Here is a 57671-nt window from a genome sequence, read left to right on the forward strand (position 1 = left end):
AAAAAACTAATACACCGCCATTACTGTAGCTTTGGGCGTAATGGGAAAGTAATTCCGGCAGGACGGCTCCAAGTATAACGAGAGTAAAGGCGATCGACCCATAAGATAAACATCCAATCCACAGTAAACGAGTTTTCATTCATTAATCTCCTTTGATAAAAATAATACTCTCTACAATTTTTATGATAGGACTGGCAGCAAAATAAGCGTTTATGTAGTTTATATTTAGTTTTTTTACAATAAATCCATTTATTTCTATCTTAACATAAGCTGTTTAAATAGGAACCCCCTATGCAAACGTTAACAAATAATTAACAATTTTTACTATTTATCTAGTTGACATTAATTTCTAGAATTTATACGATGATTAACGAGTTTTACATATTTTATTAAATAGGGGTGTTGATAGTGGGGACTAAAGAAGTTACGAATCCAGACAGTTTGTATTACAAAGTGGATGATGTTGTCATGGAAAGAGGAGAAGGCATTTATTTATACGACTCAGAGGGCAATGAGTATATTGATTGTGCTTCTGCTACTTTCAATTTGAATTTGGGTTATACCAATAAAGAAGTTATTGATACAGTCAAAGAACAGGCTGACCAGCTGATACATGTCACTTCATCCTACCAAACCAACGCCGTTAATAAACTAGCTGAAAAACTTGTAGAAATCTCCCCCGACAATCTCACGAAAGTTCACCCCAAAGTCAGCAGCGGTTCTGCCGCGAATGAAGGAGCTATCAAAATGGCTCAAAACTATTCAGGGAAAACAGATGTCATTTCTTTATTCCGAAGCCATCTTGGCCAAACGTATATGATGTCTGCGTTATCCGGAAATTCGTTTCGAAGAGAGCCGTTTCCCCCTCAGTTTTCTTTTGGCTTGCAGGTGCCTGACCCCTATTGCAACCGGTGTTTTTACAATCAGAAACCAGATTCATGCGGAATGCTTTGTGTAGAAAGAATTAATGACTTTATCGAATATGCGAGCAACGGAAAAATTGCCGCGATGATTATTGAACCGATCTCCGGTAATGGAGGAAACATCGTTCCGCCTAAGGAATACTTTAAGCAATTAAGAAAGCTCTGTGATGAGCATGATATCGCGCTTATTTTTGATGAAATTCAAACTGGATTCGGCCGTACAGGCAAGATGTTTGCCGCTGATTACTTTGATGTGAAACCGAATATGATGACGGTCGCGAAAGGTTTGGGCGGCACGGGGTTCCAGGTTGCCGCTACACTTACAGAGGATAAGTACATGGGATTAGCCGGCCATAATCACTCATTTACTTATGGTTCAAATGTGATGGCCTCGGCAGCGGCTTGTAAGACCATCGAAATCATGCAGCGTCCTGGCTTCTTAGAAAATGTAACAATTGTCGGGAATTACATTATGGATTCTTTAGAGCACATGAAGAAAGAATTTACCTTTATTGCTGACGTCAGAGGCGTAGGTTTGATGATCGGCGTTGAAATTGTAAAAGAGAATAATGAGCCTGATGTAGAACTGACCAATTATATTGCAAAACGGGCTATGGATTATGGGTTAATTTTACGTACTTCCCGTTACGGATTCGGAAATGTATTTAAAATCCGTCCGCCTCTCACGATTACGCTTAGTGAGGCTGAGGTGCTTTGTTTCAAACTTCGTAAGCTATTGGAGGATATCAAGTGAAAGAATATATTATAGAGCTTGGAAAATTTGTTTATGAGGAAGTAAAGGGACAGAAAGGAACACTGAAAAACCGGTTAGTTAACGGGTATTCCCCAGGGGGAGATGCACAGTTTAACATTGATGCGGCTGCTGAGAACGCAGTGCTGGATTATGTGCAAAGCAAAAAAGAATCAGTCGCGTTTTATACGGAAGATGGGGGATTGAAGATATTTGGAGACAATCCTCAATATATTTTGATTGTTGATCCGATTGACGGTACGCGTCCGGCAGCTGCAGGTCTTGAAATGTCTTGTATCTCTATCGCATTAGCTGCGTACAAGCCTGCCGCAAAAATTAAGGATATTGAATTTGCTTTTCTGCTAGAGCTGAAAACAGGAGCCTATATGTACGCGGATGTTTATTCTGAGGGGATCTATTATGAAGGCTATCGTGGCACCCTGCCAAATCTGAGCAAGGTGGAAGACATTAAACATATGTTTTGGAGCCTTGAGTTTAATGGGCATCCCTCGCATCTGATGATTGATGCGTACGGTCATTTGATAGATCAGTCAGCGAATAATGGAGGCGTTTTTGTTTTCAATAGCGCTTCATATTCTATCTCCAGAATTATCACAGGGCAGATGGATGCCTATGTGGATATCGGCAATCGTTTATTAAAGGACGATCCTGCGCTGCTAAAAGATTTTCAGGCTGTAGGAAATGGGCAGGTTCTGCATCTGTTTCCTTATGATATTGCCGCAAGTGTGTTTTTGGCGAAAAAAGCGGGTGTTGTCATTACTGACGCATATGGAAAGTCCTTGGATAACACACTTCTGACGGATCTTAGCTACAATAACCAGCAGTCATGCATCGCCGCGTCCACGAAGGAGCTGCATCAGAAGCTGCTGGATCAAATTCGCTGGGACAGAAAGGAAGAGACATATGAAAGCGTTGGTCTGGACTCCTAATGAACGGCTGGAATTGCAAGAAGTAGAAGAACCTCAAATTAAAAAAATGAACGATGTAAAAGTAAAAATATACGGGACAGGCATCTGCGGAACGGATCTAAATGTTCTAAAAGGAAAGATGCGCGCGACTCACGGTATGATCCTTGGTCATGAATCTGTGGGCGTGGTGACTGAAACAGGACCTGAGGTTAAAAACGTTAAGCCTGGTGATCGTGTGGTGATCGATCCGACTCAGTTTTGCGGGAAGTGTTATTATTGCAGAAAAGGTTTAACTTGTTATTGTGAAACATTTGAAGACTGGCAGCTGGGATTAGGGGCACATGGCACATTTGCCGATTATTATGTGGGCGAGGACCGATTTATGTATAAAATCCCGGACGCGATGGAATGGGAACGAGCCACTTTAATTGAGCCGCTTTCTTGTGTGTTAAATGTGATTGAGCGGGCTGCTATCAAACCTGACGATTCTGTACTGGTATTAGGTTCAGGGCCGATTGGACTGCTTGTTCAAATCATGGTAAAAAAACTCGCTAGGTTGACAGTTGCGACGGAGGTTGGTGAGTACCGTTCAGAAGCGGCGCGCCGAATATCTGACTATGTTTATCACCCTCAGGATTTAACGGTAGATGAGGTCAAACGGATTAACCAAGGGAGAACATTTGACGTGATCTTTGACGCGATCGGTAATCAGCTTGAATGGGCATATCCGTTAATTAACAAGGGCGGAAGACTTGTGCCTATGGGATTTGATGATACGTATGAGATGAGAATCAGGCCTTTCCAGCTGCTTTCTAACGGTGTGACGATTGTTGGAACCGGAGAGGCGCGCCAAATTATGGAGGATGCGGTATCATGTGCTGCGGACATGCCTCAGCTTTCTGAATTAATTACGGAGAAAACTCCGCTTGAGAACTACGAGGCTGCCATCCAGGAATTGATGGGTATAGGTGCGTTGCCAAATGAGAGAAAAGATATTACTGCTATTAAAACGATTCTTGTGTCCCATCCGGATATGATATAATCCAGCGAAATGGCTCAGACTATGTTTGAGCCATTTTTTTCTTCAGCATTCATCTTGCGTAATTGATGAAAATTTATTATGATACTTTGTATGACAACTCCTTGCCACAATACAATATACTCAACGTTTCCCCGTAGTCCCCGGTCGTTTTTCTTTCACTTTCTCCCGTAAATTAAAAAAAGCTCCCAATACAATAGATATGGTGCGGATTTATTTTTTTATAAGAAGGAGTCGTTATATTTGAATAATAGTTTTACATTACAACAGCAATGGTTCGGGAATATCCGAAAAGACATTCTTGCTGGCATTTTGGTTGCGTTAGCATTAATTCCTGAGGCGATCGGCTTTTCTATTATAGCCGGTGTGGATCCGATGGTCGGTCTATATGCGTCATTTTGTATAGCCATTATTATTTCTATTTTTGGCGGCAGACCTGGCATGATTTCAGCTGCGACTGGTTCAATGGCAGTCGTTATGGTGTCTCTGGTTGCTGATCATGGGCTTCAGTATTTATTTGCGGCAACGATTTTGACAGGCATTATTCAGGTGATTTTAGGTATCAGTAAAATAGCGAGATTAATGAAGTTCATCCCGCGTTCTGTCATGATCGGGTTTGTAAATGCGCTGGCGATCCTTATCTTCTCTGCGCAGCTTCCTCAGTTTGAAGGTGCTTCTTGGAGTATGTATGCGATGCTTGCCGGGTCGCTTGTTATTATTTATGTGCTGCCGAGGTTTACGACTGCTGTTCCGTCCCCGCTTGTTGCGATTATTGTGATGACAATTATTGCGGTCACTTTCCATGTGGATGTGCGGACGGTTGGCGATATGGGCAATATTTCTAGTTCGTTGCCTCATTTCTTAATTCCTGATGTTCCGTTAACCTTTGAAACACTGCAAATTATTTTTCCTTATTCGATTGCTTTAGCGTTTGTCGGGTTGCTTGAATCTTTGCTGACAGCACAGATTATTGATGAAATGACGGATACGGACAGTGATAAAAATAAAGAGAGCCGAGGACAGGGAATTGCGAATATCGTGACCGGATTCTTTGGCGGCATGGCAGGCTGTGCTATGATCGGACAATCTGTCATTAATACAAAAGCGGGCGGGCGCGGACGTTTGTCAGCATTTGTGGCCGGTGCTTTTCTGATGTTTTTAATTGCGGTGCTAAGTCATGTCGTGGTGAAAATCCCAATGGCTGCGTTAGTGGCTGTAATGGTTATGGTGTCTGTCGGCACATTTGATTGGTCTTCTTTAAAAGGACTTAAAAAAGCGCCGCTCACGGACTCGATTGTCATGGTTGTGACTGTGATAACGGTTGTTGTGACGGATGACTTATCTAAGGGTGTATTTGTCGGCGTTCTTTTAAGTGCCGTGTTCTTTGTGGCAAAAATCTCGAAGCTGAAAATCGTTTCTCATGCAGAGGATCAAAAGCTTAGAACCTATCAAGTGAAGGGGCAGATCTTTTTTGCGTCAGTGACGGATCTTGCAAATGCGTTTATTTATCAAGAGGATGTTGAGCGGGTCGTGATTGACTTAACTGAAGCTCATGTATGGGATGATTCTGGAGCGGCAGCACTTGATAAGATTGTTGCGAAGTTTAAAGAACAAGGCATTGAAGCCGAGTTAAAAGGTTTGAATAAAGCGAGTAAGTCTCTAATGAAACAGATGGCATAAAATAGGGAAGCCCAGATTAACGAGATCTGGGCTTTTTTATATAACATACGGTTAAGCAGCATTGATATAATAGAGAGAAGAGAAATTTAAAATAGGGGACTTGCATATGATGCTTCAGAAGCTGAACCGTGTATTGGGGAGGGTGATGCCGCTTTTAACGCCGACTAGTGTGGTGTTGGGCGTGCTGTTGTCTCAATTTTTAAATGGATATGAAAGCGCAGTGCCTTGGATCTTTGCGTTTATTACGTTTGCAGGCAGTTTAAGCGCGAACTTTCAATCTTTGAGACATGCATTATCTCACCCTCTCCCTATGATTCTTGCACTTTTTGTTCTTCATATTTTTATGCCGCTTTTTGCTTGGGGCAGCGGCCATCTTATCTTTAAAGGCGACCCTTTAACGATCACTGGTTTAACGTTGGCTGTCGTAATTCCTACTGGGATTACAAGCTTGATTTGGGCAGCGATGTACAAAGGGAATGTCGGTTTGACGCTTTCGATTATCTTAGTTGATACTGTGCTGTCACCACTAATCGTACCGCTTAGCCTTTCATTGCTGGCCGGCGCTCAGGTTCATATGGACGTGTGGGGAATGATGAAAGGCCTGATTGTAATGGTTGTGATTCCTTCTTTTCTGGGCATGCTGTTTAATCAGATGTCATCTCCTGAACGAACTGCATCTGTGAGCAGCGCGCTGTCGCCTTTTTCAAAGCTTTGCTTGATGGCAGTGATTGCGATTAACAGTTCAGCGATTGCTCCTTATTTCAAAGCCATTGATTTGAGATTTGCAGGAATAGCTGTAACGGTCTTCTTTATTGCGTTAACAGGCTATGCCGCTGCTTGGCTGATCGGAAAAATGATGAAAAGGCGCCAAGAGGAAATAGTCTCTCTTATATTTACGGGAGGCATGAGGAATATCAGTGCCGGCGCAGTTCTTGCCGTTACGTTCTTCCCGTCTCAGGTTGCCGTTCCTGTTGTGATCGGCATGCTGTTCCAGCAGATATTGGCTGCTTTGTTTGGCTATATGCTGAATCGTTTTGAATTAAAACCTGTTTTGCAGAAAGCATGAAAAAACCGCTCATTGGATTGAGCGGTTTTTTCCGTATAGCCATTCGAGAGCGGTGATGAACTGTTTGCAGAAATACTTGCGGTGGTGCACCGCCCCTTTTTCAATTGAAAGACAAAGCTGGTCTTCAGTGAAGCCTTTTTCTTTTAGACTTTGGTGAACTTGCTTTGTTTTTTTCAGCATATGCCGCTGAATGGATTGTTTTCCACGGCCTTCTTCACTGCCGACAGACATGAAAATACGCGCAGTGCCGGGTGTTAAAGAAGAAATATGAATGGTTTCCGCTGCGTTCTCGTACCAGTATGAACCTGAGATAGAACCTATTTTCCCAAACACTGACGGATACTTTAATAAGGCGAACATTGAGATGAGGCCGCCTAATGAGGCACCGATCATTCCTCTTGTTTGCGGTTTCCTGGCGATGTTCCAGTTTTCTTCGATAAACGGAATGAACCGGTTTGTCATGTCAGACAGATAGTCATATCCTATGCCTCCGAAGTCCGGGAATCGATCACTGAGTGATGCAGCCGGCCATGGCGTGTATTCGTCAAGCCGATTTTCAGGTTCGATACCAATTAGTACAAGTTCAGGGAGTCTTTGCTGTTGAAACATGCTTTCTAATAATTCAATTTGGCCGTGAAACAAAGAATGGCCATCTTGCACATAAACAGCAGGGAATTCCCCGCTGTCTGCGCTGTAGGAAGGAGGGAGGTACAGCGTGAACCTCCTGTTGCCGGCTTTGTGTTCTGAAAGAGATCCTTTCAAGCATTCTCCCCCTTTTTTTGCTTAAAAAGCAAATATAAAAAATAAGGAACACCGAGGATCGCCAAAATGATGCCTGCGGGCACTTCCGCGGGCTGAAAAAACAGTTTTCCTGCAAAGTCTGCGCTTATCACAAGCAGCATCCCGATTAAACCGCTCAGTGGCAGAATATAGCGATGTTCGACGCCAGACAGCCTCCGTGAAATATGGGGAGCAATTAAGCCGACAAACGCCATGCTGCCCGCTACGGAGACACAGGCACTGATGATTGCTACACAGGCGACGAGCAGGATGGTTTTTTCTTTATTTGATGATATGCCAAGGCTTCTGACTGTGTCTTCATCAAAACGAATGGTGTCGAGCAAGCGGGATTTGGCAATAAGAATCGGTATAAACAGCAGCATCCACGGAAGAACGGCTGTGATATACGTCCAGTTGGCAGACCAGATGCTTCCGTTTTTCCACACCATGGCCATTTGATAGTCTTGCGGGTCCATTTTTAATGATAAAAACAAAGAAAGGGCGCTGAATCCTGAATTGATCGCGATTCCTACCAGAATAATTCTTCCTGAATCTAAATTGCCTCTGTGCCATGCAAATATGTAAATCAGGAGCGCCGCGATGAGCCCACCTATCAATCCAAAGAGCGGCATCCCCATCGCTGCAGCTATGGATGTAACTTCCTTCTGGCCTTGGAACAAGAGCATAAACGCCACAATACCGGCTCCCGCCCCTGCGTTGATTCCGAGAATTCCTGGGTCAGCAAGCCCGTTTCTTGTGATGGCCTGGATGACAGCGCCTGCAATGCCAAGACCGAGTCCGATAATAGCAGCCATGACAACCCTCGGAAGTCTTAGATCGAACAGCAAAATTTCATACTGCGGATTCGGATCGATTTGAAAAAGAGTGGAGAGCAGCTCAGCCGGACGAACAGAAAATGATCCGCTCGTTAAGCTGAAATAGCTGACAACGAGAATCAAAACGATGAACAATGCATATTTTTTAGCCATTTTGCTCCCCTCCTTTTCGTTTAATCAAATAAAGGAAGAAAGGTACGCCGATAATGGATGTTACGACCTCAATCGGTGTTTCAAACGGATAGTTGATAAATCGGCTTGCGAGATCACACAGGGTTAAAAAGATTCCGCCCAAAATACAGGAACACGGAATCAGCCTGCTGTAATCAGAGCCGACGAGAAATCTCGTGATATGCGGAACAACCAAACCAACAAACGCAATTTTTCCGGCCAGCGCTACGGCACTGCCGGTTAAAATAATGACGGAAAGCATCGCCATGATTTTTATGGTTTTTTTCTTTTGGCCCAGACTTTTAGAAATGTCATCGCCTAAGGATACGGCAGTCACCTTTTTGCTGAGAGACATGGCCATTATGATGCCAATCAGGAAAAACGGAGCGGCAAGCTTCAGGAAATCCGGACTCATTTGATGAAGTCTGGCACTGTACCAGAAACTGAGATCCTGAGAAATTTGAAAATAAATCGACATGGCCGCTGATAAACTGCTGAGCAGCATGCTTGTGACTGTGCCGATGATGGCGAGCTGCACGGGGGTAAATCCGTTCGGCATCATGGCGGCAAGGCCGAATACTAACACAGCCCCTAACGCTGAGCCGATAAAAGAATAAATGATCATTTCAATCGACGATGATTGCGGGAGCAGAACCATACAGAGCGTGATGATAAACGCGGAACCATCTGAAACGCCCATAATGGAGGGCGAAGCTAAATAATTGCGCGTAATGCCTTGCATAAGCGCTCCAGAAACAGCAAGGGCTGCCCCTATGAGCAGAGCGCCGGCAGCCCTTGGAATCCGAGAATGCCATATAATTTGATGGTCTGTGTTTCCCGGATCGAAATGAATAAGAGATGTAAAAACAATATCTGTGCTAAGATGCTTTGCCCCATAAAGGATTGAAAGCAAAAGCGACAGTGCTATAGCAAATGGAGAAGTAATCAATATGATACGTGTCCACTGTTTTGAATACATACAAAAACCTACTCTGAATTAGTTTTGTGTCAATTTTTCAGCAGCCGCTTTCAGGAAACGGACTTTGCTCCAAGCTGTGCCGCCTTGTGCGAGAGGGTCCACTGAGTTGACATACACATGATCTTCTTTGACTGCTTTCAGGCTTTTCCAGATTGGATTTTTCTCCAGATCTTTTAAGGCATCAGGTTTGTCTGCATTTTCATCATCAGAAAATTGGACGAAGATATGATCTGGGTTCATTTCACTTAATTTTTCTAATGAAATCAGCTCTTGCGCTTTTGCAGCTTTTACTTCGCTCGGCGCCTTAAGGCCTAAATCACCGTATAGCGTGGAGTTGAAATACACCTGTTCAGGGTAAATGTAAATGTTGCCTTGTCTGATTCTGATGACAAGCGCTTTTGAATCTTTCGCTTTATTATTGATTTTAGTTTTTGTTTCTTTTAGATCCTGTTCATAATCTGCAATGATTTTTTTCGCTTTTTTCTCTTTTCCAGTCAGCTGGGCAAGCAGCATCATGTTTTCTTTCCAGTTTGAAGAGATATGAGAAACTGGGATCGTTGTGCCGGCTGTGCTTATTTTTTGCAGTGTTTTTTCTGGGAATTTTGTTGAAGCAAGGATGACGTCTGGCTTCATTTCTAAAATCTTTTCAATGTTTGGCTCCATTTTTTCTCCGGTTGATTGGGCTTTATCAGTAATATCTTTGAACATATCAGGGAATTTGCCTGAGAATGAAATCGCGCCTTGCGGGTGAACATCAAGCAGTTTGGCATCTTCCATTGATTCAACGCTTCCCGTAATGGCAATTTTGTCTGTCGGTACAGTTACTTCATATGTTTTATCCAGGTATTCAATTTTCTTCTTCTCCGATGCTGTGCCGCTTGCCTTGCTGGCGGTCGATTCGTTTTTGCTGCCGCAGGCTGCTGCTGTCAGTGCGAGAAGCAAGATTAATAAGGTTAGAGATATTTTTTTCATCTATAGGGCCTCCTGTCAATTGATAACTATTATCAATTAGAATTATAGAGAATGAATAGATATAACACCATGGACAAATTTCTGATTTATCATGGACAATCTCCGGATAGTAAAGAAATAGTTTGCTGAACGATGCGTTCGTGCCCGCAAGCTGAGTATTCATTCCACGGGTCAAGGGATAAAAGATAAACACGGTTATTCTTTACGGCGCTTAGGTTCTGCCATGCTTCTGTCAGCTGTAATTGCTGATAATAGGCTATGGTCTCTGGTTCTTTAAAAAGAAAAAGCATCATGCAGTCAGCTTGGTAATTTGCGATATTTTCTAACGGAATCGCTTGCTCTGAAGGTGTGTCAGCTGTTGTTGCCGAGCTGAATCCTAAATCTCCAAAGAAAACTTCGCGGACGCTTCGGTTATGTGCCAGATAGAAGTTTTGCTTATGCAGCCTCAAAAAGAGAAAACGCAGCCCTTGAACGTGCTGAAGTGTTTTTTTGGCGGCTGTTGTCTGCCGGTCATAAGCCGAGAGCCACTTTTCTGCTTCGGATTCTTCCTTTAAAAATGAGGCCGTTTGCAGAAAGTGGGTTCTCCAGCTTTCTTCTGAAGGAAGGTACATGACTTCTGCGATGCGATTCAGGTGATATTGTTCTTCCGGAGAAATAGAATCCATGCTGACAATCACATCTGGTTCTGCCTGCGATAATGTGTACAGGTTTTCTTCCCACTTTTCATTAAAGCGGTATGCACTGAGCTGGACGGGTATATCTGTCGAATAATGCTGATAGTAGTAAGACGTCCATTTCGGATGCAGAGCAGCGGCAAAGGGTATGTGATGAAGAGGAATGAGATGGCCCATGGTCCCCCTTCCATAAGCGGCGATCTTTTTTCGTCGTTTTTTCATATAGCTTGTAGGTGAACACCCTGTATATTTTTTAAAGATTCTGCTGAAATAAAATTCATCTTGATAACCGGATTGGTGAGCGATTTCTTTCAATTTGCCGTTTGATTTTGCCATGAGCTGTTTCGCTTTGGTGATTCTTGTGTTCGTAATAAATTCTGTTACGCTCTGTCCAGTCCATTTTTTAAAGCTTTCGCTGTAGTGTTTGGCGCTGATTCCTGCGATTTGTGCCAGCTTGGCAAGCGTGATTTTTGAATGGGCATGGGTTTCGATATAGTGTTTTGTTTTTTCGATTGCTGAATGTGTATCCGTTTGCTCAGATAAACTGGCAGTAAAGAGGTCATAAATCAGGCTTTGTACTTCAATCACACATTTAAGCTGAGAAAGCTGAGACGATTCATTCCATAGTGTTGCAAGCTCTTGAAGCCGGACTGCAAGGTTTTCGATATGCGAAACATTCACAAGCTTCAGTTTGGCTAATTCTGATTCTGCGCATGGTGTGAACATATCTTGGCCGTTTACCTTGATATAGCTTTGAAGCCTGATCAGACAAGCATCTATATGTCCATCGGCTGCTGGTGTAAAGCCAAAAGTCTCGTTAGGCGGGCAAACATAAAGTGTCTTTTTTTGCAGAGGATTGGTGTTTGTTCCGATCGAAATATGGCCGTTTCCTTTTAAATGAAAGATCAGCACGAATGAATCGGCTAATTGCTGTTCTGAGAAGAGATCACTTGTTTTTTTTAGATATTCAATTTGTATGGGTTGATAAATCACTGCGTTTGGCAAGAGTAGACCACCTTTTCAGAAGCTTTCAATTGATAATCATTTTCAATAAAAATTGTACCAAATAAATGAAAGTTTTCCTATATAAAGCGGGTGGGTTTTTAGCACGAAAAAAACCCTTACTCGTGTATGAAAGTAAGGGTCTTTCGTTCAGTAAGAATATGTTACACGTGTAACATACGATGCTTACGCCTTAATAAATGAGATATTTTTTTCTTGTTTTGCTGAATTGTTGGAGTGTTTTTTCATAGCTGTCTATGATGTCTTCAATAGAAGTTCCATTTTCGATTTTTGTCCTGATCCAGCCGTTGCCTGCCAGTTTATCGAATGAACCTGTTGAGAGGAATTCAAAATCCTCAGGATAGAGATCGTGTATGGTTTTAATGACTGAGAGACCTGTTTTAACGGCTTCAAACTTATCTCTGTCTGTCACATAGAGCTGCACACCGTGGCAAAGCGTTCCTTGATGTTTAGAAAACGTTGGGGTAAAGGATGCTGCCCTAAATGTCACGCCCGGCAAATGGAGGCTGTTTAAAGTTTCTTCAAGCTCTGTGCTTTTGATAAAGGGAGCTCCGATCAATTCGAATGGTTTTGTTGTCCCTCGCCCTTCGGATATATTTGTTCCTTCAATTAGCCCGGTTGCAGGATAAACAAATGTGCTCTCCACTGTCGGCATGTTAGGCGAAGGGAGGACGAAAGGCAATCGGGTATCGTCAAAATCCATTTTTCGTTTCCAGTGTTTCATTTTCACGACTGTAAGCTCGGCATCAATGTCAAACTCTTTGTTGAACAATATAGCCAATTCGCCTATCGTCATCCCATGCTTCAACGGAATGGGATACAATCCGACAAATGAGGCGTATTCAGGTTCTAAGATTGGTCCTTCAATATGATTTCCGCCTTGAGGGTTCGGGCGGTCCAGCACCATAAACGGAATGTCGTTTTCTTTGGCGGCTTCCATTGCGTATGCCATTGTATAAATGTACGTGTAGAAACGGGTCCCGACATCCTGTATATCAAATAGTAGAATATCAACATTTTTCAGCATCTCTGGTGTCGGTTTCTTCGTTTTTCCGTAGAGACTGTATACGGGAACCCCGGTTTTTTCGTCAATGTAAGAGCCTACTTCGTCTCCAGCCTGGGCGTCACCACGGACGCCGTGTTCAGGGCCGAATAAAGCTGTCAGTTTGATTTCTGGATTCTCGAAAAGTATATCGACACTGCTTTTCAGAGATGCATTTACTCCCGTTGGGTTGGTGATCAGTCCGATTCGTTTTCCCTTGAGCTTTTTTTTGTAATCTGGCAAAAGCGTGTCTATGCCGGTCTGGACTTTAGGTTTTTTAGCCGTTTGATTCTTTGAATCGGGTGAAGCAGAGGCAGCGGTTATCGTTCCGAACATCATGAGCCCTGTGAGAAAAGCGAATATTGTTTTTCTCATATGTTCCTCCTCATTAAAGCGGTTTTCCCGTTTTGATATTTAAACCGTAGCCAAATGGGTAAAGGGTGTTCCCTGGTTTCGTGACTGACGGAATGTCAACTGGAAGTGTGCCTTTAGGTTTTGTCTGGCCGAATATCGCCATCACTCCGGCCGGAATATTAGGTTGAAGATAACGGCCATTTGTGTATCCTTTAAAGCCATAGACAGCAATCAGTGCCTTTGCTTCTTCAAAATTGGCGGCATCATAGGGATTGCGCAGACTCATTAAGACAAAAGGTTTATTGTGCTGCAGTGCGGCTTTCATGACAGCTCTCGGAAACACGGTAGCCCATTTGCTTGAATCAGATATGGTGTCGTCGATGACACCGTCGTTGACGACAGGGTCATTTTTGACGACATAGGAACCGGTAATGATATAATCAGCCTTTTTTACTTGTTTTTCATGCTCGGCCTTAAATACTTGGTTGGCAAAATTCATTTTGTCGACAGATACGGGTTTGATTTTCTTACGATTGACGAGATCGCGAATGGTTTGTTCGATTGAAGCAGTTTGTTCTTCGTAAGGTGCCACAATTAAGATTCGGCTGCCTTTTTTGGGCTTGAACGGCAAAGTGTGCTGTTCATTTTTTAATACAGTTACTGCTTTTTCAGCTATTTTTTTCTCTGCTTTCAGGTGCTGCTTGCTTCCTACGATTTTTTGGGCTTTGGCTATTTTTTCTTTTGTACTGTCGTCGTTCCGTGCTGGATACATGCCGCGTTTTATTTTCAGGGAAATGATTCTTTCAACTGATTTGTTGATTTGATGTTCAGGAATGTCTCCGTTTTTCACGGCTTCTTTCAAAGCTTGAATAACACGTGAGAATTTCTGTTCTTCTTTCAATGAAGTAACTGAGGCTGGCATTAATGCAATATCGACACCAGCTTTTACGGCCATGACCACAGCCTCTTCCTGTCCGAAATGATCTGCGATTGCCTTCATATTGAGCGCATCGGTAACGATGACCCCATTAAAGCCCATTTCCTGACGAAGAAGGCCTGTCATCACTTTTTTCGAAAGTGTAGCTGGAAGCAAAATGTCCGATCCATCGAGTTTGCTTTTGTATGTGGTGTCGTCAAAGGCAGGGAATTGAACATGGGCTGTCATCACCATATCAGCACCGGCATCAATTGCTTTTTGAAAAGGATAGAGCTCGACCTCTCGAAGCCGTTCTTGATCATGGGAAACGAGCGGCAGTCCATAATGGCTGTCAACGTCCGTGTCTCCATGTCCCGGGAAATGTTTGAGGGCAGAGGCGATATCCTGCCGCTGCAACCCTTTCATCGTGTATAAACCGAGTCGTGATGTCAGTTTTCGATTGGAGCTGAATGACCGTACGCCGATTACAGGATTATCAGGATTATTGTTAATGTCTACGACAGGGCTGAAATCTGTATTGATGCCTAAGGCCGAGAGCTCTTTTCCAATGATGCTGCCGGTCTGATACGCATTGATTCTGCTTCTGGCTGCGCCCAGCGCCATATTCCCTGGGAAATTAGTGCCCTCCCCTAGCCTCGTTACAATGCCGCCTTCCTGATCAATACTAAGTATGAGTGGGATTTTGGGACTTGCCTTTTGGTAAGCGTCTGTCAGCTGGACCGTTTGCTTTGTTGTTTTTACATTTTCTGCAAAAAGAATGACGCCTCCGAATTGATATTTCTTGACGAGGCTGGCGACTTCCTCATTCATTTCCGTAAGGGCTTGCGGTGAGGACTCGCCTTTCTTTTGCCAATTTCTAAAATCAGGCATCAGCATCTGACCGAGTTTTTCATCTAATGACATACGATTGACAATCTGATTGGCATCGATTGAACTTTTAGATGCAGTGGCTTCTTTCTGGTTAGCCACGAGAAAACATGAAAGAAAAAGAACGGCTGAAAGGATAAGCGGAAAGACAGGTTTCATAGAAACTTCCTCCTATCGTCTAATCATTCATTCCATTGCTTCATAAATCGCGGTTATAACGCTTCCATAACTGCCTGTTGGAAATTGATCACCCTCAAAGACGTTGGGATTTTCTTCTGGATCAACAACTGGGGTATGCTTTTTATTTGTTAACAATGCGATACCTAAATTGTATGCCGGATCAATGATTGTAACGGTCCCCGTCCAGCCTGTATGCCCATAAGCATTTGCGCTGGCGTAAGGGCCAAACATCCATTCCATGCTTTTGCTTCCGTTCCGCCGCCAGCCAAGAGCGAATGTCGGATCTGTTGCTGAAGGTGCTGTAAACAAGTCAGCTGTTTTCTGATCAAATAAAGAAATGTTTCGGTATGATCCTTTGTTTAACATGACTTGCAGCAGAATGGCCATATCATCTGCATTTGAGAACAACCCGGCATGGCCAGACACGCCATCCATTGAGTAAAACGCTTTTTCATCATGCACTTCTCCTTGCAGCGTGTTTGTGCGTATGTTAGGGAATTGAATAACGCCGTCACGTGTATTGCCCATGCGTTCAGTAGCTGCGAACTGCTTTGGTTTAAAGCCTTTTTGCAGCGGATTGTACAAGGTGTGCTTCAGCTTCAACGGCTTGTAGAGCTCTTGCTCCGCGTAGCCATCAAGCTGTTTTCCGGTGAGTTTTTCGACAATACAGCCGAGGAGCATATACCCAATGTCACTGTATACGTGTTTTGTCCCGGTTTGATAATCGAGCGGAATTTTCGTCAAATATTCAATCGTTTTGTCACGTTCCTGGGAATAGTATTTGCCGGCTTTTTCCGGCGTGTAAAAGTAAAAGCTTGATGGAAGCCCTGATTGGTGCTGAAGAACATCAATGACACGTATCTTGTTTTTTCCTTTTATGGGGTCTCCAGGCTGATCCTTGAAACCAGGCAAATATGCAGAAACTTTTTCATAGACGTCAAGTTTTCCTTGGCTGACTAAGTGCTGCAATGCAAAATTTGTGGCGTACATTTTTGTATTTGAGGCTAAGTCAAACATCGTGCGGGTTTTCATTTTTGCCGGACGGCGCAGCAGCTCTGATCCTTCGTACTTTTTACTGTAGCCGTATGCTTCTTTTTTTATGATGTGTCCATCCTTCACGATGACAAGAACGGCGCCTGGAAATCCTGCTGCAATATCCCGTTCTATCATCTGATCTACCTTCCTTAGCTTCTTCGTCGAGAATTGTGCAGTTGCTGCATTTATGGTTTTCGGCTCAACCAAGCTGTCTGCTGCTTGCGCGAAGGTTTCATTTGGCGCCAATATCGATAGGGTTAAAATGGCACTGAATAACAACAGTGTCTTTGTTTTCACAGGTTATCCCCTTTCTGTGCTTCTATCCCGTTTACTATCCCTAAAACAGCAACAATTTAATCGAACTGAGAAGCCATTTCATCTTTATATCCGAATGCATAGGTCAATAAAAAGCCGGCCGCGTAGGAAATAAAGAGCCCAACGATATACAGGATGATTTGCGAAGGCAGGACTAGAAAGGAAAGCGGCAGTCCGGAGACACCAATCGCAATGGTGGCTACTTGAAAATAAGCTTGAAAGGCGCCGCCGATTCCAGCACCTAAGCATGCCGTTAAAAACGGACGGCCAAGCGGCAGCGTGACTCCGAAAATGAGCGGTTCCCCAATGCCGAGCAGGCCTGACGGAAGCCCGCCGGCGATTGCTTTTCTCAGTGTTGTTTTTTTCGTTTTCACGAAGACGGCAAAGGCCGCGCCTACCTGTCCTGCACCTCCCATAGCCAAAATAGGGAGCAGAGGATCATTGCCAATTGAATTGATCAGTTCCATGTGCACAGGCGTCAAGCCTTGATGCAATCCGGTTACGACGAGAGGAAGGAAGGTTGCGCCCAGAATAAAGCCCGCAGCGATGCCGCCGATGTCCAGGATGGACAGAAGGCCGGATGTAATGGCGTCAGAAATGAATCCGCCTAAAGGCATGAATACGACATACGTTACGATTCCGGTGATTAACAGTGAAACGGTGGGTGTGACAATGATATCGAGTGATTGAGGAATAAAGCGGCGAATAAATTGTTCGGTGTAAGCAATGAATATAGCAGCGAAAAGGACGCCGATCAGGCCTCCCCTGCCCGGAAGAAGCTCTTCTCCAAATAAACTGATCTTTGCGATCTCCGGATTGATAATCAAGATCCCGGCCAAAGCCCCAAGAGCGGGTGTCCCGCCAAATTCTTTTGAAGCGTTGATACCCACGAGAATGCCGAGATAAGTGAACAGCCCTGATCCGATGATTGTCAGGATAACAGCAATTTGTGATTCTGCAGAGAGCCAGCCGGCTTGAATACTTGCTTTGGTAATCCCGGTAATTAAACCGGAAGCGACAAGGGCGGGAATAAGAGGGATAAAGATGCTGGCGATTTTACGTAAGAAAAGTTTAAAAGGAGTGGCGTTCTTTCGATTGATATCGGCTTTCTTTTTGGCGGCTGCTTCATTCACATCGACACCATCTTCCGCTGACATGAGCTTGGAGAAAGCCGCTGTAACATGATTGACGACTCCTGTGCCGAGGATGATTTGTAAGGTTTCAGCCTCGACGACCCCCAATACCCCGTCAAGCGCTCTTAAAGCCTGAGCATCTGCTTTGTTTTCATCGTAAGGTGTAATACGCAGCCTTGTCATGCAATGCGTAAATGAGGATATATTGGATTTCCCCCCGCATAACTCGAGGATTTTCTTTGCGAGTTGATGGTAGTTATTTTCTTTGCTCATTAAAAACCCCTCCCCTTCAAGATGCTTTATTTTTTTCTCATAGATTGTATGGCTGCTCTTGTTTTATCGATATAGCCGGTTGTTTCTTCATATTGCTCAGCCGCCATGCCTAAAAACAATACATCTATCATAAAAAGCTGGGCGAGGCGGGAGGAAGTGGCTGCACTTCGAATTAAGGCTTCATTGGAATGGGCTGTATACAATGGGACATCAGCCAGTGCGGAGACGGATGTCTGACTGAATTGTGTGAGGCTGATCGTTGTGATGCCTTTTTCCTTAGCCATGGCAAGCAGTTCAATGATTTCCTGCGTCTCTCCTGAGAACGAAATGGCGAATACGATGTCGTCTTTATCTGCATTTGCGATCAAAGATGCAACAAGATGAGTATCTGTAAACGCGGTTGCTTGTTTATGAATACGAAGCCACTTTTGCTGAGCGTCCTTGGCGACAATGCCGGAAGCCCCGACGCCGATAAAATGCACAGTGTGAGCTTTGAGAAGCAGAGAAACCGCTTGTTCCAGTTCTTTGTAGTCCATCAGGTCTGAAGTATCCTGAATGGCTTGAATGGCATTGCCGGCCGCTTTTTCGGAAATAGAGGGCAGCGGCTCGTGGGGAACAATATCACGGTAGCCCTGAAACGTAGGCTTTGCCAGATCGCCCGCTACTCTCATTTTTAAATCTTGAAATCCCTTTAATCCGAGTGATTTGCAGAGCCTGATGACGGCAGCGTCACTTGAATTGGCTAAGGCGCTGATTTCGCTGACAGTGCTTTCGATTGCTTTGTGGGGATGGGTTAGGATATAATCTGCAAGTTTACGCTCGGATGGAGGGAGCTTATGCTTCATTGATTGGATGATCGCTAAACCGCCTGTTGCCATTCTAGTTCTCTCCTTATCATGGATGGTAATTTTCGATTGCTTTATCAATGAAACCGTTTGCTTCATCGAGTAATGTCTTTGCTTGTTTCTGATCTGTACTGGTTTTGAGCATAACGATTGCTGTTTTGACGTGATGATCGGCTTGTTCCAGGGTTTGCCTGGCTGTTTCGTATGAAGCGTTTGTAAGGCTTTGGATGATGCTGATGGCGCGTTCTTTTAGTTTTTTGTTGCTGACGTTGACGTCTACCATCAAGTTTTCGTAGACCTTGCCGATTTTGACCATTACAGCGGTAGATATCATGTTTAGAATCATTTTATGAGCGGTTGCAGCTTTCATACGTGTTGATCCTGTAATGGCCTCAGGTCCGACGACAACCTCAATGCTGTGATCCGCATCCTTGCTGATGGCGGAATTTTCATTGCAAGTAAGGGCGATGGTGTGCGCTCCGACTTCGCGGGCGTATCTTAGGGCGCCTGCGGCGTAAGGTGTACGGCCGCTTGCTGCGATGGCAATGACGGTGTCATTTGACGTGAGCTGTAAGTTTCTTAAATCCTCAGCCCCTGCTTTTTCACTGTCTTCAATGCCCTCTGCTGCCTGTAAAAAGGCTTCGGAGCCTCCAGCCATGATTCCGATGACCTGATCAGGACTTACGCTGTAAGTGGGAGGACATTCAACAGCATCCATGACGCCGAGTCTGCCGCTTGTGCCTGCGCCTGTATATATGAGCCGGCCTCCACTTTGAAATGAATCATATGCGCAGTCTACAGCTGTTTTGATGTCAGGGAGAACCTCCTGAACGGCTGCAGCGACCTTTATATCTTCGTTGTTGATCATTTTGAGGATGCCGAGAGTGTTTGCTTTGTGGATTTCAACCGTTTGGCTATTGCGTGATTCCGTTGTAAGATGATGAAGGTTTTCTGACATGAGGATGCCCCCTGTTTTAAAATGATATATCTCAATATTCAGTATATTCATTTCTGTTATGATATTTCAACTATGTTTTTACATTTTTGAAATTTTATTTCACTCAAGACTATAAGAAATGATGAAGGATCAACTGTTCTCCAAGCGGCCCGATTCTTCGCCGTCCTTTATCAAGGAACCCGCATTTCATATAAAGGTGTTTTGCGCGTATGTTCAGATGATTGACGGCCAAGATGATTTCGTCGCACCATGGAAAGTATCCGCTCACAAAAGAGGGAAGCAAAAGCATGGCTTTTTTCGCGTACCCTTTTCCGTGATGCACAGCGTTTAAAGACAGGGAGCTGAGCAGTAAAGCAAATGGATTGTTAGAATAGGAAGCTAGCGTTTCTTTTGATGCATGTAAAATGAAAAAACCGACTGGAAGATCGTCTTTTAAGATGACAACCGGGTATCGGTCCTGTATGCCCAGAGCCTGAGACAGCACCTCTTTCGGGAGGGAGGTAAAGCGTTTGTCATCGTTGGTGAGCGTGAATGATTGAAGCTCGGGCAAGTGTTCAGGCTTATAGAAGGATAAAGAAATGTCTTGAGTCATGGGGTGGCCTCCTTACAATATGTCGTCTAGCTGGTTTTCTGAAATGACGCGGTAGCCCGCTTGTTTTAGCAGTGCGGCGGTTACTCCGCTGCCGGGGATTTTTTTGCCAGAGAATGTGCCGTTATAGATAAAGCCGCTTCCGCAAGATGGACTGTTTTCTTTTAATATGACGGCAGTGGCGTTGATTTCTTTTGCGTAAGCCAATGTTTTCGCGGCACCTTCCATATATAGCTCTGTAACATCTTCACCTGAAGCTGTCACGATTTTCGCGGTTCCATTGAGGACATCCTCGCCGGTGCCTCCTATGATTTCTGCGGGTTCACGAGGGGTTGAAAAGCCGCCAAGAAGTTCAGGGCAAGCCATGACTGCTCTATTTTCAGCGACGAGTTTTCTGATTTTCTCAGACGCTGCGTGAGAGCCGTTATATCTGCACTCAATGCCTCCAAGGCAAGAACTGACTAGAATCATATTGGTTTCTCCTCTCTTGCTTTGCTTGTCTCTATCATAAAATAAATGACTTTCGTTGGGAGGCTTTTTCAGTTAAAAAAGGAGTTAAAAAGTTTGAAAATAAAAAATTTAATTTTTCTCTTTACAAATAGGGGGTGACCTGTATATAATAACTTTTGTCAGCTCGACGAGAACACAACGGCCCGTTGGTCAAGCGGTTAAGACACCGCCCTTTCACGGCGGTAACACGGGTTCGAATCCCGTACGGGTCACCATTTGGAGGATTAGCTCAGCTGGGAGAGCATCTGCCTTACAAGCAGAGGGTCGGCGGTTCGAGCCCGTCATCCTCCACCATCTTGCCGGTGTAGCTCAATTGGTAGAGCAACTGACTTGTAATCAGTAGGTTGGGGGTTCAAGTCCTCTTGCCGGCACTGTTTTTTCAAAATTTAATGTGGAGGGGTAGCGAAGTGGCTAAACGCGGCGGACTGTAAATCCGCTCCCTCAGGGTTCGGCAGTTCGAATCTGCCCCCCTCCACCATTATTGGGCTATAGCCAAGCGGTAAGGCAACGGACTTTGACTCCGTCATGCGTTGGTTCGAATCCAGCTAGCCCAGTCACAGACACCTTTGACCAAAAGGTGTCTTTTTTCTTTTTTAAAATTCATTCCAACTTCTAACTGTTCAGTCTGTATAATAATTTTAAAAATATGTTAAGGTAGTTTATTCACGAATTACCATCTACACCCTGCCAAAAATTTGATAAACTTATTTTATAAAAAAATTGAAACCTTTTGAAACGAAGCTCGTATACATACAGACCGGTGAAGGCAGAGGTTAGATAAATATGGAAATGATGATTAAAAAAAGAATTAAACAAGTCAAAAAAGGCGACCAGGATGCATTTGCGGACATCGTAGATATTTACAAAGATAAAATTTATCAGCTTTGCTACCGTATGCTTGGCAATGTGCATGAGGCAGAGGATATTGCACAGGAGGCTTTCATCAGAGCGTACGTTAATATCGACAGTTTTGATATTAACCGGAAATTTTCAACTTGGCTTTATCGAATCGCGACCAATTTGACCATTGACCGCATTCGCAAAAAGAAGCCGGATTATTACCTCGATGCAGAGGTGGCTGGTACAGAAGGCTTGACCATGTATTCCCAAATCGCCGCAGACGGTGTTTTGCCTGAAGATGCAGTTGTGTCGCTCGAGCTCTCAAACACGATTCAGCAGAAAATTTTAAAGCTTCCTGACAAATACAGAACAGTCATCGTATTAAAGTATATTGACGAACTCTCATTAATTGAAATCGGGGAGATTCTAAACATTCCTGTGGGGACTGTGAAAACGCGGATTCACAGGGGCAGAGAGGCTCTTAGAAAACAATTAAGGGATCTTTAAGTGGGGTGATGAAATGAGCTGTCCTGAACAAATTGTGCAGCTTATGCATATGCATCTTGATGGAGATATCCTTCCAAAAGATGAACACGTATTAAATGAACATCTGGAGACATGCGAGACATGCAGAAAGCATTTTTACGAGATGGAGAAATCAATAGCGCTCGTACGGAGCACATCGCATGTCGAAGCCCCCGCGGATTTTACCGCTAATGTCATGGCAAAATTGCCTAAGGAGAAGAAAAGAGCTTCTGTGAAAAGATGGTTCAGAAGCCATCCCGTTATCGCAGCTGCTGCGGTATTCATCATTTTGATGGGCGGAGGTTTTTTTAACAGCTGGCATAATGACCACAATTTCAGCGTGTCCAAGCAGCCGAATCTTGTGGTTCATAACCATACTGTGACCGTGCCGGAAGGTGAGACGGTTAAAGGTGATGTCACTGTCAAAAACGGCAAGCTGATTATTAAAGGCAAAATAGACGGGGATGTAACCGTCGTGAACGGCGAAAAGTATATGGCCTCTGCTGGACAAGTCACCGGTCAAATTGAAGAAATCAATCAATTATTCGACTGGACATGGTACAAGATGAAGTCTGCGGGGAAAAGTGTACTCAGTGCATTCAATCCGAACGGAGAAGAGTAAAGCGCGTTAGCTGCTTTGCTCTTTTTTTGCGGGCTGAGCGGCTGACACATTTCACTTGCTAAATCGATATGTGGTATAATGGGCTCGCTATGTAAAGTACATATGCGCAACACGTAAAACACAAAATACGAAATGACTGAAATCTTGGAGGACGAGGAAATGGCTTTTGAGGATATCCCTTTTTTGCAGTACCTCGGCAATGCCGTTGATATTCTCCTTGTTTGGTATGTGATATATAAATTGATTATGGTGATACGCGGCACGAAAGCGGTTCAGCTGTTAAAAGGAATTGTAGTCATCGTGCTTGTTCGTATGGCCAGCCAATATTTGGGCCTCAGCACACTTCAGTGGCTGATGGACCAAGCGATAACATGGGGATTTTTAGCAATTATTATTATCTTTCAGCCTGAGCTGAGAAGAGCGCTTGAACAGCTAGGCCGCGGCCGCTTTTTTTCAAGGAGCGGCACGCCTGTAGAAGAAGCGCAACAGAAAACGATTGAGGCCATCACAAAAGCGATCAATTATATGGCGAAACGCCGTATAGGCGCCCTGCTGACCATTGAGCGGGATACTGGAATGGGGGATTATATTGAGACCGGCATACCACTGAATGCCAAAGTCAGCTCTGAGCTGCTGATTAATATTTTTATCCCAAACACCCCGCTTCATGACGGTGCGGTGATTATGAAAAATAATGAAATTGCCGCGGCCGCCTGTTATTTGCCGCTTTCTGAAAGCCCGTTTATTTCAAAAGAATTGGGCACGCGGCACAGAGCGGCTGTCGGCATCAGTGAAGTAACAGACAGTTTGACGATTATTGTGTCTGAAGAGACCGGCGGCGTCAGTGTGGCAAAGAACGGCGACCTTCACAGAGAGCTGACAGAAGAAGCGCTGAAAGAAATGCTTGAAGCCGAGTTTAAGAAAAACACCAGAGACACTTCTTCTATCCGCTGGTATTGGAGGGGCAAGAAAAATGGATAAATTCTTAAACAACCGCTGGGCTGTGAAAATCATTGCTCTGCTTTTCGCGCTCTTGCTTTATGTGGCGGTTAACAGCAACCAAGCACCGACTCCGAAAAAACCGGGTGAATCTTTCTTTCCGACATCAACAACTGATGAAGCAACTCTGACCGATATTCCGGTTAAAGCGTATTATGATGATGAAAATTACGTCGTGACAGGTGTTCCGCAAACGGTTAATGTCACGATAAAAGGCTCGACAAGTGCCGTGAAAAAGGCTAGGCAGACCAAGAACTTTGAAATATACGCCGATATGGAACATTTGAAAACCGGCACACATAAGGTTGAGCTTAAGGCCAAAAATGTGTCGGATGGGCTGACAATCTCAATTAATCCATCTGTTACGACAGTGACCATACAGGAACGGACGACCAAAAGCTTTCCTGTAGAAGTGGAGTACTACAATAAAAGCAAGATGAAAAAAGGCTATTCTCCGGAGCAGCCGATTGTCAGTCCGAAAAATGTGCAGATTACCGGATCTAAAAATGTGATCGATAATATTTCTCTTGTCAAAGCTTCAGTGAATTTGGAAAACGCAGATGAAACGATTGAAAAGGAAGCGAAAGTGACTGTCTATGATAAAGACGGAAACGCGCTTCCTGTCGACGTTGAGCCCTCGGTCATCAAGATTACCGTTCCGGTGACAAGCCCAAGTAAAAAAGTGCCCTTTAAAATTGAACGGACAGGAAGCCTTCCTGACGGTGTCAGCATAGCGAATATTGAATCCAGCCCCAGTGAGGTAACGGTTTACGGCTCACAGGATGTGTTGGATTCTCTTGAATTTATTGATGGCGTCAGCTTAGATTTAAGCAAAATTAACAAGGATTCCGATATCGAGGCAGATATTCCGCTTCCTGACGGCGTCAAAAAAATCTCGCCGTCAAAGGTGACTTTGCATATAGAAGTCGATAGTGAAGCGGATCAGAAGTTTGAGAATGTCTCTATCAAGACTGTAGGGCTGAGCAGTTCACAAAACATTGAATTTCTTGATCCTGAATCACAAGCGATAGACGTAACGGCTAAAGGCTCTCCCGCGAATATAAAAAAACTGAAAAAATCGGATATCGAATTGTATGTGAATGTTTCAGATTTAGAGGACGGGGAGCATAGCGTGAAGCTTGAAGTAAACGGACCTCAGAATGTAACCTGGTCCTTGGGGCAGAAAAACGCCAAAATCAAGCTGACATCCAAAAAAAGCAATACATCAACGAATGATAACAGCAGCAATACATCAGGAAATCAGGATGACACAGACAAACAAACAAATGATCAAAAGAACAATCAGAAAGAAGATACAAAGAACACTGATAAAAACAGCAACGATCAAAACCAAGACGAAAACCAAGATCAGGATGAGGATGAATCCACTGCGGATTCACAATCCTCATCGGAATAAAAAAGGAGCGATTACAAAATGGGCAAGTATTTTGGAACAGACGGTGTAAGAGGTGTCGCCAATAGTGAGCTTACACCTGAGCTGGCCTTTAAAGTCGGACGTTTCGGCGGTTATGTGCTGACAAAAGACAAACAACGTCCAAAAGTGCTGATAGGCCGCGATACACGTATCTCCGGCCATATGCTGGAGGGAGCCCTTGTCGCCGGACTTTTATCCATTGGCGCAGAAGTCATGCGTCTGGGTGTCATTTCTACACCGGGTGTATCCTATTTGACAAAAGCGATGGATGCAGAGGCGGGCGTCATGATTTCCGCTTCTCATAACCCAGTGCAGGATAACGGCATCAAGTTCTTTGGGGGAGACGGATTCAAGCTTTCTGATGAACAGGAGGCTGAAATTGAGCGCCTGATGGACGAACCTGAGGATAAGCTGCCAAGACCGGTCGGAGCCGATCTTGGGCTTGTTAACGATTATTTTGAAGGCGGACAAAAATATCTGCAATTCTTAAAACAGACAGCCGATGAAGATTTCACAGGCATTCATGTGGCACTTGACTGTGCTCATGGCGCAACGTCATCCTTGGCGACACACCTGTTTGCTGATTTAGATGCCGATGTTTCAACAATGGGTACTTCTCCGAACGGATTAAACATTAATGACGGCGTCGGATCGACTCACCCTGAAGCGCTCAGCGCGTTTGTCAAAGAGAAAAACGCTGATCTCGGCCTTGCGTTCGATGGTGATGGCGACCGCCTGATTGCTGTTGATGAAAAAGGAAATATCGTTGATGGCGACCAAATCATGTACATATGCTCAAAACACCTGAAATCAGAGGGTCGCTTAAAGGATGATACAGTGGTTTCAACCGTGATGAGCAACCTCGGCTTCTATAAGGCGCTCGAGAAAGAAGGCATCAAAAGCGTGCAGACAGCTGTCGGAGACCGCTATGTAGTAGAAGCAATGAAAAAAGATGGCTATAATGTCGGCGGAGAGCAGTCAGGACATCTTATTTTCCTTGATTACAACACGACAGGGGACGGATTATTGTCTGCTATTATGCTGATGAACACTTTGAAAGCAACAGGCAAGCCGCTGTCAGAGCTTGCAGCTGAAATGCAAAAGTTTCCGCAGCTGTTAGTCAATGTGAGAGTGACTGATAAATATAAAGTTGAAGAAAATGCAAAAGTAAAAGCAGTTATTTCTGAAGTTGAAAAAGAAATGAACGGCGACGGACGGATTTTGGTGCGCCCTTCAGGAACTGAACCGCTCGTCCGTGTCATGGCTGAAGCGAAGACGAAAGAGCTGTGCGATGAGTATGTCAATCGCATTGTTGAAGTCGTCCGGTCAGAAATGGGATTAGAGTAACGAAGTCTCTAATCAGAGAGCGAACAAGACAAGCGACGTTTACATATGATAATTGTGAGACATACGGCAAAGTTGTTTAAAAAACAATTGACCGTTTATGCCACATGCTGTAAAATCAAGCTTGTCTTGTTCTTACTTTCTTAATAGGAAAAGTAGACGGGATTATGGATTTACCTATAATTATAGCGCCCGAACTAAGCGCCCGGAAAAAGGCTTAGTTGACGAGGATGGAGGTTATCGAATTTTCGGCGGATGCCTCCCGGCTGAGTATACAGATCACAGCCGTAAGGATTTCTTCAAACCAAGGGGGTGACTCCTTGAACAAAGAGAAATCACATGATCTTCCAAAAAACATGTAGGAGGGGACGATTGAAAGTCCCCTTGAAATTTGACTTTCTTCGTCTCCTTTTACCATCTTAGGAGGAAGAAAAATATGTGTGGAATCGTAGGTTATATCGGTCAGCTTGATGCGAAGGAAATTTTATTAAAAGGGTTAGAAAAGCTTGAATATCGCGGATATGACTCTGCTGGTATTGCTGTTGCCAATGAACAGGGAATCCATGTGTTCAAAGAAAAAGGACGCATTGCAGATCTTCGTGAAGTTGTGGATGCCAATGTAGAAGCGAAAGCCGGAATTGGGCATACTCGCTGGGCAACACACGGCGAACCAAGCTATCTGAACGCTCACCCGCATCAAAGCGCACTGGGCCGCTTTACACTTGTTCATAACGGCGTGATCGAGAACTATGTTCAGCTGAAGCAAGAGTATTTGCAAGATGTAGAGCTTAAAAGTGACACCGATACAGAAGTGGTTGTTCAAGTAATCGAGCAATTTGTCAATGGAGGACTTGAGACAGAAGAAGCGTTCCGCAAAACACTTACACTGTTAAAAGGCTCTTATGCAATTGCTTTATTCGATAACGACAACAGAGAAACGATTTTTGTAGCGAAAAATAAAAGCCCTCTATTAGTAGGCCTTGGAGACACATTCAACGTCGTAGCATCTGATGCAATGGCGATGCTTCAAGTAACCAACGAATATGTTGAGCTGATGGATAAAGAAATGGTTATCGTCACTGATGACCAAGTTGTCATCAAAAACCTTGATGGTGACGTGATTACACGTGCGTCTTATATTGCTGAGCTTGATGCCAGTGATATCGAAAAAGGCACGTACCCTCACTACATGTTGAAAGAAACGGATGAGCAGCCAGTTGTTATGCGCAAAATCATCCAAACGTATCAAGATGAAAACGGCAAGCTGTCTGTGCCTGGCGATATCGCTTCCGCTGTAGCGGAAGCGGACCGCATCTATATCATTGGCTGCGGAACAAGCTACCATGCAGGACTTGTCGGTAAACAATATATTGAAATGTGGGCAAACGTGCCGGTTGAAGTGCATGTAGCGAGTGAATTCTCCTACAACATGCCGCTTCTGTCTAAGAAACCGCTCTTCATTTTCCTTTCTCAAAGTGGAGAAACAGCAGACAGCCGCGCGGTTCTCGTTCAAGTCAAAGCGCTCGGACACAAAGCCCTGACAATCACAAACGTACCTGGATCAACGCTTTCTCGTGAAGCTGACTATACATTGCTGCTTCATGCAGGCCCTGAAATCGCTGTTGCGTCAACGAAGGCATACACTGCACAAATCGCAGTTCTTGCGGTTCTTGCTTCTGTGGCTGCTGACAAAAACGGCATCGATATCGGATTTGACCTCGTCAAAGAACTCGGTATCGCGGCAAACGCAATGGAAGCTTTATGCGACCAGAAAGACGAAATGGAAATGATCGCCCGTGAATATCTGACTGTATCCAGAAACGCTTTCTTCATCGGACGCGGCCTTGACTACTTCGTATGTGTCGAAGGCGCACTGAAGCTGAAAGAGATTTCTTACATCCAGGCAGAAGGCTTTGCCGGCGGAGAGCTGAAGCACGGAACGATTGCCCTGATCGAACAAGGCACACCGGTATTCGCACTGGCAACACAAGAGCACGTAAACCTAAGCATCCGCGGAAACGTCAAAGAAGTTGCCGCTCGCGGAGCAAACACATGCATCATCTCACTAAAAGGCCTAGACGATGCGGATGACAGATTCGTACTGCCGGAAGTAAACCCAGCGCTTGCTCCGTTGGTATCTGTTGTTCCATTGCAGCTGATCGCTTACTATGCTGCGCTGCATCGCGGCTGTGATGTTGATAAACCGCGTAACCTTGCGAAAAGTGTTACTGTAGAATAAAGTGTTTTACCCCTTTGGATATGATTGTCTAAAGGGGTGTTTTTATGTCCAAAAGAAAAAGAACATCTACAGTGGAAAAATGGATTAAAAAAAGTGTGGTACAGGACCCGACTATCGATCGGCCGTTGCTATAGATTCAAGATGTTTTCACATAAGGCCAGTTAACGAGCTTAAAAGGCTTTAAAACTAGTAGGCTGCATGAATCTTTCAGTGGAGAGAAACGGCTTTTTTCTAATGTAATTGCAGGTGAACTTGGAATAACCGGAGAACCTATTGTAATAACAACCTTATTATTGAGTGCATTCGTGGTTTAAGTCGTAATGATTCAGTAAAGGACACGCCACAAATAAAAGGTAGCGTATGATTCCCATTCTTTCCAAGGAAACGATATTTCTATGATTTCATCTTTCGTAGGCTTTCGGTTCATATGACGTAATATTTTTATCGAATGAATAAGGCCCACATCATCGATTGGAAAAGCTGTCGGGAACCTAAGGCAGCGCATTAGAACATAATTGGCTGTCCAAGGACCGATTCCCCGTATTTTAATTAAGTATTTTTCAGCATCTTTAAAGTTCATTTTCATTAATTTTTCCCTCGATAATTCTCCACTGGCCATTAATTTGGCAATTCCAATGATATATTCACTTTTTCTTACCGTCATTTTAATATCTGCTAGGTCGGTAGGTGTTAACCGTGCTATTCGTTCGTACGGTGGGAACACCCAATACTTGTTCCCATTCCATTCGATAGAATCGCCAAATCCTTCTACAAATTGCTTCTTTAAGGAGTACGCGAAGGCTAAGTTAATTTGTTGCCCTAAAACTCCCCAACATAATGCTTCAAATAAATCGGGAATGCCGACAAGCCGCAATCCATAAAATTTTCGGGCAGGCATTTTAAGTAATGGGTCTGCTTTTGCCATTTCATAAAATGGTGTTAAATCGTTATCAAGATCAAACCATTCATGAATATATTTTACAATTTCCTCCCGTTTCCACTTTTCAATAGGTCTAGAATCGTTTAGGAATTTGACAACCATTTGTTTATTATTGATTACGCTTACCTGTACTAAGGACCGAATTTCCCCTATGGCAATAACTTTTGTAATGATATCGTTCTCTATTTCATACATGCACTCATTTTTTTCCCTAGTTAGATAGCCTAGGTTCGCACTCATGTCGAAAATTTCAGGTAATGTAATGACAATAACGTCATTGACTTCATGCCATGTCACTTATTCATTCTCCTTATCTTAAATAATGATAGAAAATTCACACTGATTGAATTTTACTTTATCACATAATAAGCTTTACTCATTTTGTTATCTTGCTATTACATTCTAACCACCTTATTTTTTTCTATTTATGAGGTTATAGTGTTAGTTATCAAGAATGCTAAACGGGAGTGGATTAAAATCGCCCAAGATATAAAAACGCGTGTCGAAAACGTAAATTGGGATTCAAGTCAAAATGAATTAGATGAGCATTGTAAGGAGGGGTGAGATAAATGCCGGATAGTATCAATAACGGACATAAAGAGAGCCATGGTCAGAGAACTTTAAATGATGTAGAAATGCTAACAGATGAAAAGTGGCAAGCAATTATAAATAATGACGCAGCGTACAATAACCAATTTTTCTACGCTGTGAAGTCGACAGGGATATTTTGCAAACCATCCTGTAAATCTCGCGTTCCGAAAAAAGAAAATGTATGCATTTTTCCAAACGCAGAACAAGCTCTCCGCGCAAATTTTCGCCCTTGCAAACGCTGTAAGCCTACTAATGAAAAAATGCCTGATAGCGAGTGGGTTGATCTCATTACTGAATACATTGATAAAAATTTCACAGAAAAACTAACTCTAGAATCGTTAGCAGATATTTGCCATGGGAGTCCGTATCATATGCATCGAACATTTAAAAAGATGAAAGGTATTACGCTGGTTGAGTATATACAACAGGTTAGAGTTCAGGCGGCTAAAAAGTATTTGATTCAGACAAATAAAGCGATTGGAGATATCGCTATATGTGTGGGTATCGCTAACGCACCTTATTTTATTACTTTATTTAAAAAGAAAACTGGACAGACACCAGCACAATTTCGCCAAATGAGAAAAATGGAGGAAACGTACAATGGAAACAAAGAATAAGCCAACCCTTTATTGGTCTTTACTGATGTTTAAGGATTGGAGCTTTTATATTGCTTCCACTTCAAAGGGGCTTGTGTTTGTAGGTTCACAGAACAAACCATTTGAGGAATTGTTCGAATGGGCTCAGAAACACTTTCCAGGAAGTCCTCTTGTTGAAGATAATGGTAAGCTTGAACCCTACATTACTGAAATCACTCAGTATCTAGAAGGAAAGCGGAAAAACTTTACTGTGCCATTTGAGTACGTAGGTACACCATTTCAGCTAGCAGTCTGGAATGCACTTTGTGAAATTCCTTATGGACAGACGAAATCCTATTCCGAGATTGCACATGATATAAATAAACCAGCAGCTGTTCGTGCTGTAGGCGCGGCTATTGGGGCTAATCCGGTATTAATTACTGTACCGTGCCATCGTGTAATAGGAAAGAATGGCTCGTTAACTGGCTATCGGGGCGGATTTGAAATGAAGGCACTGCTCCTTGATCTGGAAAAACGAGCTTCATCTGGCAATGAGTAATTTTGCCGGACCACTTTTGGTTATGGATCTCATTTGACAATGATGAGGACAGCTGCCCTATAAGGTGCAAAAATGAAATATTTTAACCAGAACAAAAGGCACCAGAGTTACTCAAATGAATGCAGTTTGTGAAGCTGATATTAAACCGCTATGCAGGGGGTTTGGTCTTTCTCTGTAATCCAACATCTTGACAATGTTTAAGATTTAGCATATCTTATACTTAACTTAAAAATCGCAACCAGATGTTTATTTTCGTTTGTGAATAGGACTTTAGCATTCTTTCAACTAATCTTGACAGGATGAAAAAGTATCCTAATTTAAATGAAAGAGAAACATAAGGCGATTTATCTATAATCAAGCACTATATTAAAGTGTAGCGGTGATTTCATTCCTTTAGAATGAACTTAAAATATTGTATAAAATAAAATGACCAATAATAAGGTAGCTCTTCAAAAAACTTCGCTGAAGTTAGTTGAAGTGAAGCCGACAATTTTCAAGATTCAATGATCTGCAATCATCATTGAAATTTTGAGGTTGTCGGTTTTTTTGTTGAAAAAAAATAGAGATACATAAAATTTGTATCCATTATAGAAAAATATGATCTGATTTAAAGGTCGTATGAGCAATAACGACATTTAAAAAGGGAGAATTTGAAATGTTAGTTTCGCTGAGTTTGTCATCATTATTAACATTATTTTTTATTATGCTTATTGCTTCTGGGATAAGTGGACTTTTGTTTTTACATCCCCGAGTGCCCTTGAGTTTTGTCCGCATTCATATTGGGATTTTGGCTTTACCACTTTTGGTTGCCTTACTGATCCTTGCCAATAGCAGTGTGAGTGGAAATGTTGGCCCTTGGCACTTAGATACCTTAGCTTGTTTAATGACTTTCTTTGTTCTTGCAATTGGATTCATCATTCAGCGTTTTTCTGTACGTTACTTAATGGGGGATCGATCTTATCGCAAATATTTTGCGCTTTTTACTTTTACAACAGGTGCTGCTTCAATGACGTGGTTAAGTGGCGATCTCCGTTTGATGGTTTTATTTTGGGGAGCAACTCTTGTTGGTTTAACTTTACTGATAAGGTTAAACAGTGCTTGGCAAGTGGCTAGTGAAGCAGCCAAAATTTCTGGCCGGTTATTTTTGTTAAGTTGGTTTTCTTTGTTTTTTGCGATGATGTGGCTTTTTCATGCCACAGGTCAATGGCAGTTATCATTGGTTGTAACAAATGAAAGTTTAGCTGGGCTGGGAGAATGGGAGAGAACAGGGATTCAGCTATTGATTGTACTGGCGGTAATTATTCCTGCAGGCCAATGGCCATTCCAAAGATGGTTAGTTGAGTCTATTGTTGCTCCAACCCCTGTTTCTGCAATTATGCATGCAGGTTTAGTAAATGCAGGAGGAATAATACTAACTCGATTTTCACCTCTATTTCATGGTGGTATCGCTTCGATTATCTTACTTCTGCTTGCTGGCATTTCTGTATTGATTGGAACTGGTATTAGTTTAGTCCAGGTTGATTATAAACGCCAATTAGTAGGCTCCACGATTGGACAAATGGGATTTATGCTCATTCAGTGTGCACTAGGGGCCTATATAGCAGCCATTATTCATCTTATTTTACATGGTTTATTTAAAGCTACGTTGTTTTTACAGGCTGGTTCAGCCGTACAGCGTCATGAAGTATCGACTCGTGTTAAAGAGAGATCATCCTATTTATGGCTCGTGGCTGGTCGTACGTTAGCCTTAGTTATAGGCGTTGCTTTTTGGCTCACTGCTCCTGGAGACGGATATCAATTAATGAGTGCGCTGATCTTAGGGTGGTCATTGTCCGTTTCCTGGACTCAGCTTGTAGCTTTTGGAGAGGGGCGAATTGGCCGAATTGCCGGCTTAATCGTTTTAGGAGGAGCAGCCTTTATATATTTTATCATTCATAACCTTTTCTATGATTGGCTGCATGCAGCCGTTTCTCAAACTGTTCAGCCTCCAATGCCAGCTGTCATCATTGTCGTATGTCTTTTCCTATTTGGCAGTGCTTTAGGTTCGTGGGTTGCTCGTCATCGTTCTTCCGCTTTCTTCACAATACTCTATCTTTGGCTAGTTCGGTTAGGTGAAGCAAAACCAAAGTCAGTGGAGAGTCACCCAGACTACCTTAAACAATATTTATCATAAGGAGCTAATCTGAGATGGGCATTACATCCGTATTAACGAAAGAAAATGTAAAAAAGATAGATACAGATATTGATGTTCAAGAAAGGGATCTTAACGTTTTCATTACATCTGCCAGCCGAGTGATTGCGCCACTTTGGCCTATTTCTACATTTGCTGCACGCAATCCGTGGATGGGACTTGAAAACCAGACTTTTGACCAGGTTGCAAGCTGGTTGAAAAATACGCGTGATGTTGATATATACCCAAGTGCGTCTATGATCCGTTCAGCAAAGAATAAAGGTGAGATTGATGAAGTTTTTGTGGAAATGGGGCTGCAGCGTTGGCTTGATTCACATTCCTTTCACATCCCACGGGACGTGGCAGAGCGATTTTGTCATGCGGGATTAAAGTTAGATCCCCTGCCTTCCGACCTTTTATCATCACACGAGATGGAGAAATTAGTAAGTGGATGTAGTGGATTGGATCCTATCGATAATGTTTTTATGGAACCACTAAGTTCATATATAGAGAATCAAGATGGTGAAAGGTTAGTTACTATACTAGATCATCATGTCATTAAGTGGAGTAAATTATATCTTGATGACTCTCAAGCCGGTTGGACAATGCCCAATCGTGAGGAAGGCTTCTATCGTGCCTGGCAGCAGCTCATACAATATGATCCAGCACTTAGCAAAAAGCAGCGTGAAAGGTTAAAAGGTTTGCCGCAAGAGGCGCATTTGGCTTTACAAGAAGCCTTATTCGCACTAGGAATCCCTGAATCAGAAATCCAGGCTTATCTTGAAGCTCACTTACTTTCCTTACCTGGATGGGCAGGGATGATGCTTTGGCGCTCCCAACAATCGAGCCATGAACATGCACTCTTAACAGAATATTTAGCGGTTCGATTATCCATGGAGTGGGCTCTGATAAAGCCATATTTGCCTTTGACTAATGAACGAGCTGAGAAAAAAATTTCGATTGCTCCCCTTATAGCAGCTTGGATTCATTGGGGTGGGCTTACATTAGAGGAATGGTCACAGATGTCGGCCAGTGAACAAAATGAATATTTATCATTTGCCTACAGCTTTGATGAGAAACTGCACAGGAAACTTTGGTTAGAAGCTTGGGAACAAACTTACACTGATCGATTGAGCCAGAAGATCATCTCGAAACAACGTGAAACCGGTAAAAAATCTGCATTAGCTCAATTAGCATTCTGCATTGATGTACGATCAGAACCTTTTCGCCGTCATCTAGAAAAACAAGGTCCGTTTGAAACGATTGGCATCGCAGGTTTCTTCGGGGTGCCGATTGCAACTTGTGAACTTGGCAGTAAACACAGTCATGCCTCCTTGCCGATCATACAAAAACCGCAAAATAAAATAAAAGAGTTCGCGGATGAGGATGTATTCAACAAATACAATCAACGGAAGCAAGCAGTTCATTCGTTAAGCTATACATTTAAAACGATGAAACAGAATGTGCTTTCAAGCTTACTTCTGCCTGAGCTAAGCGGACCTTGGCTTACTCTGCAAATGGCAGCCCGTAGCTTTGTGCCAAGAAAGGCGGGTCGTTTCATTCAAAATCTCCGTGAGGCTTGGTTGCGCAAACCTGATACAAAACTCTCGCTTCATCATGATGCTACAGAGGCAGAAATACCTGTGGGTTTTACTGATGAAGAAAAAGTGAACTATGCTCGCCAAGCATTAAAAATGATGGGGTTAACAGAAAACATCGCACCATTGGTCGTGATATGCGGGCACGGCAGTCAAAGTACCAATAATCCTTATTCCGCAGCCCTTGACTGTGGTGCCTGCGGTGGAGCGGCCGGTGGATTCAATGCAAGAGTTTTAGCTGCTTTATGTAATCTTTCAGAGGTGAGAGAAGCACTTTTAACTGAAGGAATTAAAATCCCTGAGGATACGGTGTTTGCAGCAGCTGAACATAATACAACGGTGGATGAATTACATTGGCTTTATGTACCGGAGCTTTCTGAAGCTGCACAAGAAGCATTTGAGCAAATTGAAGCTGTTATGCCGAAAGTGAGACATCATGTAAATGCAGAACGTCTAGCCCAATTACCGAATTTCCAATCGGAATTTAAAAATCCGAAGGCTGAGGCACACCGATTTGCGGAGGATTGGAGTGAGATACGTCCGGAATGGGGGCTGGCTCGTAATGCTGCTTTTATTATCGGCCAACGTGAATTAACCCAGGATTGTGATTTGGAAGGAAGAGCCTTTCTCCATAATTATGATTGGAAGCAGGATGAAAGCGGCGAAATCCTAGCAAATATTATTGCAGGGCCTGGAACCGTGGCCCAATGGATTAATTTACAATATTACGCATCAACGGTAGCACCTCATTATTATGGCAGCGGAAATAAAGCAACTCAAACCGTTACAGCAGGTCTCGGCGTTATGCAGGGGAATGCAAGTGACTTGTTAGCCGGACTGCCTTGGCAATCCGTCATGAAATCAGATCACGAAGCCTATCATTCTCCGCTTCGTTTGTTGATACTCATTCAAGCACCTAAAGAATATGTAGAACGGTTATTAAACAATGACTCAGCATTTATGCAAAAAGTTCAAAATGGATGGGTCCGACTGGCTAGTATTGATCCAGAAGGATGTTGGGAAAGCTGGTAATTATGAATCTAAACATTTATTAAATGGATTTGTTACTCAATACTAAACATAAGGAAGAGGTGTGCTATATGAATGGAAATCAAAATAAAAAAGTATTATTTTTGACGGACATTGAAAACGGCTTGGAGCCTATTTTACAAGAAGTGACTAACACTCCTGCAGAAAGTATGTTGACTATACAAAGCTATGGTGCCAGTATTTCACACCCTTATGGAGAAATCATGATGTCTGTTATTTTTGCGATTTACCAGGAAGATGTTGAGGAGATTTTTGTAGTAGGAACAAAAGATAAGAAAACTTCCACAGGTCATAGACTTACTCAACTTGAAGCAATGAAAGATAAAATACAAACATTGGATTATCTCTTTCAGAATTGCAAACCTGAATTTTTAGGTGGTACGGTCGATGAATGGCTACATGAAAATAGCAGTGACACCATTGAAAAAAGTGTTGATATCATTCGTCATCATCCATTAGTGCCGTCATATGTTAAAGTTCGAGGTTTAATCATTAATCAAGAGGATGGAACATCATCAATGGTGGAGGTTCCTGCTATGAAAACAGGTCAAACCTCACCTGATCATTGCTTGTCATGATGAAATGGAAGAACTTCTATACACCTATATATGAAAAAAACAGCTTTAAGGAGAAGGTATGGACTCTAATTTAACTGATTTTGTCACGAAAACAATAGAGGACATGAACTCGTTTGATCGTGAAAATATGGAATGTATGAAAAAAGTAATAAGAAAAGCAATTGATTTTTATCATCTACAATCTTATGAAGAAGTTGAGGAAACCCATTTAGGAAGCATTCGATTTTTGCATATACACTCTATGATGGAGGAAAATATGTTATCCAAAATGATAGTGGTCACAAGAAACGGTAATACTGATTTGGATATTGAAGGTGTATATGAAGGACATGTTGTAAGAGAATATTAATGAGACGAAATCACAAATAGAATATGCCAATTTTTTTGCTCAGGAGATGTATGATATATGAAAAAATCGAAAGGTTCTATTGAATCAGAGATCAGTAAGTCCATTACTCAATGGGAGAAAGATTATCTTGGGCGCGGGTCTGTATCTGTTAAAACTGATATACTCCGGGATATGGTCATCGTCAATTTAAAAGGGATTTTAACACCAGCTGAATATGTAGTGTGTGGATCAAAAGAGGGTATGTTATCTATTAAACAAACTCGCTCGGAGTTAGTCGAATCAGGTATAGAAGGTCTTAAGGATATTATCCTAAAAATCACCGGAGAAAAAGTGATAAGTTTTTTTACTGATTTAAGCTCCCGGACAGGTGAACGAGTAATGGTATTTAAATTATGTAATGATCTAGAGAAAAATCTTTAATATAAATGTTTGATGATCCCTGCTATTCAAGCCAGGGAGAGGGCATTCAAAATATTACCTGCCGCTTCTTTTGCTTTACAGTTATGTCATCATTACTATTTTTTATTCATAACCCACGAGCGGACTTGTTATTCCTGCTGAAAGATCTAACATCCGCTTTTGTTACGAGCGGATGTTTTTTCACATCTAATTAAAATGCATGAATTTGGTGCTGGTGCTTAGTCAATGCCAAATTCATTAAAAACATCCAAAATACCTGAACAAATATCCCGGAAAACTTAAGCCTCTAGCGAATAGTGTTGTTTACTCCCTTAGCCAAAATCAAAATGTTTTATTGATTTAAATTAGAAGCTTTGCTTCGGTTAACAAAGTCACCGCCGAGTTCCCCCAAGAATAACATGATAATGAGACCCATTCGAAAGTGTAGGGTTTTTGATATGCTGTCTTCAGTTTCATTCCTCGAAAAAAGCTGAGTACCAAAAAACGAATTGACATATCGAAATATAACGATATAATAATTGGTATGGAGCCAATTGAAGTATTCAAAGCTTTATCAAATGAATCAAGGCTGCAAATTTTACAATGGCTGAAGGAGCCCGATCGTCATTTTGCACCCCATGAAGGGATTGATATGAACACAATCGGGGTATGTGTCAGTCAAATAACAGACAAATTGAAAATGACGCAATCGACAGCTTCTCAATATCTTACCATCCTTTTAAGAGCCGGCTTGATTAAGGCGGAGCGTATTGGAAAGTACACATATTACAAAAGAGATGAAGAAGCCATTGGGAAACTTGCTGACTTTCTTAAAACAGAGATATAAAAATAAACATCAAAAGATGTTTATTTTTACACTATACATATCGACATATTACGATGTGTTTATTTTTTATAATAACATATCGATATATCGTGATATGTTTATTAACAATTAAGGAGTGAATGCTTTATGTCTAATACTTGGAAAATTTATATTTTAGCCATTGTCAGCTTTTTAGTTGGAACCTCAGAATACATCATTTCGGGAATTTTGGATCAAATTGCTCATACTCTCGGGATCACTATAGCTGCCGCGGGCCAGCTTATTACCATTTTCTCACTTGTGTATGCTCTTTCTACACCCGTACTTATGGCGTTGACAGCAAGTATGGATAGACGCAAATTGATGATGTATGCCCTCGGTTTGTTTGTGTTCGGTAATGTCCTGGCTTTTGTACTGCCTGGTTATGGATGGTTTATTGCAGCGCGGATCATTATGGCGATGGGAGCAGGTGTGGTTGTTGTTACCGCTTTAACCATTGCCGCTAAGATTGCATCGGAAGGAAAGCAGGGCAGTGCCATCGCTACGGTGGTTATGGGATTTACCGCTTCTTTAATCATAGGTGTTCCGCTTGGAAGAATGATAGCAGTAGCATTAGGCTGGAAGTCCGTATTTGGTGCCATTGCTTTGTTGGGATTGATCGCAATGGCCGTTATTTTCTTTACTCTTCCGCATACTAAAGGGGATAAGCCTGTGCCTTTGCGTCAACAGCTTGCTCTTTTCAAAAAACGGAAAGTGGCTATGGGATTATCAATCACTTTCTTTTGGCTCGGGGGATATTCTGTTGCTTACACTTATTTGTCACCGTATCTCTTGAACATCTCAGGTATAAACGGCAAGTTGCTTAGCGGTGTTTTGCTTATATTTGGAATTGCCAGTTTGGTTGGGTCGAAGTTTGGGGGATATAGCACCGACAAATGGGGAGTGCCCTTTACACTTGTTGGCGGGATGACATTGCATATCGTCACACTGATTCTGCTGTCACTTGTTACTCATTCCTATATCGGCGTGTTGGTGATTCTCATATTATGGTCGTTTGCCGCATGGTCTACCGGTCCGACACAGCAATTTCACTTGGCTACAATAGAACCGGAAATGTCAGGTGTTTTGCTCAGCATGAATCAGTCCATGATGCAACTCGCCATGGCAGTCGGCGCAGGGATAGGAGGGGTTTTTGTGGAAAATGTATCATTAGCCTCGATTACCTGGATTGGTGCATTGGGGGTTATGATTGCCATTATTGCATCATTGATGATTTTCAATTCGCAACCGAAACAGATGCTAAGAGATATCAATCAATAATTTCGAAAGATCTAACATCCGCCCGTTATACAAGCGGGTGTTTTTTTATAAGCCCAAGTAGAAGGCACACTGAAGCTGAAAGAGATTTTTGCCGACGGAGATCTGAGGTACAGCAATTTATAATATACTAGGAATGGAAATAACGATATGGCGGAAGGATTCTAATGCTTCTCGCCTGTAATCACTACTTTGAGGATGTGTCATCGTGAATCAAAAGACGTACATTGAAATGAGCAGGACATCGCAGTACATCAACAAATTGAGAGAGTTTTCAGTGTTAATTGATGGGGCTGAGATGGGAAATATCAAAGATGGAGGGAGGCTGCGAATTGATGTGCCGCCTGGTGAGCATGTTATTCAAGTGAAGATTGCTTGGTGTACAAGCCCAACTTTGAGGTTTACTTTAACGGAAGGGGAAGTGTTGAAGTTTAGATGCGGAAGTCCGCTTCGAGGATGGAAGTTGCTTTTGGCGCTTTTTTCTGTTTTGGGCCGTCCTGAAAATCATCTGTTTATCGAGCAGGAAGAAGAGAAAAAGGCTTTGTGGTGACTTTGTTGTGTGAATAAATAGGAATAAATAGATTAAATACCCCTGAATTATGTTTTGTGAAAGATTGATATAAGCGGTAGCCTTCTCAATGTCGTTCTCCTTGGAGAAGGCTGCGTATAAGAAATTCTCGGACTTTGCGGATAGACCCTCCGATATCCATTTTCAGGATTAATATCTTCGGGGTGAATGAGTTCGATTTCATCATAGTATCGCAGTGTTTTTGTTGATACTTTGCATATCTTTGAAAATTCTCCGATCGATAGCAAGCGATCACCTTCTTGCTCCAAATGTACACTTTTCCGTAAGGGCAAAGTCAAATATGAAAATAAAACTGTTCCAAAGTTAATCAGAAATTTATTTTCATATCGTATCCTTTCAGTATCACGTGAAAGGAGCATCTTATGAAAACATTATGGAAAGTCGTAAAAATCTTTTTTTGCAGCTTAGCTGCTTTGGTTTTGCTTGTATCCGTCTCGGTATTTATTTATCACCATTACCAACTAAATAAGGAAGCAGCACTTCTTAAAGAAGAAGGCACATTGGTCGATGTTGACGGTAAAAAGATGAATGTGTATCAAGAGGGAAGCGGGAAGGATACGTTTGTGTTTATGTCCGGCTCGGGGATTGCTGCGCCTGCTTATGAGATGAAAGGTTTGTACAGTAAGTTTTCAAAGGAAAACAAGATTGCTGTTGTTGATCGGGCAGGTTATGGATACAGTGATGTGTCTAACGATGACAGAGATATTGATACGATACTGGAACAGACAAGGAAAGCGCTTATGAAAAGTGGAAATAAGCCTCCTTATATTTTAATGCCTCATTCGATATCCGGGATTGAAGCGATGTATTGGGCACAGAAATATCCTAAGGAAATTAAGGCGATTATTGCGATGGATATTGGATTGCCTCAGCAGTACGTCACGTATAAATTGAGCGGGATCGACAGACTGAAAGTGAGAGGATTCCATCTGCTAACGTCGATTGGTTTTCATCGGTTTATGCCTTCCGCTGTATATAACCCTGAGGTGATTCGTCAGTCGTTTTTAACCGATAAAGAAAAAGAAATCTATAAAGCCATTAACTTTAAGCAATTTTTTAATGCTGATATGGAGCATGAGCTGTTACAGTCTTACCAAAACGGCAGCAAATCTGTGAATTTGCCGGCGCCAAAAGAAACTCCTGTCTTATTTTTAGATGCGGTTTCTGACCAAAATAGACATTCAAAGTATGCCATACAAAACCGAAAAGACTATGAAGCGTTTGCGGCTCAATTCAATACTGCCGATATAAAGGAACTGAGGGGAACACACAGTATTTATTTATATCAGCCTGATCAAATATATAAACTTTCCATGGAGTTTATGAGAAAGGTTCGCTAGGATGAAAGGTTATCATATTTTAATCGTGGAAGACGATGTGATGATTGGTGATTTGCTGCAAAAGATTTTGCAGCGTGAGGGCTATCATGTGATGTGGAAAATCGATGGAACGGATGTGCTTTCGGTCATACAGAAGGTGGATTTGGTCATTATGGATGTGATGCTGCCGGGTGAGGACGGGTATCAAATGTCTGCAAAAATCAAAAAGCTGGGGCTGCGCATTCCGGTCATTTTTCTTTCGGCCCGCAATGACATGGACAGTAAGCTCCAAGGGTTGAAAATCGGCGAGGATTATATGGTGAAGCCCTTTGATCCGAGAGAGCTGCTGTTAAGAATGCAGAATATGCTTGAGCATCATTATGGGACCTTTACGCAAATCAAGCACTTGTATATTGATGCTGAAACCAAAAAAGTGTTCAATGAAAGCCTGCATGATGAGGTGTTGTTTACTGCGATTGAGCGGAAAATTTTCTTTTATTTATATGAAAATAGGGACAGCACCTTGACAAAGGATCATTTCTTTGAATATCTGTGGCAGCTCGAAGACAGAAACCCGAATATCGTCAATGTGCACATTAAAAAAATAAGAGCCAAAATCAACGATCAAGCGGGTGAAATTATTGAAAATATATATGGAGAAGGGTATCGGCTGAATACCGTTGTGAAGAAATGAAGTTAAAGACAAAATATATGTTGTTATTATGTACGGCTGTCATTAGTGTCCCGGTGCTATTGCTGGCGGTTAGTATTTTGATGTCTGTCATTTATGAAAACATGTTTAAATCAATGAATCACGGTACGCCTTTTCACAGGTCTTTTGCGTATCCGGCAATGCTCATTGTATTTTTGTTATCACTCTTATTGTTAGCTTTTTTATTTTCGAAGTCGATTCATTCTCTGCTGCATAAAATCAATCTATTACATCATACCATTCGGCATCTGGCGAGTGATCAAAAGGTGCCGGATAAAATAGAAGTGAAACGCGCTGATGAAATCGGGGAGCTGATCAAGTCGGTCAATTTGTTAATTGAACGGACGACATATCGTGAACTGGAATTGAAACAGCAGGAGGAAATCAAAAAGGAGCTTTTGCAAAAACTGCGTCATGACATTAACACACCTTTAACAGCTCTCAGGCTGCAGTTGTTTTATTTGGAAGGCCAATGTCATGATCAGGCCGTATTCGAATCGTTGTATCAGCAAATCGATTATATCTCGGAATTAACCAATGAATTCAATCTATATTCCGCCGAAACGCTAGAAAGCTCTTATATCGTAAATGAAGAAGTGCGTCTAAATGAGCTGTTAGAAACAGCGGTGAAAAAGTGGGATTATTTATATAGTATGAATGGGATTGAATTGCACTTTAAGCCGGCAGATCAAGATGTGATATGGATGAGCAACGTGTTATGGATGCAAAGGCTGTTTGATAATATTTTTCAAAATACGTTAAAGCATTCAAAAGCTGAAAAGATGGAAGTCAGGATCGAAAATGGCACTGTTTCTATCCGCGATGATGGTATTGGATTTGATCGGAATGAGAACAGTGAGGGGATTGGGTTGAAGATTATTGAGGATATATGCAGACTGCTTGCGATGACTTATGAGTTGGAGACAAATGAGTATGGAACGCGGTTTTTGTTTTCAAAAGAGTGACCCCGCTGATGTTTTTCTTTCTCCCATAAACTATATATAATAGGAAGTAAGAAATGAGGTGATCAGTATATGTTTAAAAAATTCATCAAAACGATCAAAAACCTCTCAAGCAGTTCTAGTGACCGATATCGCAGACACCGGCATTACAGCAGCAGCCGGCGCAGACATTATCGCAGCTATAGCAGCAGCTCGGGCAAAAGAAGACACTACGACCGTTATGGCGGGAGTCATCGTTACAAACGCCGGAGCTACAGCAGCAGTTAATCCGAAAAAAGTTCTTGTTCCGCTTTTGGGACAAGGGTTTTTTTATGTGACCGATTGAATGGCCCGGTTTAGATCCTCGCGAATGGAAGCGGTGTGCTGATACTCTTCATCAATGCCCAATAATTTTTTCAGCAGCAGGGTTACTTCTTTTGTCAGCGTTAATTCCTCCAGCCAAGTGCCGTTTTTCTTCTTTTTTCCTTTATATTGAGAGTACAGCAGAAATAACAGCGTTTCTCCGAGATCGAAGAAGTCATCCTGTTTTCGCACCTTTATTTCCTCCGTTTCTTCAGAAGTCAATTGTTTGGCAAGGCCGAAATCAATGAGACAGAGCCTGCCGTTATTGATGATGATATTAGGCGTTCTGATATCGCTGTGAAAGATAAGGTGATCATGCAGGTATTCTATAATCTCAAGCAGCTGCGAAATCAATCGTAATGCCATAAGCTCTGTGAACGGCTGTTTTTGAAAAAATAATAATTCTTCTATATTCTCTCCCTCAATGAACTGCATGACATAATAAGTCTGTCCGTCTATGATGAACTCATCTATGAAGCCCGGAATTTGCGGATGGTGAATGCTTTTGAGCAGTTTTATTTCCTGTTGGAACCGGACTTTTTCTTTTTCCTTTTTGGCTTTTGTCGGCCGCAGCTGTTTTAAGACATAAGGTGTTTGAGTTAGGATATCGGTGCACAAATAAACCAAACCGTAGCCGCCCATGCCGAGGCATTCTTCGATTTTGTATTGATGATTTAATATAACGCCGTTCTTTAGAGGGCGGTCAAAAAGCAGTTTTTTTAGAAGTTTTAATGCCATGTCTGCACTTCCCTTAGTTGTACTGACTATAGTTTACCTTCTCGGCTAAGAATAAAAAAGAGCCGGATAACCGGCTCGGTATAAGTTAAAACTGCTTTGTCACGTCGTATTCATAATCTATTTTTGCTTTTACGTTGCTCATCGTCGATCTGGCAGTCGCTAATGTATTATATTTAAAACTCCATACCTTTGCGACACTGAGTTGATCTGACAAAGAGATATCATAAGACCCTGAAGTTGAACTGTTTACAAGGGCACGGCGCCATTCGTTATTTTCGCTTGTCATGATCAGATGGCGTGTATTTCCTTGGCTTGGTGTTTGAGTGGCGGTTGTTTGCACTCTGGTTACAATGGCATCACGCGGTATCCCGGATTGGTTTGTTAAATCAACCTTGATCACGCTGGAATCAGAACCTGAGGGGCTAAGGCTTGTATTTCCTTTATTTTCAGCAATGCCGCTGAATTGGAAGGTTCCGCTGCCTGATTTGATTCGGTCTTCAATTGAAAGCGTAAAGTACATGTTTCCGGTATAGGTGCCTCGTGACACCTTCACATAAAAGGTATCCGTCGTGTTTTGGGCGTCTGCATTTGCATAGATAAAAGAAGAGAATGTATTAGGGTTAATGACTTCTGTGCCTTGAGAAACAGGTATTCTGTTCTTATCGTAAATTTCAATTTTCATCCCTGTATACGCGCTCTGGTATGTACTCCTCACGTATACTTTTTCTCCCTTATTAGCCGTAAAAGTGAAATAGGCTTCATCTTGACCAGCTTCCAGTATCGTTGTATCGATATTTTTATATTTCCAATAACCGATCGGCATTGCGGTATCAAATGAATTGTTACCTGTGATCGCAGTGACTCCGGCAGCTGAAGCCGAATACGTAAAGGTGAAGAAGACAGACAGCATAATAGCAAATGGAATAAGCCATTTTTTCGCCATGCAAACAACCTCCTTTTATTTCCATCATACATAATGACAGGATGGGTGTAAATAAATGTTTTTAGAGGTTAATATATACATTGTCATTACCGATAAAAAAGAGTAAGAGAGAATACTCGGGAGGGAATTCAATGCGTCTGAATCGGCAATTTATCCGCACTCAGCTGATGGCACAGAATATATTAAGCAAGAATGCGCCTGCCAAACGAGAGAATTTGACTGAAAGTACAGCGGCAGTTCTGGAAAAGGCATACAGCAGGCTTGAGCCGCGATCTTCAAGTGTGGGAATCGATCAGTTCAACTATTCTAAAACCAGCGTGTCGGGAAACAGCGGGACGTTCAACAAAGTGTATCAATCAGCGAATGACCGAACAGTGACAGATACAGGGAAAGAAACAGTGATCGAATCCAATAACCCCTATGACTCTGAGAGTGATATCAGAATCAAAATACTAGATGAAAAATACAGCAGGATGAATGCGATAAACAAAGCAAAGTCTGATCCCTTAGGCTATATTAAGGATAAGTATCAAAATTCAAAGTCTCCTTATTTCAGAAGTGATCTGTCTGCCGCAGAAAGACAGGCTGCTTACGATAATGAAACAGAATGGCTATTCAAAGGCAAGGCCCAAAAATATAACCTCCAGGATGCTGCGTTTCGCAATGTTACATTTAATGGGGAAGTGGAAGCTGAGAATGAAAAGGTGTATCAGCGGAGCCAGGTGAACCAGCAGCTGCAAGTGCTTTTGAATCGGAACCATATTCACATTCCGGAGGGGACAGAGCTGACGTTTACGATTACGCCGATTGACTATCAGGTGCGGGTGAGCGGGACAGACGATCAGGATCTGATCAAGCAAATTCAGCAAGTGCTGCAATCTGGAGACAACAGCAAAGAACTATTTTTACACATCATGAAAAGCCAAAGCAGTGATTCAACACAATTTTCCGAAGAGGCCTATAAAAAGTATCAGGCAGCTCGTGAGATGTACGAAGTCACAGGCTACCATTTGAAGGATTTAGAAGTGATTAACGGGCGGTATGTAACGCCTGATGGACGTGACTTATTAGACGTCTATCAAGAAGAGCTTGAAAAAGATCCTGCACAAAAAGAGACGTCCTCTTATGCTATATCTCACTATCGTTCCGAGCTTAGTGAAATTGCGGAAGCTGGGTATGATGCCATTCCGGATTTCATCCTATCAATTGATTACAGCAATGGATCTCTGAGAGATGTGGGACAAAGCAAGAGCTATGGAACCGGAGATACCGGGTGGCTTGAAGCATTAAAGCGTCAAACGGGCGTAAATTATTAGGTAAGCTGTTCATTTGGAACAGCTTATTTTTTATGAAAATCTAAAAATTATAATTTTAATATTCAAATAATTTTATTATTTTTATATAGAAGATTTTAAATGAAGTGAATGATTCAAAACTTAGCACAAAGGTGTTTACCTGAAAAAAACAATTGTATTTTCCAGAGAAATTTATTATGATGAAATAAGTAATTTAGGAGATTATATAACAATTTTGAGTTTGAATTTTCTGATTGTTATTACTGAGTGATGTGAGGGCAAGCAGATCTGCTGTTTTCTCATTTGTGAGTATTTTTGTGAGGAGGAGGAAGAGGAGTGGCAAATAAAGAATTAAAGAGGGGCCTGGGCGCGCGTCATATTCAGATGATCGCCTTGGGCGGCACGATCGGTGTTGGCTTGTTTATGGGGTCTGCCAGCACAATTTCATGGACTGGCCCATCTGTCCTTCTGGCTTATGCAATATGCGGAATTTTTATCTTTTTTATTATGCGTGCGATGGGTGAAATGCTGTATGTCGAGCCGAGCACAGGTTCTTTTGCGACATTCGGCCATCAATATATTCATCCGATGGCAGGTTATATAACAGCATGGAGCAACTGGTTCCAGTGGATTATCGTCGGCATGTCAGAAATTATCGCTGTCGGTACTTATATGAAGTATTGGTTCCCGGATTTGCCTGCTTGGATACCTGGTATCGTGGCAATGGTGATTCTTGGCGCAGCGAATTTAATTTCTGTTAAGTCGTTTGGTGAATTTGAATTTTGGTTTGCGATGATTAAAATCGTGACGATTATCTTGATGATTATTGCGGGGATCGGAATTATTTTCTTCGGTTTTGGCAACGGCGGAGATGCGATCGGATTGTCGAACCTGTGGTCTCACGGGGGCTTCTTTGCAGGAGGTTTCTCAGGTTTCTTCTTTGCACTGTCGCTTGTCATTGCGGCTTATCAAGGAGTTGAGCTGATCGGGATTACAGCGGGCGAAGCGAAGGACCCGCAAAACACGCTAAGAAACGCGATTCAAAGTATTATCTGGCGCATTTTGATTTTCTACATTGGCGCTATTTTTGTGATTGTGACGGTGTATCCTTGGGATGAGCTCAATTCACTCGGAAGTCCGTTCGTGTCAACGTTCTCGAAAATCGGAATCACGGCAGCGGCTGGCATTATTAACTTTGTCGTGATTACAGCGGCAATGTCGGGCTGTAACAGCGGCATTTTCAGCGCGGGCCGCATGCTGTATACACTGGGTGTAAATGGACAAGCACCGAAGTTCTTTACGAAGATTTCACGCAACGGTGTGCCGCTGTATGGCACAATTGCGGTGCTGATCGGTTTGGCTGTCGGTGTTGTACTGAACTATATCGCGCCGCCGAAGATCTTTGTCTATGTATACAGCGCAAGCGTGCTTCCTGGGATGATTCCTTGGTTTATCATTTTGATCAGCCATATCGGATTCAGAAAAGCGAAGGGCGCCGCATTAGATAAACATCCATTCAAGATGCCATTTGCTCCTTTTACAAACTATTTGACGATTGCTTTCTTGCTGATGGTTCTGGTAGGCATGTGGTTTAACGATGATACTCGTATCTCTCTGATTGTAGGCGTGATTTTCTTAGCGCTTGTGGTCATTAGTTATTATGTGTTTGGGATAGGCAAACGCACACAAGCCAATTTGACAAAAAGCCAACAAGCAGCTGAATAACGATAAAAAGAGACATTCACGGATGTCTCTTTTTTTATTTTTCGCGTATGGATTTTCCCTGTTTTAGCAAGCTATAGTGTAAAGATAGCAGAAGGAAAGGTGTTCATAAAATGGATGTTACACTCGGTTATTTGCGTGAATCACTTTCGAATCATCTTGAAAATGAAGTCTGCCAGCGGATTTGCAAGAAAATGCTGGCGAAGCGGTATGCGAATGAAGAGGAATTTGTAAAAGACTTAGATGATAATGAAATGTCTTTTTTGAACCATGTATTAGAAAAGGAAATTAAGTATGCGCAGAATGAACAGGATCAAAAGCGGGCTAAGGAATTAAATGAGGTGTATGAATTACTGCTTTGAGAAAGGCGGGAAAAAGGAATGGGGGCAATTGAACGAAGCGGATATACTTTTCAGCCGGAGTTTAGCGTTGTCCGTCAAAACGGAGCCATCCATGTGTACCATCAAGGAGAATTTGTGGAAGAAATCGAATTTGAATTTAATGGAGAATATCCTGATCATGATTTGATTGAAGAGCTTGTGAATCATTATTGTTTTGAGCATGAGATTTAGAGCCCTGCTATGCAGGGCTCTTTCATTTATGATGTGATCAAGCCATACTTTTTCAGGATATCCACGGTGATGTTTTTGGCTTTTGTGCCGGAATCATCGACATTGGTGACAAAGACATAAGAGCCATGCTCTGTTTTGATGAATCCGACAAACCAGCCTAATCCCATATCGGTCAGGCGGGTTCCGGTTTTCCCGTAAAGCGTGTAATGATCGCCTTCCTCTTGAATCATCATGCGCTTGACGGTTTTCATCACTGGCTTGTCAAATGGAAGCTCCTCTTTAAATAACTTCTTCAAAAAGGCTTCCTGTTCCAGCGGCGATATTGTCAGAGAGCTTTGCAGCCAAAACTGGTCGATTCCCCCGCTGATATCCTCGTTGCCGTAAGATAGTGTATGAAGCCATGTTTTCATTCTTTCCTCGCCGATATCCCGCGCTAGTGCTTGATAATACCAGATTGCGGATTCACGCATGGCCGAGCCAAGTGTATGGTCGCGGTTCCATGATTCGAATTCACGCTTGACCCCGTCCCATCGTTTAACATCGTATTCATCGCGTACAGCTTTGACCTGCAAACCGATTAAGGCATTTACGACCTTAAAGGTGGACTGCGGAGTTTGTCGTTGATTTGCCCGTTCTCTGTTGTAGACAAATGTCTGATCCTTTTGCAAATCGTGGAGAATGAAGGTTCCATCCGTATCCTTGAATTCATCAACGACATTCATTCTGCTGACATTCAAGTGTTTTTCATGAGCAGATGATGCTGCGTGCACGGAAAAGCCACCGATCCCTGCAATACTCAGCACAAGCACAACATATATCCATTTCTTCATTTTGTTCTCCCCTTTGTTTTGATTAACTACCTTTTCTCTCTTTCGTTTGTTCTTCCTTTAAAAAATAATCAAAAAGCGCTTAAATTTGGATTTGCAAACAAATACTGTTACTGGGTTTATATTCGGAAGATAACGTGAAAATAGAGGGTAAAAAGGAAGGCAGGGTAAGCGGATGAATGAGCAGATTCCACATGACAAAAGTCTCGATAACAGCCTGACACTGCTGAAGGAAGGGTATTTATTTATTAAAAACAGAACAGAGCGCTACAATTCAGATTTGTTTCAGGCCCGTTTGTTGGGGAAAAACTTTATTTGCATGACTGGCGCTGAGGCGGCGAAGGTGTTTTATGATACGAATCGATTCCAGCGGCAGAACGCTTTGCCGAAGCGGGTGCAGAAATCGCTGTTTGGTGTCAATGCGATTCAGGGAATGGATGGCAGCGCGCATATCCATCGGAAGATGCTTTTTCTGTCATTGATGACACCGCCGCATCAAAAACGTTTGGCTGAGTTGATGACAGAGGAGTGGAAAGCAGCAGTCACAAGATGGGAGAAGGCAGATCAGGTTGTGTTATTTGAAGAAGCCAAAGAAATCCTGTGCCGGGTAGCGTGCTATTGGGCAGGTGTTCCGTTGAAGGAAACGGAAGTCAAAGAGAGAGCGGATGACTTCATTGACATGGTCGATGCGTTCGGTGCTGTGGGACCGCGGCATTGGAAGGGAAGAAGAGCAAGGCCGCGTGCGGAAGAGTGGATTGAAGTCATGATTGAAGATGTGCGTGCCGGCTTGCTCAAAACACCTGCCGGAACAGCGCTGCATGAAATGGCGTTTCACAAACAAGAAGATGGAAGCGAGTTGGATTCCCGGATGGCATCCATTGAGCTGATTAATGTACTGCGGCCTATTGTTGCCATTTCTTACTTTCTTGTGTTTTCAGCCTTGGCGCTTCATGAGCATCCAAAGTATAAGGAATGGCTGCGGTCTGGAAGCAGCCGGGAAAGAGAAATGTTTGTGCAGGAGGTCCGCAGATATTATCCGTTCGGCCCGTTTTTAGGTGCGCTTGTCAAAAAGGACTTTGTATGGAATAACTGTGAGTTTAAGAAGGGAACATCGGTATTACTTGATGTATATGGAACGAATCACGATCCTCGTCTATGGGATCATCCCGATGAATTCCGGCCGGAACGATTTGCGGAGCGGGAGGAAAATCCGTTTGATTTGATTCCTCAAGGCGGGGGGCACGCCGAGAAAGGCCATCGCTGTCCAGGGGAAGGCATTACAATTGAAGTCATGAAAGCGAGCCTGGATTTTCTCGTCAATCAGATTGAATACGACGTTCCGGAACAATCACTGCACTACAGTCTCGCTAGAATGCCGTCATTGCCTGAAAGCGGCTTTATCATGAGCGGAATCAGGCAGAAAAGGTAAATCAAAAGCTCTCTTCCTTATCGAAGAGAGCTTTTTTGATTACTTCTTTTTTTCATCGTAGTATTGGACGGGATACATGGATCCTTCTGATACCATTTTGTTGTCCTCGATATCTTGCGGGTCCGGGTGGCCGGCTTTATCGACTGGGAACGTTTCCATGTCTGGCTGTTTTGTTATTTTCATCTTCATGCTGTGAATGAATTCTCTTGCTTTTTGGCGATTTGACGGGTCTTTTAATAGATAAGAAGTGATGCCGACAGTTGAAACAGCGAGACCTGAAAGTAACAGTTTTTGTTTCATGGTGATACTCCTTTCTATTTTAAGAGTAGTGTTTCCTGTATCATTCCCGTTTTGGTTATAGCTAAACCTATTAAGTTTTTATCATTCGCATTTTCAGTAAATTCCATTTTTGAAAAACTAGTGACTTCATTCCTGTATTGGAAGGTAATATACATTGATTTATTATTATTTTAGTCAAAATTCGATAAATATTGACAAGGTCAAGTAATCAGAATAATAATATAACTAGCAAGAGAATGCCATCATACATGAAAGGTGTTTACGATATGAATCAATTGCATCGAAGAATGGGAACGTTTTCCCTCATGATGGTCGGGCTCGGGTCGATGATTGGCTCAGGCTGGCTGTTCGGGGCGTGGCGTGCGGCCCAAATAGCAGGACCAGCTGCTATTATTTCATGGATTATTGGAATGGTCGTCATTTTATTTATTGCTCTTTCTTATAGTGAATTAGGATCTATGTTCCCTGAAGCCGGGGGAATGGTAAAATATACGCAATATTCACACGGTTCGTTTATCGGTTTTATCGCAGGCTGGGCCAACTGGATTGCGATTGTGTCAGTTATTCCGGTTGAAGCCGTTGCCTCTGTTCAATATATGAGCTCTTGGCCTTGGGAATGGGCAAAATGGACAAGCGGTTTGGTGAAGAATGGAACACTGACTGGGGAGGGACTGGCATTTGCCTCTGTATTGCTTCTCATTTATTTCCTGCTGAACTACTGGACAGTCAATCTATTTTCTAAAGCGAATTCATTCATTACAATTTTTAAAATTATTATTCCGGGTCTGACGATTGGAGCTTTGCTGTTTGTTGGATTCCACGGAGAAAACTTTACTGACGGTCAAAGCGTTGCGCCGAATGGCTGGGCGAGTGTGCTGACAGCGGTGGCCACTTCCGGTATCGTTTTTGCGTTTAATGGTTTCCAAAGCCCGATTAATATGGCGGGGGAAGCAAAAAATCCGGGAAAATCAATTCCGATTGCAGTTGTCGGTTCTCTTTTCGTAGCAACAGTCATTTATGTCCTGCTGCAGATCGCCTTTATCGGAGCGGTGAATCCTTCTGATATTGCTCACGGCTGGAGCCACCTGAACTTTAATTCTCCTTTTGCTGATTTGGCGATCGCGCTAAATATTAACTGGCTTGTGATCGTGTTATATGCGGATGCATTTGTATCACCTTCTGGAACTGGGATTACGTATACGGCGACAACGTCCCGAATGATTTACGGAATGGAAAAAAACAAATATATGCCGAGTATATTCGGGAAGCTTCACCCGATTTACGGTGTGCCGAGACAAGCCATGTTCTTTAACTTGATTGTTTCGTTCATCTTTTTATTCCTGTTCAGAGGGTGGGGCGTGTTAGCGGAAATTATTTCTGTTGCTACGTTAATTTCTTATATCACCGGCCCGGTTACAGTGATGACATTGAGACGGACGGGGAAAGACCTGTACAGGCCTCTTCGTTTAAAAGGCTTAAACGTGATTGCGCCGCTTGGATTTATCTTTGCGTCGCTGGTGCTGTATTGGGCCCGCTGGCCGTTAACAGGACAGGTTCTGTTTATTATCCTGATCGGTCTGCCGATTTATTTCTATTATCAGGCGAAGGCGAAATGGAAAGGGTTTGGCCGAAACTTCAAAGCCGGCGTCTGGATGGTGTTTTATCTGCTGGCCATGATGGTCATTTCTTATTTGGGCAGTGATAAATTCGGCGGCCTGAATGTCATTCATTATGGCTGGGATATGGTTCTGATTGCGATGGTATCACTTGTATTCTATGTGTGGGCGCTGAAGAGCGGCTACCAGACAGAATACTTAAAGGATGCGAAAGAGATAAATTCTCAGCTGCTTAATGGACAGTCAGAAGCTGCTGCCGGAAAAGAATAAATGAAAACCTTGCGCGGAGGGCGCAAGGTTTTTTTGTTGATTTGGTCCATATCAAAATGTTACACCATTGTAAATTCAATTTGGGTTTTAAAGGCCCATTGTTAAGTTAGTGTAAATTTGTTAGAAGATTCATTTACATTCATATGAACTTGAAACATAATCATAGGGAGTTTTGCTGATATATGTCGAGACAGAGGTGAAAGCGTTGACGATTGATATCCAAACATTACTGTTCGAATTCTTTGGGGGTCTCGGTATTTTCCTAATTGGAATTAAGTTCATGGGAGAGGGACTTCAGAAATCGGCTGGGGATAGATTGAGAAATATATTAGACCGTTTTACAAGCAATCCGCTGATGGGCGTATTGGCGGGCATCATTGTGACGGTTTTGATTCAAAGCAGCTCAGGAACGACGGTAATTACCGTCGGGCTTGTCAGTGCGGGCTTTATGACGCTTCGTCAAGCCATTGGCGTTATTATGGGAGCCAATATTGGAACAACGGTTACCGCGTTTATTATCGGGATTGACATAGGGGCTTATGCATTGCCGATTATTGCTGTCGGCGGATTTTTACTGTTTTTCTTTAAGCATAAACATGTGCAAAATGCCGGCCAGATTGTGTTTGGGTTTGGGGCTCTGTTTTATGGGCTGGAGTTAATGAGCGGCGGCATGAAACCGCTCCGTTCACTTGAGGCATTTCATGATTTAACTGTCAGTATGAGCTCTAATCCGTTACTAGGTGCTGTCATTGGGACTTTGTTTACGGTTCTTGTGCAAAGCTCCAGCGCCACGATCGGCATCTTGCAAGGTTTATTCTCAGATGGGCTGATTGATATTAACGGTGCGCTGCCAGTGTTATTCGGTGATAATATCGGGACGACGATCACCGCGGTTCTTGCATCTTTAGGTGCATCTGTTGCGGCGAGACGTGCTGCTGCTACTCATGTGCTGTTTAACCTAATCGGGACAGCAATTTTCCTGATTTTTCTTAAGCCGTTTACAGCATTGATTTTGTCACTTCAGGCTTCGATGGGGCTTGATTCGAAAATGACAATTGCATTCGCACATGGAATCTTTAATACGACCAATACGATTATACAGCTTCCTTTTGTCGGGATATTGGCTTTGATCGTAACAAAACTGATTCCGGGCAAGGATTCAATGGTCGAATACAAGTCGCATCTTGATCCGATTTTTATTGAACAATCACCATCTATTGCTCTCGGACAGGCAAAAGAAGAAGTGATCCAAATGGGGAATTTTGCGGTGCAGGGGCTGGAAGTCACAAAGCAGTTTTTGGTAACAAAACAGCCAAAATATGCGGCCAATACTTATCAGATAGAGGATGCGGTTAACAATCTCGACCGGAAAATTACCGATTATTTGATCGAACTTTCTTCAAGTTCTCTCTCAGAGCACGAGTCTGAGGAGCATCATATGTTGATGGATACGGTCAGAGACATTGAAAGAATCGGAGATCACTTCGAAAATGTGATTGAATTGATAGAATACCAGCAGGCGCATCGTGTGGTTATAACTGAATCTGCCATGACGGATTTAACTGAAATGATAGATTTGACGATTTCTACTGTGAAGGCGTCCATTGAAGCTTTGCACCACAATGATGCAAAGGTAGCTGAACAAGTCATTGAAAAAGAAGATGACATTGACAAAATGGAACGGAAGCTTCGCAAAAAGCATATTATCCGTTTGAATGAAGGACTGTGTACTGGACAAGCGGGCATCGTCTTTGTTGATATGATCAGCAACCTGGAGCGTATCGGCGATCATGCAGTAAATATTGCTGAAGCTGTTATTGGTGAAAATCGATGAGGAAAAAGCATAGAATCCTAGGATTCTATGCTTTTTTGTAGTCTTTTTTCACCTTCTGAAAGATATCAGCGTAATTCGTAAACACCCCTGTCACGCCCCAATCAAGCAGGCGGCGCATATCTGCTTCTGTATTGACTGTGTAAGGGTGCAGCAGGAGGCCGTGGCTGCGGATCATACGGACGTTTTCTTGATTCAAAGCTTTATAATACGGGCCTGCACCAACAGCGTATGTTTTGATTTCTTCCAGTTCAGCATCTGTCATTGTCGCCATTTGTTTGGCTTCCAGCAATTGAACGGTCGGCAGTTTTGGCTGTAATTGATGGACTTTTAACAGGCTTTCTTTGCTGAACGATTGAATGATCACCTGGCCGGGCTTAGAATGTTTGCCCAGTAATTTATGTTTCTGTAAGGAAGCGATCAGTTTTTCTTCCATACCAGGGTAGGTGTCAGGCGATTTTGTTTCAATGTAGTAGTTCGCGTGCTTTCCGAAACGGTCTAATACTTCTTCTAATGTAGGAACTTTAAGGCCGGCGTACTGCGGCTTCGCTTTTTCCGGATAAGCTTCATTAAACCAAGAACCGGCGTCCAGCTTCTTAATGTCTGCGAGCGTATGGTCTTTCACCCAGCCCGTTCCGTTTGTGGTACGGTCCAGTTTTTCGTCGTGCATGACAATCAATTTCCCGTCTTTTGTCATTTGCAGATCCAATTCAATATAATCTGCTTTCATTTTTTGAGCGGTTTCGTAAGACAGAATCGTGTGCTCAGGCACATATCCAGAAGCCCCTCTATGCGCAACAGTCAGGATACGGTCAGGCGACAGCAGGTTTCCTTTTGACGCTGCCGACACTGGTGTTACCATAAATGAGAGTAAGCCTAGCGACAGAACAACCAAGGCAAGTATTCTATTTTTTCTCATGATTTCTCCTCCTTATTGATAAAGACTACCTGTCTTTCATATTAAAAAACGGATGTAAACGGCGTGTTGGAAAATGATTAATCTTTTATGTGGCTTTTTTAAACGTGCTCTGCCCGTTTGCCTGTATTCCATGTCAAAGCTAAGAAGACGATAGCAAGAATGCAGGAAGAGATCAGCATGATAAAGCCGCCGTTCCAATCAAACCGGTCAACGACAAAGCCCATAATGGCGTTTGCGAAAGCAGATCCGCCGATGTATCCGAAAAATCCGGTCAAACCGGCTGCAGTTCCGGCTGCTTTTTTCGGTGCTAGGTCAATCGCTTGCAGGCCGATCAGCATAACAGGTCCGTAGATTAAGAAGCCAATGCTGATCAAGGCGATATTGTCTACGAGCGGGTTGCCGGCCGGATTCAGCCAGTACACCATTACGGCAATGAAAACGCCTGCCATAAACAAAACGCCTGCCGGTGCCCGGCGGCTTTTGAAGAATCGGTCACTGATCCAGCCGCACAAAATGGTTCCCGGTATGCCGGCATATTCGTAAAGAAAATAGGACCAGCGCGAGTCTTCAGGAGAAAAGCCTTTGGCTTCTGTTAAGTAAGTAGGCGCCCAGTCAACCACGCCGTATCGCACGAAATAGACAAATACATTGGCAAACGCGATATACCAAAGAAATTTGTTATTCAGCACATATTGAAAAAGGATTTCTTTTGTTGTTAATTCCTTTTCTTGATTTTTAAAAGCGTGTTTTGGATAGTCATTCCGATACTCTTCAATTGGCGGGAGTCCGCAAGATTGAGGCGTATCCCGAACCAATAAAACAATTAAAAATGAAATGATAATGGCAATGATGGCAGGGAAGAAAAACACGCTTTTCCAAGTGACGAACATCGCGATGCCAAGAGTGACAAGCGGAGCAAGAATACCGCCGCCTATGTTATGTGCGACATTCCAGATCGACATTTTTGTGCCGCGTTCACTTATAGAAAACCAATGGGCCATTGTCCTGCCGCATGGCGGCCAGCCCATTCCTTGAAACCATCCGTTGATAAACATAAAAATAAACATGATGGTGACGCTCGAAGTCACCCACGGCATTGAAACGAATAGAATATTGACGATTGCTGATAAAAATAGGCCTGTTGCGAGAAAATATCTCGGATTACAGCGGTCAGACACCATTCCCATGATGAATTTGCTGAAGCCGTACGCAATGGACACAGCGGCCAGCACCAAACCTAGTTCTGTTTTGGAAAATCCCTGTTCCTGCAGATAAGGAATGGCAAAGGCAAAGTTTTTCCGCAGCAGGTAGTAGCCTGCGTAGCCAATGAAAATACCAATGAATACTTGCAGCCTGAGCCGTTTATAAGCCGCATCCATCTTTGAATCATCCAGTCTCTCAATGTGAGGAGCCGGTTTAAATATATGAAGCATCAAAAATTATCCCCCTTTGCTGTTTGTGCTGGATG

General features: G+C 42.8%; 53 protein-coding genes, 5 tRNA genes and 1 pseudogene (1 of these 59 only partly in view). 37 read left to right on the forward strand and 22 right to left on the reverse strand.

The genetic code is table 11. The features are described 5' to 3' along the window. Positions 1–139: the start of an MFS transporter gene (locus MY9_RS01025; RefSeq protein ID WP_014662549.1), read on the reverse strand. 1085 nt of this gene lie to the left of the window's left edge; only the first 139 of its 1224 coding nucleotides appear in the window; its start codon is at positions 137–139; its stop codon lies beyond the left edge, outside the window. Between the two features lie 269 nt (positions 140–408). Between MY9_RS01025 and MY9_RS01030 the strand changes: the two genes are divergently transcribed. The 5 genes from MY9_RS01030 to MY9_RS01050 all read left to right on the forward strand — a co-directional run bounded on the left by MY9_RS01030 (position 409) and on the right by MY9_RS01050 (position 6388). Beyond that, the gene (locus MY9_RS01030; RefSeq protein ID WP_014662550.1) at positions 409–1677 is read left to right on the forward strand and encodes an aspartate aminotransferase family protein; all 1269 of its coding nucleotides are present in this window, start codon (positions 409–411) and stop codon (positions 1675–1677) included. Further along, entirely contained in the window at positions 1674–2624 is a 951-nt protein-coding gene (locus MY9_RS01035) for an inositol monophosphatase family protein (RefSeq protein WP_014662551.1), read from the forward strand. Before MY9_RS01030 ends, MY9_RS01035 begins: the two co-directional genes overlap by 4 nt. After that, positions 2599–3645, forward strand: coding sequence for a zinc-dependent alcohol dehydrogenase (locus MY9_RS01040; RefSeq protein ID WP_014662552.1), 1047 nt, complete (start codon positions 2599–2601; stop codon positions 3643–3645). Before MY9_RS01035 ends, MY9_RS01040 begins: the two co-directional genes overlap by 26 nt. Positions 3646–3885: 240 nt before the next feature. Beyond that, entirely contained in the window at positions 3886–5322 is a 1437-nt protein-coding gene (locus MY9_RS01045; protein WP_014662553.1) for a SulP family inorganic anion transporter, read from the forward strand. Positions 5323–5467: 145 nt separating this feature from the next. Next, entirely contained in the window at positions 5468–6388 is a 921-nt protein-coding gene (locus tag MY9_RS01050; RefSeq protein WP_080478297.1) for a bile acid:sodium symporter family protein, read from the forward strand. A gap of 9 nt (positions 6389–6397) precedes the next feature. Here the strand turns inward: MY9_RS01050 and MY9_RS01055 are convergent, their stop codons facing one another. From MY9_RS01055 to MY9_RS01115, 13 genes are all read right to left on the reverse strand, one after another. Then, positions 6398–7150 (reverse strand): alpha/beta hydrolase, encoded by a 753-nt coding sequence (locus tag MY9_RS01055; protein ID WP_014662555.1) that lies wholly within the window; start codon positions 7148–7150, stop codon positions 6398–6400. After that, the gene (gene feuC, locus MY9_RS01060; RefSeq protein ID WP_014662556.1) at positions 7147–8157 is read right to left on the reverse strand and encodes an iron ABC transporter permease FeuC; all 1011 of its coding nucleotides are present in this window, start codon (positions 8155–8157) and stop codon (positions 7147–7149) included. The genes MY9_RS01055 and feuC overlap by 4 nt, the downstream gene beginning before the upstream one ends. Further along, on the reverse strand, positions 8150–9154 hold the full coding sequence (locus tag MY9_RS01065) for a FecCD family ABC transporter permease (protein WP_014662557.1): 1005 nt from the start codon (positions 9152–9154) through the stop codon (positions 8150–8152). The genes feuC and MY9_RS01065 overlap by 8 nt, the downstream gene beginning before the upstream one ends. Positions 9155–9172: 18 nt before the next feature. Continuing rightward, positions 9173–10126 carry an iron ABC transporter substrate-binding protein FeuA gene (gene feuA / locus MY9_RS01070; RefSeq protein WP_014662558.1) on the reverse strand — a complete coding sequence of 318 codons (954 nt, stop codon included), beginning with the start codon at positions 10124–10126 and terminating at the stop codon, positions 9173–9175. An 89-nt stretch (positions 10127–10215) separates the two neighbouring features. Further along, positions 10216–11805, reverse strand: a complete 1590-nt coding sequence (gene btr / locus MY9_RS01075) for a bacillibactin transport transcriptional regulator Btr (protein WP_014662559.1) — start codon at positions 11803–11805, stop codon at positions 10216–10218. A 190-nt stretch (positions 11806–11995) separates the two neighbouring features. After that, positions 11996–13240: an exo-beta-N-acetylmuramidase NamZ family protein gene (locus tag MY9_RS01080; protein WP_014662560.1), complete on the reverse strand. Its 1245-nt coding sequence runs from the start codon at positions 13238–13240 to the stop codon at positions 11996–11998. Positions 13241–13253: 13 nt separating this feature from the next. Next, positions 13254–15182, reverse strand: coding sequence for a beta-N-acetylhexosaminidase (nagZ, locus tag MY9_RS01085; RefSeq protein ID WP_014662561.1), 1929 nt, complete (start codon positions 15180–15182; stop codon positions 13254–13256). Between the two features lie 27 nt (positions 15183–15209). Continuing rightward, positions 15210–16535 (reverse strand): N-acetylmuramoyl-L-alanine amidase, encoded by a 1326-nt coding sequence (gene amiE, locus MY9_RS01090; RefSeq protein WP_014662562.1) that lies wholly within the window; start codon positions 16533–16535, stop codon positions 15210–15212. Positions 16536–16591: 56 nt separating this feature from the next. Then, on the reverse strand, positions 16592–17959 hold the full coding sequence (locus MY9_RS01095; protein WP_014662563.1) for a PTS transporter subunit EIIC: 1368 nt from the start codon (positions 17957–17959) through the stop codon (positions 16592–16594). 26 nt (positions 17960–17985) lie between these two features. Continuing rightward, complete coding sequence (locus tag MY9_RS01100) at positions 17986–18837, reverse strand: MurR/RpiR family transcriptional regulator (protein WP_014662564.1); 852 nt, start codon at positions 18835–18837, stop codon at positions 17986–17988. Positions 18838–18853: 16 nt separating this feature from the next. Further along, a complete protein-coding gene (gene murQ, locus MY9_RS01105; RefSeq protein WP_041521237.1) occupies positions 18854–19762 on the reverse strand; it encodes an N-acetylmuramic acid 6-phosphate etherase in 909 nt (302 codons plus the stop codon). Positions 19763–19871: 109 nt separating this feature from the next. Next, complete coding sequence (locus MY9_RS01110; protein ID WP_014662565.1) at positions 19872–20354, reverse strand: GNAT family N-acetyltransferase; 483 nt, start codon at positions 20352–20354, stop codon at positions 19872–19874. Positions 20355–20366: 12 nt separating this feature from the next. Then, the gene (locus MY9_RS01115; protein WP_014662566.1) at positions 20367–20822 is read right to left on the reverse strand and encodes a DUF523 domain-containing protein; all 456 of its coding nucleotides are present in this window, start codon (positions 20820–20822) and stop codon (positions 20367–20369) included. A gap of 179 nt (positions 20823–21001) precedes the next feature. On the opposite strand from MY9_RS01115, the gene MY9_RS01120 reads away from it, so the two are divergent. The 11 genes from MY9_RS01120 to glmS all read left to right on the forward strand — a co-directional run bounded on the left by MY9_RS01120 (position 21002) and on the right by glmS (position 28865). Beyond that, positions 21002–21076: transfer RNA gene (locus tag MY9_RS01120), tRNA-Glu, on the forward strand. Between the two features lie 3 nt (positions 21077–21079). Then, positions 21080–21155 (forward strand) — tRNA-Val (locus tag MY9_RS01125). Positions 21156–21159: 4 nt separating this feature from the next. Beyond that, positions 21160–21232: transfer RNA gene (locus tag MY9_RS01130), tRNA-Thr, on the forward strand. A 22-nt stretch (positions 21233–21254) separates the two neighbouring features. Beyond that, a tRNA-Tyr gene (locus tag MY9_RS01135) sits at positions 21255–21339 on the forward strand. A gap of 4 nt (positions 21340–21343) precedes the next feature. Beyond that, positions 21344–21415: transfer RNA gene (locus MY9_RS01140), tRNA-Gln, on the forward strand. Positions 21416–21644: 229 nt separating this feature from the next. Further along, complete coding sequence (sigW, locus tag MY9_RS01145; protein WP_003223646.1) at positions 21645–22208, forward strand: RNA polymerase sigma factor SigW; 564 nt, start codon at positions 21645–21647, stop codon at positions 22206–22208. A gap of 13 nt (positions 22209–22221) precedes the next feature. Beyond that, positions 22222–22848, forward strand: coding sequence for an anti-sigma-W factor RsiW (gene rsiW / locus MY9_RS01150; protein ID WP_014662567.1), 627 nt, complete (start codon positions 22222–22224; stop codon positions 22846–22848). 159 nt (positions 22849–23007) lie between these two features. Continuing rightward, positions 23008–23829, forward strand: a complete 822-nt coding sequence (gene cdaA, locus MY9_RS01155) for a diadenylate cyclase CdaA (RefSeq protein WP_014662568.1) — start codon at positions 23008–23010, stop codon at positions 23827–23829. Beyond that, the gene (cdaR, locus tag MY9_RS01160) at positions 23822–25264 is read left to right on the forward strand and encodes a CdaA regulatory protein CdaR (RefSeq protein ID WP_014662569.1); all 1443 of its coding nucleotides are present in this window, start codon (positions 23822–23824) and stop codon (positions 25262–25264) included. The genes cdaA and cdaR overlap by 8 nt, the downstream gene beginning before the upstream one ends. Before the next feature lie 18 nt (positions 25265–25282). Beyond that, positions 25283–26629 (forward strand): phosphoglucosamine mutase, encoded by a 1347-nt coding sequence (gene glmM / locus MY9_RS01165; protein ID WP_014662570.1) that lies wholly within the window; start codon positions 25283–25285, stop codon positions 26627–26629. 433 nt (positions 26630–27062) lie between these two features. Beyond that, complete coding sequence (gene glmS, locus MY9_RS01170; protein ID WP_014662572.1) at positions 27063–28865, forward strand: glutamine--fructose-6-phosphate transaminase (isomerizing); 1803 nt, start codon at positions 27063–27065, stop codon at positions 28863–28865. A gap of 325 nt (positions 28866–29190) precedes the next feature. Here glmS and alkA read toward each other — a convergent pair whose 3' ends face one another. Next, positions 29191–30102, reverse strand: a complete 912-nt coding sequence (gene alkA / locus MY9_RS01175) for a DNA-3-methyladenine glycosidase II (RefSeq protein WP_014662573.1) — start codon at positions 30100–30102, stop codon at positions 29191–29193. Positions 30103–30374: 272 nt separating this feature from the next. Between alkA and adaA the strand changes: the two genes are divergently transcribed. From adaA to MY9_RS01225, 10 genes are all read left to right on the forward strand, one after another. Then, positions 30375–31013 carry a bifunctional transcriptional activator/DNA repair enzyme AdaA gene (adaA, locus tag MY9_RS01180; RefSeq protein WP_014662575.1) on the forward strand — a complete coding sequence of 213 codons (639 nt, stop codon included), beginning with the start codon at positions 30375–30377 and terminating at the stop codon, positions 31011–31013. Further along, positions 30997–31530, forward strand: a complete 534-nt coding sequence (gene adaB, locus MY9_RS01185) for a methylated-DNA--[protein]-cysteine S-methyltransferase (protein ID WP_014662576.1) — start codon at positions 30997–30999, stop codon at positions 31528–31530. The genes adaA and adaB overlap by 17 nt, the downstream gene beginning before the upstream one ends. 655 nt (positions 31531–32185) lie before the next feature. Next, positions 32186–33703, forward strand: coding sequence for an NADH dehydrogenase subunit 5 (locus tag MY9_RS01190; protein ID WP_014662577.1), 1518 nt, complete (start codon positions 32186–32188; stop codon positions 33701–33703). 14 nt (positions 33704–33717) lie between these two features. Further along, positions 33718–36330: a DUF2309 domain-containing protein gene (locus MY9_RS01195; RefSeq protein ID WP_014662578.1), complete on the forward strand. Its 2613-nt coding sequence runs from the start codon at positions 33718–33720 to the stop codon at positions 36328–36330. A 68-nt stretch (positions 36331–36398) separates the two neighbouring features. Further along, entirely contained in the window at positions 36399–36926 is a 528-nt protein-coding gene (locus MY9_RS01200) for a carbonic anhydrase (RefSeq protein WP_014662579.1), read from the forward strand. A gap of 58 nt (positions 36927–36984) precedes the next feature. After that, positions 36985–37275 (forward strand): DUF6407 family protein, encoded by a 291-nt coding sequence (locus MY9_RS01205; RefSeq protein ID WP_014662580.1) that lies wholly within the window; start codon positions 36985–36987, stop codon positions 37273–37275. 57 nt (positions 37276–37332) lie between these two features. After that, the gene (locus MY9_RS01210; RefSeq protein ID WP_014662581.1) at positions 37333–37695 is read left to right on the forward strand and encodes a DUF2294 domain-containing protein; all 363 of its coding nucleotides are present in this window, start codon (positions 37333–37335) and stop codon (positions 37693–37695) included. A gap of 523 nt (positions 37696–38218) precedes the next feature. Beyond that, on the forward strand, positions 38219–38521 hold the full coding sequence (locus MY9_RS01215; protein WP_003234907.1) for an ArsR/SmtB family transcription factor: 303 nt from the start codon (positions 38219–38221) through the stop codon (positions 38519–38521). A 126-nt stretch (positions 38522–38647) separates the two neighbouring features. Continuing rightward, entirely contained in the window at positions 38648–39820 is a 1173-nt protein-coding gene (locus tag MY9_RS01220) for an MFS transporter (protein ID WP_014662583.1), read from the forward strand. A gap of 205 nt (positions 39821–40025) precedes the next feature. Next, on the forward strand, positions 40026–40367 hold the full coding sequence (locus MY9_RS01225) for a hypothetical protein (protein ID WP_014662584.1): 342 nt from the start codon (positions 40026–40028) through the stop codon (positions 40365–40367). Positions 40368–40516: 149 nt separating this feature from the next. Here MY9_RS01225 and MY9_RS20985 read toward each other — a convergent pair. Beyond that, a pseudogene (locus MY9_RS20985) lies at positions 40517–40633 on the reverse strand (MerR family DNA-binding transcriptional regulator); the annotation flags it as partial. Between the two features lie 135 nt (positions 40634–40768). On the opposite strand from MY9_RS20985, the gene MY9_RS01230 reads away from it, so the two are divergent. The 4 genes from MY9_RS01230 to MY9_RS01245 are packed head-to-tail and all read left to right on the forward strand — an operon-like array spanning position 40769 to position 43724. Continuing rightward, positions 40769–41746, forward strand: coding sequence for an alpha/beta hydrolase (locus tag MY9_RS01230; protein WP_014662586.1), 978 nt, complete (start codon positions 40769–40771; stop codon positions 41744–41746). 1 nt (position 41747) lies between these two features. Next, complete coding sequence (ybdJ, locus tag MY9_RS01235) at positions 41748–42419, forward strand: two-component system response regulator YbdJ (RefSeq protein WP_014662587.1); 672 nt, start codon at positions 41748–41750, stop codon at positions 42417–42419. Then, positions 42416–43402 carry a sensor histidine kinase gene (locus MY9_RS01240; RefSeq protein WP_014662588.1) on the forward strand — a complete coding sequence of 329 codons (987 nt, stop codon included), beginning with the start codon at positions 42416–42418 and terminating at the stop codon, positions 43400–43402. Before ybdJ ends, MY9_RS01240 begins: the two co-directional genes overlap by 4 nt. A gap of 58 nt (positions 43403–43460) precedes the next feature. After that, positions 43461–43724: a hypothetical protein gene (locus MY9_RS01245; protein WP_081483590.1), complete on the forward strand. Its 264-nt coding sequence runs from the start codon at positions 43461–43463 to the stop codon at positions 43722–43724. Here the strand turns inward: MY9_RS01245 and MY9_RS01250 are convergent. Together MY9_RS01250 and MY9_RS01255 are read right to left on the reverse strand one after the other, a co-directional pair. After that, on the reverse strand, positions 43709–44479 hold the full coding sequence (locus tag MY9_RS01250) for a serine/threonine-protein kinase (protein WP_014662590.1): 771 nt from the start codon (positions 44477–44479) through the stop codon (positions 43709–43711). The genes MY9_RS01245 and MY9_RS01250 overlap by 16 nt on opposite strands. Positions 44480–44564: 85 nt before the next feature. Further along, positions 44565–45422: a hypothetical protein gene (locus MY9_RS01255; protein WP_014662591.1), complete on the reverse strand. Its 858-nt coding sequence runs from the start codon at positions 45420–45422 to the stop codon at positions 44565–44567. 131 nt (positions 45423–45553) lie between these two features. Here MY9_RS01255 and MY9_RS01260 point away from each other — a divergent pair, with 131 nt between their 5' ends. The 4 genes from MY9_RS01260 to MY9_RS01275 all read left to right on the forward strand — a co-directional run bounded on the left by MY9_RS01260 (position 45554) and on the right by MY9_RS01275 (position 49011). Next, positions 45554–46738 carry a DUF4885 domain-containing protein gene (locus MY9_RS01260; RefSeq protein ID WP_014662592.1) on the forward strand — a complete coding sequence of 395 codons (1185 nt, stop codon included), beginning with the start codon at positions 45554–45556 and terminating at the stop codon, positions 46736–46738. Between the two features lie 315 nt (positions 46739–47053). Further along, a complete protein-coding gene (locus MY9_RS01265; RefSeq protein WP_014662593.1) occupies positions 47054–48442 on the forward strand; it encodes an amino acid permease in 1389 nt (462 codons plus the stop codon). Between the two features lie 110 nt (positions 48443–48552). Next, positions 48553–48801, forward strand: coding sequence for a sigma-G-dependent sporulation-specific acid-soluble spore protein CsgA (gene csgA / locus MY9_RS01270; protein ID WP_003234887.1), 249 nt, complete (start codon positions 48553–48555; stop codon positions 48799–48801). Between the two features lie 18 nt (positions 48802–48819). Continuing rightward, on the forward strand, positions 48820–49011 hold the full coding sequence (locus MY9_RS01275) for a DUF5370 family protein (RefSeq protein ID WP_003234886.1): 192 nt from the start codon (positions 48820–48822) through the stop codon (positions 49009–49011). A gap of 26 nt (positions 49012–49037) precedes the next feature. Here the strand turns inward: MY9_RS01275 and blaOXA are convergent, their stop codons facing one another. Next, positions 49038–49841: a class D beta-lactamase gene (gene blaOXA / locus MY9_RS01280; protein WP_014662594.1), complete on the reverse strand. Its 804-nt coding sequence runs from the start codon at positions 49839–49841 to the stop codon at positions 49038–49040. A 172-nt stretch (positions 49842–50013) separates the two neighbouring features. Here blaOXA and cypC point away from each other — a divergent pair, with 172 nt between their 5' ends. Further along, positions 50014–51267: a fatty-acid peroxygenase gene (gene cypC, locus MY9_RS01285; RefSeq protein ID WP_014662595.1), complete on the forward strand. Its 1254-nt coding sequence runs from the start codon at positions 50014–50016 to the stop codon at positions 51265–51267. Positions 51268–51306: 39 nt separating this feature from the next. On the opposite strand, the gene MY9_RS01290 is transcribed toward cypC, so the two are convergent. Further along, on the reverse strand, positions 51307–51567 hold the full coding sequence (locus MY9_RS01290; RefSeq protein WP_003234883.1) for a hypothetical protein: 261 nt from the start codon (positions 51565–51567) through the stop codon (positions 51307–51309). Positions 51568–51833: 266 nt separating this feature from the next. On the opposite strand from MY9_RS01290, the gene MY9_RS01295 reads away from it, so the two are divergent. Together MY9_RS01295 and MY9_RS01300 are read left to right on the forward strand one after the other, a co-directional pair. Continuing rightward, a complete protein-coding gene (locus tag MY9_RS01295; RefSeq protein ID WP_040084326.1) occupies positions 51834–53453 on the forward strand; it encodes an APC family permease in 1620 nt (539 codons plus the stop codon). A gap of 205 nt (positions 53454–53658) precedes the next feature. Next, on the forward strand, positions 53659–55287 hold the full coding sequence (locus MY9_RS01300; RefSeq protein ID WP_041521467.1) for a Na/Pi cotransporter family protein: 1629 nt from the start codon (positions 53659–53661) through the stop codon (positions 55285–55287). 25 nt (positions 55288–55312) lie between these two features. Here the strand turns inward: MY9_RS01300 and MY9_RS01305 are convergent, their stop codons facing one another. Together MY9_RS01305 and glpT are read right to left on the reverse strand one after the other, a co-directional pair. Further along, positions 55313–56203 carry a glycerophosphodiester phosphodiesterase gene (locus tag MY9_RS01305; protein ID WP_014662599.1) on the reverse strand — a complete coding sequence of 297 codons (891 nt, stop codon included), beginning with the start codon at positions 56201–56203 and terminating at the stop codon, positions 55313–55315. Between the two features lie 98 nt (positions 56204–56301). Next, a complete protein-coding gene (gene glpT, locus MY9_RS01310; RefSeq protein WP_014662600.1) occupies positions 56302–57636 on the reverse strand; it encodes a glycerol-3-phosphate transporter in 1335 nt (444 codons plus the stop codon). Positions 57637–57671: the final 35 nt, after the last annotated feature.

The organism is Bacillus sp. JS, from assembly GCF_000259365.1.
GTDB lineage: Bacteria > Bacillota > Bacilli > Bacillales > Bacillaceae > Bacillus > Bacillus stercoris.

What these genes read in the sequence shown, in the direction of transcription:
- MY9_RS01240 (WP_014662588.1), top strand. Translation starts at nt 42,416, where the DNA reads ATGAAGTTAAAGACAAAATATATGTTGTTATTATGTACGGCTGTCATT.
- MY9_RS01295 (WP_040084326.1), top strand. Translation starts at nt 51,834, where the DNA reads ATGAATCAATTGCATCGAAGAATGGGAACGTTTTCCCTCATGATGGTC.
- glmM (WP_014662570.1), top strand. Translation starts at nt 25,283, where the DNA reads ATGGGCAAGTATTTTGGAACAGACGGTGTAAGAGGTGTCGCCAATAGT.
- MY9_RS01115 (WP_014662566.1), bottom strand. Translation starts at nt 20,822, where the DNA reads ATGATTCTAGTCAGTTCTTGCCTTGGAGGCATTGAGTGCAGATATAAC.
- sigW (WP_003223646.1), top strand. Translation starts at nt 21,645, where the DNA reads ATGGAAATGATGATTAAAAAAAGAATTAAACAAGTCAAAAAAGGCGAC.
- MY9_RS01200 (WP_014662579.1), top strand. Translation starts at nt 36,399, where the DNA reads ATGAATGGAAATCAAAATAAAAAAGTATTATTTTTGACGGACATTGAA.
- MY9_RS01195 (WP_014662578.1), top strand. Translation starts at nt 33,718, where the DNA reads ATGGGCATTACATCCGTATTAACGAAAGAAAATGTAAAAAAGATAGAT.
- MY9_RS01065 (WP_014662557.1), bottom strand. Translation starts at nt 9,154, where the DNA reads ATGTATTCAAAACAGTGGACACGTATCATATTGATTACTTCTCCATTT.
- rsiW (WP_014662567.1), top strand. Translation starts at nt 22,222, where the DNA reads ATGAGCTGTCCTGAACAAATTGTGCAGCTTATGCATATGCATCTTGAT.
- cdaR (WP_014662569.1), top strand. Translation starts at nt 23,822, where the DNA reads ATGGATAAATTCTTAAACAACCGCTGGGCTGTGAAAATCATTGCTCTG.
- murQ (WP_041521237.1), bottom strand. Translation starts at nt 19,762, where the DNA reads ATGTCAGAAAACCTTCATCATCTTACAACGGAATCACGCAATAGCCAA.
- adaB (WP_014662576.1), top strand. Translation starts at nt 30,997, where the DNA reads ATGGAAACAAAGAATAAGCCAACCCTTTATTGGTCTTTACTGATGTTT.
- MY9_RS01080 (WP_014662560.1), bottom strand. Translation starts at nt 13,240, where the DNA reads ATGAGAAAAACAATATTCGCTTTTCTCACAGGGCTCATGATGTTCGGA.
- MY9_RS01190 (WP_014662577.1), top strand. Translation starts at nt 32,186, where the DNA reads ATGTTAGTTTCGCTGAGTTTGTCATCATTATTAACATTATTTTTTATT.
- MY9_RS01260 (WP_014662592.1), top strand. Translation starts at nt 45,554, where the DNA reads ATGCGTCTGAATCGGCAATTTATCCGCACTCAGCTGATGGCACAGAAT.
- MY9_RS01095 (WP_014662563.1), bottom strand. Translation starts at nt 17,959, where the DNA reads ATGAGCAAAGAAAATAACTACCATCAACTCGCAAAGAAAATCCTCGAG.
- MY9_RS01230 (WP_014662586.1), top strand. Translation starts at nt 40,769, where the DNA reads ATGAAAACATTATGGAAAGTCGTAAAAATCTTTTTTTGCAGCTTAGCT.
- csgA (WP_003234887.1), top strand. Translation starts at nt 48,553, where the DNA reads ATGGATGTTACACTCGGTTATTTGCGTGAATCACTTTCGAATCATCTT.
- feuC (WP_014662556.1), bottom strand. Translation starts at nt 8,157, where the DNA reads ATGGCTAAAAAATATGCATTGTTCATCGTTTTGATTCTCGTTGTCAGC.
- adaA (WP_014662575.1), top strand. Translation starts at nt 30,375, where the DNA reads ATGCCGGATAGTATCAATAACGGACATAAAGAGAGCCATGGTCAGAGA.
- MY9_RS01110 (WP_014662565.1), bottom strand. Translation starts at nt 20,354, where the DNA reads ATGACTCAAGACATTTCTTTATCCTTCTATAAGCCTGAACACTTGCCC.
- MY9_RS01210 (WP_014662581.1), top strand. Translation starts at nt 37,333, where the DNA reads ATGAAAAAATCGAAAGGTTCTATTGAATCAGAGATCAGTAAGTCCATT.
- MY9_RS01050 (WP_080478297.1), top strand. Translation starts at nt 5,468, where the DNA reads ATGCCGCTTTTAACGCCGACTAGTGTGGTGTTGGGCGTGCTGTTGTCT.
- glmS (WP_014662572.1), top strand. Translation starts at nt 27,063, where the DNA reads ATGTGTGGAATCGTAGGTTATATCGGTCAGCTTGATGCGAAGGAAATT.
- MY9_RS01275 (WP_003234886.1), top strand. Translation starts at nt 48,820, where the DNA reads ATGGGGGCAATTGAACGAAGCGGATATACTTTTCAGCCGGAGTTTAGC.
- MY9_RS01255 (WP_014662591.1), bottom strand. Translation starts at nt 45,422, where the DNA reads ATGGCGAAAAAATGGCTTATTCCATTTGCTATTATGCTGTCTGTCTTC.
- blaOXA (WP_014662594.1), bottom strand. Translation starts at nt 49,841, where the DNA reads ATGAAGAAATGGATATATGTTGTGCTTGTGCTGAGTATTGCAGGGATC.
- MY9_RS01290 (WP_003234883.1), bottom strand. Translation starts at nt 51,567, where the DNA reads ATGAAACAAAAACTGTTACTTTCAGGTCTCGCTGTTTCAACTGTCGGC.
- glpT (WP_014662600.1), bottom strand. Translation starts at nt 57,636, where the DNA reads ATGCTTCATATATTTAAACCGGCTCCTCACATTGAGAGACTGGATGAT.
- MY9_RS01220 (WP_014662583.1), top strand. Translation starts at nt 38,648, where the DNA reads ATGTCTAATACTTGGAAAATTTATATTTTAGCCATTGTCAGCTTTTTA.
- MY9_RS01205 (WP_014662580.1), top strand. Translation starts at nt 36,985, where the DNA reads ATGGACTCTAATTTAACTGATTTTGTCACGAAAACAATAGAGGACATG.
- MY9_RS01305 (WP_014662599.1), bottom strand. Translation starts at nt 56,203, where the DNA reads ATGAGAAAAAATAGAATACTTGCCTTGGTTGTTCTGTCGCTAGGCTTA.
- MY9_RS01040 (WP_014662552.1), top strand. Translation starts at nt 2,599, where the DNA reads ATGAAAGCGTTGGTCTGGACTCCTAATGAACGGCTGGAATTGCAAGAA.
- MY9_RS01100 (WP_014662564.1), bottom strand. Translation starts at nt 18,837, where the DNA reads ATGGCAACAGGCGGTTTAGCGATCATCCAATCAATGAAGCATAAGCTC.
- cdaA (WP_014662568.1), top strand. Translation starts at nt 23,008, where the DNA reads ATGGCTTTTGAGGATATCCCTTTTTTGCAGTACCTCGGCAATGCCGTT.
- MY9_RS01250 (WP_014662590.1), bottom strand. Translation starts at nt 44,479, where the DNA reads ATGGCATTAAAACTTCTAAAAAAACTGCTTTTTGACCGCCCTCTAAAG.
- MY9_RS01215 (WP_003234907.1), top strand. Translation starts at nt 38,219, where the DNA reads ATGGAGCCAATTGAAGTATTCAAAGCTTTATCAAATGAATCAAGGCTG.
- nagZ (WP_014662561.1), bottom strand. Translation starts at nt 15,182, where the DNA reads ATGAAACCTGTCTTTCCGCTTATCCTTTCAGCCGTTCTTTTTCTTTCA.
- ybdJ (WP_014662587.1), top strand. Translation starts at nt 41,748, where the DNA reads ATGAAAGGTTATCATATTTTAATCGTGGAAGACGATGTGATGATTGGT.
- cypC (WP_014662595.1), top strand. Translation starts at nt 50,014, where the DNA reads ATGAATGAGCAGATTCCACATGACAAAAGTCTCGATAACAGCCTGACA.
- feuA (WP_014662558.1), bottom strand. Translation starts at nt 10,126, where the DNA reads ATGAAAAAAATATCTCTAACCTTATTAATCTTGCTTCTCGCACTGACA.